Source organism: Streptomyces neyagawaensis (assembly GCF_023516595.1).
Taxonomy (GTDB): Bacteria; Actinomycetota; Actinomycetes; order Streptomycetales; family Streptomycetaceae; genus Streptomyces; species Streptomyces neyagawaensis.
Map to the genome: position 1 here is coordinate 1 of NZ_JAMGBG010000032.1, position 56,517 is coordinate 56,517.

General features: G+C 72.0%; 50 protein-coding genes and 1 pseudogene (1 of these 51 only partly in view). 26 read left to right on the top strand and 25 right to left on the bottom strand.

The window, feature by feature from the left end; translation table 11 throughout:
* On the bottom strand, positions 1 to 218 hold a 218-nt coding region (locus M8J73_RS16025), incomplete at its 3' end, for a hypothetical protein (RefSeq protein ID WP_249828745.1).
* A gap of 98 nt (positions 219 to 316) precedes the next feature.
* On the bottom strand, positions 317 to 1,153 hold the full coding sequence (locus M8J73_RS16030) for an MBL fold metallo-hydrolase (protein ID WP_055542169.1): 837 nt from the start codon (positions 1,151 to 1,153) through the stop codon (positions 317 to 319).
* Positions 1,154 to 1,364: 211 nt separating this feature from the next.
* Between M8J73_RS16030 and msrA the strand changes: the two are divergent.
* Positions 1,365 to 2,013 (top strand): annotated as a pseudogene (msrA, locus tag M8J73_RS16035) (peptide-methionine (S)-S-oxide reductase MsrA).
* Between the two features lie 96 nt (positions 2,014 to 2,109).
* Complete coding sequence (locus tag M8J73_RS16040; RefSeq protein WP_249828746.1) at positions 2,110 to 2,931, top strand: hypothetical protein; 822 nt, start codon at positions 2,110 to 2,112, stop codon at positions 2,929 to 2,931.
* A 768-nt stretch (positions 2,932 to 3,699) separates the two neighbouring features.
* Here the strand turns inward: M8J73_RS16040 and M8J73_RS16045 are convergent.
* The gene (locus M8J73_RS16045) at positions 3,700 to 4,743 is read right to left on the bottom strand and encodes an NAD(P)-dependent alcohol dehydrogenase (RefSeq protein ID WP_055538580.1); all 1,044 of its coding nucleotides are present in this window, start codon (positions 4,741 to 4,743) and stop codon (positions 3,700 to 3,702) included.
* A 173-nt stretch (positions 4,744 to 4,916) separates the two neighbouring features.
* Here M8J73_RS16045 and M8J73_RS16050 point away from each other — a divergent pair, with 173 nt between their 5' ends.
* A complete protein-coding gene (locus M8J73_RS16050) occupies positions 4,917 to 5,843 on the top strand; it encodes a helix-turn-helix domain-containing protein (protein WP_055538581.1) in 927 nt (308 codons plus the stop codon).
* 192 nt (positions 5,844 to 6,035) lie between these two features.
* Here the strand turns inward: M8J73_RS16050 and M8J73_RS16055 are convergent, their stop codons facing one another.
* The 5 genes from M8J73_RS16055 to M8J73_RS16075 all read right to left on the bottom strand — a co-directional run bounded on the left by M8J73_RS16055 (position 6,036) and on the right by M8J73_RS16075 (position 13,911).
* Entirely contained in the window at positions 6,036 to 9,407 is a 3,372-nt protein-coding gene (locus M8J73_RS16055) for a S8 family peptidase (RefSeq protein WP_055538582.1), read from the bottom strand.
* A gap of 218 nt (positions 9,408 to 9,625) precedes the next feature.
* A complete protein-coding gene (locus M8J73_RS16060) occupies positions 9,626 to 10,309 on the bottom strand; it encodes an ABC transporter ATP-binding protein (protein ID WP_055538583.1) in 684 nt (227 codons plus the stop codon).
* Positions 10,310 to 10,377: 68 nt separating this feature from the next.
* Positions 10,378 to 11,874, bottom strand: a complete 1,497-nt coding sequence (locus tag M8J73_RS16065; RefSeq protein ID WP_055538584.1) for an ABC transporter permease — start codon at positions 11,872 to 11,874, stop codon at positions 10,378 to 10,380.
* A gap of 202 nt (positions 11,875 to 12,076) precedes the next feature.
* Positions 12,077 to 13,345: a L,D-transpeptidase gene (locus tag M8J73_RS16070; RefSeq protein WP_055538585.1), complete on the bottom strand. Its 1,269-nt coding sequence runs from the start codon at positions 13,343 to 13,345 to the stop codon at positions 12,077 to 12,079.
* A 221-nt stretch (positions 13,346 to 13,566) separates the two neighbouring features.
* Complete coding sequence (locus M8J73_RS16075; protein ID WP_055538589.1) at positions 13,567 to 13,911, bottom strand: hypothetical protein; 345 nt, start codon at positions 13,909 to 13,911, stop codon at positions 13,567 to 13,569.
* A 110-nt stretch (positions 13,912 to 14,021) separates the two neighbouring features.
* Between M8J73_RS16075 and M8J73_RS16080 the strand changes: the two genes are divergently transcribed.
* Complete coding sequence (locus M8J73_RS16080; protein WP_206187826.1) at positions 14,022 to 14,360, top strand: hypothetical protein; 339 nt, start codon at positions 14,022 to 14,024, stop codon at positions 14,358 to 14,360.
* A 99-nt stretch (positions 14,361 to 14,459) separates the two neighbouring features.
* On the opposite strand, the gene hutH is transcribed toward M8J73_RS16080, so the two are convergent.
* The 3 genes from hutH to M8J73_RS16095 all read right to left on the bottom strand — a co-directional run bounded on the left by hutH (position 14,460) and on the right by M8J73_RS16095 (position 18,889).
* A complete protein-coding gene (hutH, locus tag M8J73_RS16085) occupies positions 14,460 to 15,998 on the bottom strand; it encodes a histidine ammonia-lyase (protein ID WP_055538586.1) in 1,539 nt (512 codons plus the stop codon).
* A 432-nt stretch (positions 15,999 to 16,430) separates the two neighbouring features.
* Positions 16,431 to 17,600, bottom strand: coding sequence for a GGDEF domain-containing protein (locus M8J73_RS16090; RefSeq protein ID WP_055538587.1), 1,170 nt, complete (start codon positions 17,598 to 17,600; stop codon positions 16,431 to 16,433).
* Positions 17,601 to 18,061: 461 nt separating this feature from the next.
* Entirely contained in the window at positions 18,062 to 18,889 is an 828-nt protein-coding gene (locus tag M8J73_RS16095; RefSeq protein WP_055524409.1) for an enoyl-CoA hydratase/isomerase family protein, read from the bottom strand.
* A 1,012-nt stretch (positions 18,890 to 19,901) separates the two neighbouring features.
* Between M8J73_RS16095 and M8J73_RS16100 the strand changes: the two genes are divergently transcribed.
* Entirely contained in the window at positions 19,902 to 20,462 is a 561-nt protein-coding gene (locus M8J73_RS16100; protein ID WP_249828747.1) for a hypothetical protein, read from the top strand.
* A gap of 317 nt (positions 20,463 to 20,779) precedes the next feature.
* Here the strand turns inward: M8J73_RS16100 and M8J73_RS16105 are convergent, their stop codons facing one another.
* Entirely contained in the window at positions 20,780 to 21,916 is a 1,137-nt protein-coding gene (locus tag M8J73_RS16105) for an adenylate/guanylate cyclase domain-containing protein (RefSeq protein WP_055539406.1), read from the bottom strand.
* 282 nt (positions 21,917 to 22,198) lie between these two features.
* On the bottom strand, positions 22,199 to 23,068 hold the full coding sequence (locus tag M8J73_RS16110) for a biotin--[acetyl-CoA-carboxylase] ligase (protein ID WP_055539405.1): 870 nt from the start codon (positions 23,066 to 23,068) through the stop codon (positions 22,199 to 22,201).
* A gap of 207 nt (positions 23,069 to 23,275) precedes the next feature.
* Here M8J73_RS16110 and M8J73_RS16115 point away from each other — a divergent pair, with 207 nt between their 5' ends.
* The 4 genes from M8J73_RS16115 (at position 23,276) to M8J73_RS16125 (ending at position 25,952) form a co-directional block, all read left to right on the top strand.
* Positions 23,276 to 24,874 carry an acyl-CoA carboxylase subunit beta gene (locus tag M8J73_RS16115; RefSeq protein WP_055521846.1) on the top strand — a complete coding sequence of 533 codons (1,599 nt, stop codon included), beginning with the start codon at positions 23,276 to 23,278 and terminating at the stop codon, positions 24,872 to 24,874.
* A gap of 14 nt (positions 24,875 to 24,888) precedes the next feature.
* Positions 24,889 to 25,098, top strand: coding sequence for an acyl-CoA carboxylase epsilon subunit (locus M8J73_RS16120; protein ID WP_055521845.1), 210 nt, complete (start codon positions 24,889 to 24,891; stop codon positions 25,096 to 25,098).
* 71 nt (positions 25,099 to 25,169) lie between these two features.
* On the top strand, positions 25,170 to 25,298 hold the full coding sequence (mmpB, locus tag M8J73_RS44810; RefSeq protein WP_099967174.1) for a morphogenic membrane protein MmpB: 129 nt from the start codon (positions 25,170 to 25,172) through the stop codon (positions 25,296 to 25,298).
* Between the two features lie 30 nt (positions 25,299 to 25,328).
* A complete protein-coding gene (locus tag M8J73_RS16125; protein ID WP_055539404.1) occupies positions 25,329 to 25,952 on the top strand; it encodes a Maf family protein in 624 nt (207 codons plus the stop codon).
* Between the two features lie 7 nt (positions 25,953 to 25,959).
* Here M8J73_RS16125 and M8J73_RS16130 read toward each other — a convergent pair whose 3' ends face one another.
* The gene (locus tag M8J73_RS16130; protein WP_206187862.1) at positions 25,960 to 26,430 is read right to left on the bottom strand and encodes a hypothetical protein; all 471 of its coding nucleotides are present in this window, start codon (positions 26,428 to 26,430) and stop codon (positions 25,960 to 25,962) included.
* Between the two features lie 380 nt (positions 26,431 to 26,810).
* Here M8J73_RS16130 and M8J73_RS16135 point away from each other — a divergent pair, with 380 nt between their 5' ends.
* Together M8J73_RS16135 and M8J73_RS16140 are read left to right on the top strand one after the other, a co-directional pair.
* Positions 26,811 to 28,586 (top strand): acetyl/propionyl/methylcrotonyl-CoA carboxylase subunit alpha, encoded by a 1,776-nt coding sequence (locus M8J73_RS16135; protein WP_055539402.1) that lies wholly within the window; start codon positions 26,811 to 26,813, stop codon positions 28,584 to 28,586.
* Positions 28,587 to 28,806: 220 nt separating this feature from the next.
* The gene (locus M8J73_RS16140; RefSeq protein ID WP_055539401.1) at positions 28,807 to 29,370 is read left to right on the top strand and encodes a TetR/AcrR family transcriptional regulator; all 564 of its coding nucleotides are present in this window, start codon (positions 28,807 to 28,809) and stop codon (positions 29,368 to 29,370) included.
* Between the two features lie 261 nt (positions 29,371 to 29,631).
* On the opposite strand, the gene M8J73_RS16145 is transcribed toward M8J73_RS16140, so the two are convergent.
* Both M8J73_RS16145 and M8J73_RS16150 read right to left on the bottom strand, forming a co-directional pair.
* Entirely contained in the window at positions 29,632 to 30,636 is a 1,005-nt protein-coding gene (locus M8J73_RS16145; RefSeq protein ID WP_079054909.1) for a DeoR/GlpR family DNA-binding transcription regulator, read from the bottom strand.
* A gap of 144 nt (positions 30,637 to 30,780) precedes the next feature.
* A complete protein-coding gene (locus tag M8J73_RS16150) occupies positions 30,781 to 32,229 on the bottom strand; it encodes an NAD(P)H-quinone dehydrogenase (protein ID WP_055539399.1) in 1,449 nt (482 codons plus the stop codon).
* Between the two features lie 741 nt (positions 32,230 to 32,970).
* On the opposite strand from M8J73_RS16150, the gene M8J73_RS16155 reads away from it, so the two are divergent.
* The 3 genes from M8J73_RS16155 (at position 32,971) to M8J73_RS16165 (ending at position 36,362) form a co-directional block, all read left to right on the top strand.
* On the top strand, positions 32,971 to 33,408 hold the full coding sequence (locus M8J73_RS16155; protein WP_107463474.1) for a gamma-glutamylcyclotransferase family protein: 438 nt from the start codon (positions 32,971 to 32,973) through the stop codon (positions 33,406 to 33,408).
* A gap of 204 nt (positions 33,409 to 33,612) precedes the next feature.
* Positions 33,613 to 34,437 (top strand): purine-nucleoside phosphorylase, encoded by an 825-nt coding sequence (locus tag M8J73_RS16160; protein ID WP_249828748.1) that lies wholly within the window; start codon positions 33,613 to 33,615, stop codon positions 34,435 to 34,437.
* A gap of 293 nt (positions 34,438 to 34,730) precedes the next feature.
* Positions 34,731 to 36,362, top strand: coding sequence for a phospho-sugar mutase (locus M8J73_RS16165; protein ID WP_249828749.1), 1,632 nt, complete (start codon positions 34,731 to 34,733; stop codon positions 36,360 to 36,362).
* 112 nt (positions 36,363 to 36,474) lie between these two features.
* On the opposite strand, the gene M8J73_RS16170 is transcribed toward M8J73_RS16165, so the two are convergent.
* Positions 36,475 to 38,289, bottom strand: a complete 1,815-nt coding sequence (locus M8J73_RS16170; RefSeq protein WP_055543331.1) for a hypothetical protein — start codon at positions 38,287 to 38,289, stop codon at positions 36,475 to 36,477.
* 155 nt (positions 38,290 to 38,444) lie between these two features.
* Positions 38,445 to 38,999, bottom strand: a complete 555-nt coding sequence (locus M8J73_RS16175; RefSeq protein WP_055543333.1) for a PH domain-containing protein — start codon at positions 38,997 to 38,999, stop codon at positions 38,445 to 38,447.
* Positions 39,000 to 39,497: 498 nt separating this feature from the next.
* On the opposite strand from M8J73_RS16175, the gene deoC reads away from it, so the two are divergent.
* From deoC to M8J73_RS16190, 3 genes are read left to right on the top strand one after another with little or no spacing between them, the layout of a single operon-like run.
* Complete coding sequence (deoC, locus tag M8J73_RS16180; RefSeq protein ID WP_055540531.1) at positions 39,498 to 40,448, top strand: deoxyribose-phosphate aldolase; 951 nt, start codon at positions 39,498 to 39,500, stop codon at positions 40,446 to 40,448.
* A gap of 21 nt (positions 40,449 to 40,469) precedes the next feature.
* Complete coding sequence (locus M8J73_RS16185; RefSeq protein ID WP_055540532.1) at positions 40,470 to 41,906, top strand: aldehyde dehydrogenase family protein; 1,437 nt, start codon at positions 40,470 to 40,472, stop codon at positions 41,904 to 41,906.
* Entirely contained in the window at positions 41,899 to 42,786 is an 888-nt protein-coding gene (locus tag M8J73_RS16190; protein ID WP_055540530.1) for an aldehyde dehydrogenase family protein, read from the top strand. The genes M8J73_RS16185 and M8J73_RS16190 overlap by 8 nt, the downstream gene beginning before the upstream one ends.
* A 96-nt stretch (positions 42,787 to 42,882) precedes the next feature.
* Here M8J73_RS16190 and M8J73_RS16195 read toward each other — a convergent pair whose 3' ends face one another.
* Positions 42,883 to 43,233 (bottom strand): hypothetical protein, encoded by a 351-nt coding sequence (locus M8J73_RS16195; protein ID WP_055540529.1) that lies wholly within the window; start codon positions 43,231 to 43,233, stop codon positions 42,883 to 42,885.
* A 172-nt stretch (positions 43,234 to 43,405) separates the two neighbouring features.
* Here M8J73_RS16195 and M8J73_RS16200 point away from each other — a divergent pair, with 172 nt between their 5' ends.
* Positions 43,406 to 44,035: a uridine kinase family protein gene (locus M8J73_RS16200; protein WP_055524324.1), complete on the top strand. Its 630-nt coding sequence runs from the start codon at positions 43,406 to 43,408 to the stop codon at positions 44,033 to 44,035.
* 244 nt (positions 44,036 to 44,279) lie between these two features.
* On the opposite strand, the gene M8J73_RS16205 is transcribed toward M8J73_RS16200, so the two are convergent.
* Positions 44,280 to 45,038: a SigE family RNA polymerase sigma factor gene (locus tag M8J73_RS16205; RefSeq protein WP_249828750.1), complete on the bottom strand. Its 759-nt coding sequence runs from the start codon at positions 45,036 to 45,038 to the stop codon at positions 44,280 to 44,282.
* Between the two features lie 276 nt (positions 45,039 to 45,314).
* On the opposite strand from M8J73_RS16205, the gene afsQ1 reads away from it, so the two are divergent.
* The 5 genes from afsQ1 (at position 45,315) to M8J73_RS16230 (ending at position 49,230) form a co-directional block, all read left to right on the top strand.
* Complete coding sequence (gene afsQ1, locus M8J73_RS16210; RefSeq protein WP_055515961.1) at positions 45,315 to 45,992, top strand: two-component system response regulator AfsQ1; 678 nt, start codon at positions 45,315 to 45,317, stop codon at positions 45,990 to 45,992.
* Positions 45,989 to 47,581, top strand: a complete 1,593-nt coding sequence (locus M8J73_RS16215; protein ID WP_055540927.1) for an ATP-binding protein — start codon at positions 45,989 to 45,991, stop codon at positions 47,579 to 47,581. The genes afsQ1 and M8J73_RS16215 overlap by 4 nt, the downstream gene beginning before the upstream one ends.
* A gap of 41 nt (positions 47,582 to 47,622) precedes the next feature.
* Positions 47,623 to 48,267 carry a hypothetical protein gene (locus M8J73_RS16220; protein WP_055540928.1) on the top strand — a complete coding sequence of 215 codons (645 nt, stop codon included), beginning with the start codon at positions 47,623 to 47,625 and terminating at the stop codon, positions 48,265 to 48,267.
* Between the two features lie 84 nt (positions 48,268 to 48,351).
* On the top strand, positions 48,352 to 48,903 hold the full coding sequence (locus M8J73_RS16225; protein ID WP_055540929.1) for a VanZ family protein: 552 nt from the start codon (positions 48,352 to 48,354) through the stop codon (positions 48,901 to 48,903).
* A 126-nt stretch (positions 48,904 to 49,029) separates the two neighbouring features.
* Positions 49,030 to 49,230 carry a PspC domain-containing protein gene (locus tag M8J73_RS16230; protein WP_055515954.1) on the top strand — a complete coding sequence of 67 codons (201 nt, stop codon included), beginning with the start codon at positions 49,030 to 49,032 and terminating at the stop codon, positions 49,228 to 49,230.
* Positions 49,231 to 49,307: 77 nt separating this feature from the next.
* Here M8J73_RS16230 and M8J73_RS16235 read toward each other — a convergent pair whose 3' ends face one another.
* The gene (locus M8J73_RS16235; RefSeq protein ID WP_055540930.1) at positions 49,308 to 49,676 is read right to left on the bottom strand and encodes a hypothetical protein; all 369 of its coding nucleotides are present in this window, start codon (positions 49,674 to 49,676) and stop codon (positions 49,308 to 49,310) included.
* Positions 49,677 to 49,815: 139 nt separating this feature from the next.
* Positions 49,816 to 50,976 carry an adenosine deaminase gene (locus M8J73_RS16240; protein WP_055540931.1) on the bottom strand — a complete coding sequence of 387 codons (1,161 nt, stop codon included), beginning with the start codon at positions 50,974 to 50,976 and terminating at the stop codon, positions 49,816 to 49,818.
* A 113-nt stretch (positions 50,977 to 51,089) separates the two neighbouring features.
* On the opposite strand from M8J73_RS16240, the gene M8J73_RS16245 reads away from it, so the two are divergent.
* Positions 51,090 to 51,860: a prolyl oligopeptidase family serine peptidase gene (locus M8J73_RS16245; protein ID WP_055540932.1), complete on the top strand. Its 771-nt coding sequence runs from the start codon at positions 51,090 to 51,092 to the stop codon at positions 51,858 to 51,860.
* Between the two features lie 89 nt (positions 51,861 to 51,949).
* Here M8J73_RS16245 and M8J73_RS16250 read toward each other — a convergent pair whose 3' ends face one another.
* Positions 51,950 to 52,912, bottom strand: a complete 963-nt coding sequence (locus tag M8J73_RS16250; protein WP_206187961.1) for a LysR family transcriptional regulator — start codon at positions 52,910 to 52,912, stop codon at positions 51,950 to 51,952.
* 63 nt (positions 52,913 to 52,975) lie between these two features.
* Between M8J73_RS16250 and M8J73_RS16255 the strand changes: the two genes are divergently transcribed.
* Entirely contained in the window at positions 52,976 to 54,244 is a 1,269-nt protein-coding gene (locus M8J73_RS16255; RefSeq protein WP_055540934.1) for an MFS transporter, read from the top strand.
* Positions 54,245 to 54,390: 146 nt separating this feature from the next.
* Positions 54,391 to 55,401, top strand: a complete 1,011-nt coding sequence (locus M8J73_RS16260; RefSeq protein WP_249828751.1) for a sigma-70 family RNA polymerase sigma factor — start codon at positions 54,391 to 54,393, stop codon at positions 55,399 to 55,401.
* On the opposite strand, the gene M8J73_RS16265 is transcribed toward M8J73_RS16260, so the two are convergent.
* Positions 55,294 to 55,683, bottom strand: a complete 390-nt coding sequence (locus M8J73_RS16265; protein WP_079054755.1) for an STAS domain-containing protein — start codon at positions 55,681 to 55,683, stop codon at positions 55,294 to 55,296. The two genes, M8J73_RS16260 and M8J73_RS16265, sit on opposite strands and share 108 nt — an antisense overlap.
* Positions 55,684 to 55,728: 45 nt before the next feature.
* Positions 55,729 to 56,517 carry the 3' portion of a thymidine phosphorylase gene (locus tag M8J73_RS16270; protein WP_055538114.1) on the bottom strand. The gene runs 495 nt beyond the window's last position, so 789 of the gene's 1,284 nt are visible here — the last part of the coding sequence; its start codon lies beyond the right edge, outside the window; it ends in the stop codon at positions 55,729 to 55,731.

The following is a 56,517-nucleotide window of genomic DNA, read 5'->3' on the forward strand; positions in this document are numbered from 1 at the left end:
TCCCGCACGAAATCCGCCGCCCTGGAGATCGATTCCTCGGCGCCGGGCCGGTCCTGGAAGACGCTGGTCGAGACCATCACTCCGTCCCCGGCGTCGACCCAGTAGTAGGCCACGAAACCGGGGACCTGGCGCATGAGCGGCACGAACCCCTCGTTCACGAGACGTGCCGCCTCGGCCGGATCGGTCACCCCTTCGTACCGCCGCACTGCTACGTACATCTCCACACTCCTCACTGCGTGGTGGGTTCGTCCTTGGAACGAGATGTCGTGCCCCGGCGGCCACCGGCCCTGGATCCCCTGAGCCGGGGTCTGGGGTCTCAGGGGCCGCCCCCGTCCGGCTGGAAGCTCGCCAGCATCTGTTCCAGGGCCGCCTGGTCCGGGCCGACGAAGGGCGGCGCGGACGGGGCGGTGGCGAGCGTGTCCAGCATGGCGCCCGTGATGCCGGCGGCCGGGGGCAGATGCGTCGAGAGGACCAGGTCGGGCTTGCGGTCCTTCAGGGAGTCGAAGGTCCTGAGGTACTTCTCCACGTCGACCGTCTGGACCCAGGGGCTGTCGACCGTCGCCCAGAGGAGTTGGGCGGTTCGCAGTTCCTCGACCGCGACATCGCGGACGTCGTCGGCCTGGGCGAGGTCGGCGGTCGGCAGCGGGGCGCCGAAGCAGTCGGAGCTGAAGCAGACACCGGAGTGGTCGTCGAAGAAGCCGACGGTGGCGGGGTTGTCGAACAGCGGCGGACGGAACCCGGTGAGGGTGCGGTCGCCGATGTCGAGCGTCTCGCCGGGGTTCACGAGGTGGGCCCGGTCGAGGGGCAGCGGGTGCTCGCAGGACAGGATCCCGGCGCCGATGAACGTCGTCACGACCCGCGCCTTCGGGGCCGCCGCCAACAGGTCGAAGATCCCGCCGGTGTGGTCGCGGTCGGGGTGGGTGAGCCAGATCCAGCGGACGTCGGCCGGGTCCAGCACGGCGCTGAGGGCCTCGACGAAGTTCCGGTCGGGCAGCCCCAACCCGGTGTCCACGACCACGGGTTCGGCGCCGAGCAGTACGAACGCGTTCACCGGGATGTGCCCGATGCCCGGCACCTCCAGGCTGTCGGCGAGAACGCTAATGTCCGGGCGCAGCCGGTGCACGGTACCCGGGCGGACCTTTTGAAGGGGCATGTCACTCACACCTCGGAAACCCCCCGGCGGGTGATCGTCGCGACCGCATGCCTCCGCTGTTGCTCCCGCCTCCATCGTCCGGCCGTGCGAGCGCGGGCGCATCCGCTGCCGTGACCGCGCACGCGCCGGGGACGGCACGCGCGGACCGCGCGCCCGTACCGCAGGCGCGCGGGGAGAATGACGTCGCGACGCTACGCACGAGGGGGTGCCCATGCTGTTCGGACGAGGCCGGGAGCCGCGGATGCCCACGGCCGAGGAGGCGCCGCCGGGGCGGGCGGCGCTCGCGTACGAGGTGCCCGCGACGCACGCCGTGCTGGGGACGCCCCTGCTGGGGCCGTATCCGGAGGGAGCCGAGGTCGCGTCCTTCGCGATGGGCTGCTTCTGGGGGGCCGGAACGGCGGTTCTGGCAGGTGCCGGGCGGGGTCCGCACCACCCTCGTCGGGTTCCAGGGCGGATACACGCCGTACCCGGTCGACGACGAGGTGCGGACCGGGCTCACGGGGCACGCGGAGACGGTACGCGTGGTGTTCGACCCGGCCGAGGTGTCGTACGAGCGGCTGCTGCGGGTGTTCTGGGAGGGGCACGACCCGACGCAGGGCTTCCGCCAGGGCAACGACGTCGGTACGCATGTCCGCTCGGTCGTCTTCACGCACTCACCGGAGCAGCGCGCGACCGCCGAGACGACCCGCGCGCGGTATCAGGCTGCGCTGTCCGCCGCCGGGTACGGGGCGATCACGACCTGGATCGTGCCGGCCGAGGAGCACCCGTTCTATCCGGCGAGCGCACTGCACCAGCAGTACCTGCACCGCGACCCGGCGGGCTACTGCGGGGCGGGCGGCACCGGGGTGTCCTTGCCCTGAGCGGGACGCCCCTGACACGGCACGGGGTGCGCGAGCGGCCCGCCCAGGGACGGCAGGCGGCAATCGGCGGCGGGCGGTGTTCGATAGCTTTCCGGCATGTGTGTCTCCCTGGCCCCGGCCGAGTTCACCGGCACCACCCTGTACTGCGGGCGGTTGCACCACCCCGAGCACGGGCTGATCCACGTCCTCGGCTACCAGAACACGGCGGCGAATCTCGCCGACGGCCCCAACGCCATGCTGCTGCACCTGCCTGCGCGGCAGATGAGTCGGCGGAACTTCCTGTCCGTGGGGCGCAGTTCCGATGTGCTGGAACGGATGGTGGACGCGGTACGGCCGGTCTCCGTGGGGATGGTCGACGACTCGATCGCCTGGATGGGAGGGGCTCGGGGGCCGGCGGTGGAGGTGTTCGAGCACGACGTGTACACGGTGGTCCTGGCTCGTGACCCGCGTGCCGTGCCGGCGGCGCTCGCCGAGGTGCCGGAGCATCGGCGGCCCGCGCTCAACCCGGAGTTGTTCGCGTTCTACGCCGAACGCTGTCCCACGCACGCGATCGCCGTCTGCTGCTTCGACAACGCGGAGGCTGCGCAGGCCAAGCCGCTGCTCATGTGGTACCCGCCGCACGACCCCGATGTGCTGACCCTGCCCGCGCTCGACTGTCATACCGGGGCCGTGCCCGATCCGGACGCGCTGGTGGACACGGACCACTGGGTGATCCTCGGCACGGACGAGGCGCCGGACGGCTGGGGTTCGCCCGTCGACCACGACCCCGCGATGCGGCACGCGCTGCGGAGCTATCTGCCCAACACGGTCGTGGGCCGCCACTTCGGCGGGCCCCTGCGCAACGGGGACTTCGCAGTCAGCCACGAGGAGCTGCTGCGGGCCGGGGAGGCGGGGGTGAGCCGGGTGGGGGTGTTCTAGGGGCGCCGGGGGGTGGGGGCCCAGGTGGATTGGGGGGCCGCTGGGGGTGGGGGCCACGTCGGCGCCTGGGGGCTGCCGGCGGTTGGGGGCCGCCAGGGGGGTGGTGGGCCGCCGGAGGTGGGGGCCCTGTCGGGTTGAGTGGCGGGTGCGGGTGGGTGGGGGCTGGTCGCGCCGTTCCCCGCGCCCCTGGAAGGACGGCCCTGTGAGCCGGTCCTTCCCCGGGCCGCCCCGGCGCCGCCGATGAAGGAGCCGCAGGCTTCCTTCAGGGGCGCGGGGAACTGCGCGAACACGCCCCACGCACCCGCACCGCACCAGCGCCCGCGCCCGCACCCGCACCCGCACCCGCACCAGCACCAGCACCAGCACCAGCACCAGCACCAGCACCAGCACCAGCACCAGCACCAGCACCAGCACCAGCCTGGCCCCGAAGCCAGCCCCCAACCCAGGCCAGGGCCAAGCCTCAACCCAGACCGGAATCGACCCCCAGACCGGACCCAGACCAGTCCTCGACCCAGACCGAAGCCGACCCCAGCCCAGACCGGAACCGAGCCCCAGACCAGACCGAAGCCAACCCTCAGCCCGGACCAAAGCTGGACGCCAGACCGGACCGAAGCAAGCCCTCCCCCCAGACCGAAGCCGACACCCAGCCCGAGCCCAGACCAGCCCTCCACCCAGGCCGGAGCTAACCGTCAGCCCGGACCGAAGCTGGCCCTCTGCCCAGACCGGAACCGTCCCAACCCGTAACCGGAGCCGCCCTCCAGCCCCGGATCAGATCGTTGCCGTGTCGATTACGAAGCGGTAGCGGACGTCGCTGGTCAGGACCCTCTCGTACGCCTCGTTGATCTGGTCCGCGCGGATCAGTTCGATCTCGGCGCCCAGGCCGTGCTCGGCGCAGAAGTCGAGCATCTCCTGGGTCTCGCGGATGCCGCCGATGCCGGACCCGGCGAGGGTCTTGCGGCCGGCGATCACCGAGAACAGGTTCAGGGCGACCGGCTCCTCGGGCGCGCCCACGTTCACGAACGCGCCGTCGGTCTTCAGCAGCGACAGGTACGCGTCCAGGTTCAGCGGCGCCGAGACCGTCGACAGGATCAGGTCGAACGAACCCCGCAGCTCCTCGAACGTCGCCGGGTCGCTGGTCGCGTAGTAGTGGTCGGCGCCCAGCTTCAGCCCGTCCTCCTGCTTGCGCAGCGACTGGGACAGGACGGTCACCTCCGCGCCGAGCGCGTGCGCGAGCTTGACGCCCATGTGCCCGAGGCCGCCCAGACCGACGACGGCGACCTTCTTGCCGGGGCCGGCGTTCCAGTGCTTGAGCGGGGAGTACGTGGTGATGCCCGCGCACAGCAGCGGCGCGGCCTCGTCGAGGGCGACGCCCTCGGGGATGCGTACGGTGAACGCCTCGTCGACGACGATCTTCTCCGAGTAGCCGCCGTAGGTGGGCTCACCGTTCTTGTCGAGGGCGTTGTACGTGCCGACGTTGCCCTTGAGGCAGTACTGCTCCAGCCCGGCCTCGCAGTTCTCGCACTCGCGGCAGGAGTCGACCATGCAGCCGACGCCCACGCGGTCGCCGACGGCGAACTTCGTGACGCCGGAGCCGACGGCCTCGACGACACCGGCGATCTCGTGGCCCGGCACCATCGGGAAGATCGCCTCGCCCCAGCCCTCCCGGGCCTGGTGGATGTCGGAGTGGCAGATACCGGCGAACTTGATGTCGATCAGGACGTCGAACTCACCGACCTCGCGGCGCTCGATCGTCGTGCGCTCCAGCGGAGCCTTGGCGGAGGGTGCCGCGTAGGCGGCGACAGTGGTGGACATGCCGAGGGTTCTCCTAGCCGTCGTTCCGGTGCCGGGCCTGCCTTCCGGCCGGGCACGGTTGTCAGCCTGCCCGAGGTCACCGCGTTCACCCAGGTCACGGTTCTGCGTACGTCCGCTGGTCCTACCACTGGCGGGGTCAGGCTGCTGGGCGTACGACCGTGAATACTTGACGTATGGACGCACAGCCCGATGCCGCACAGGACCGGCAACCGCTCGACGGCCCGACCGGAGCCCCCCTCGACCGGCGTGCCGAGCTCAGTGAGTTCCTGCGGACGCGACGGGCCCGGCTGAAGCCGGAGGACGTCGGGCTGCCGGAGTTCGGCCGGCACCGGCGGGTTCCCGGGCTGCGGCGGGAGGAGCTGGCGCAGCTGGCGGGCGTGTCGGTGGCGTACTACACGCGGCTGGAGCAGGGCAACGGCCGCAATGTGTCGGCGGAGGTCCTCGACGCCATCGCGCGCGCCCTCCGGCTGAGCGACGCCGAGCACAGCCATCTGACGCACCTGGCCAAGCCGAAGGCCCACAAGAAGAAGCCGTCGGCTCGTCCGCAGCAGGTCAGGGGCGCCCTGCGGCAGCTGATCGACTCCCTGGACGGCGTCCCCGCGTACATCACCGGGCGGCGCTCGGACATCCTCGTCTGGAACCGCATGGCGGCGGCGGTGTTCGGGGACTGGTCGGAGCTGCCCGCGCAGGAGCGGAACTGGGCGCGGATGGTGTTCCTGCGGCCCGAGTACCGCGACCTGTACATCGACTGGGATCAGAAGGCCGCCGACATGGTCAGCTATCTGCGGATGGACGCGGGCTGTCACCCGGACGATCCCCGGCTGTCGGCGCTGGTGGGCGAGCTGTCGGTGAAGAGCGAGGAGTTCCGGCGGCTGTGGGCCACGCACGACGTGAAGGAGAAGAGTCACGGGGTGAAGCGCATGCGGCACCCCCTGGTCGGTGACCTGACGCTGTCCTTCGAGGCGTTCCCGCTCCCCGACGACCATGAGCAGACCTTGGTCACCTACCACGCCGAGCCGGGCTCCCCGTCCGCCGAGGCCCTGCGCCTGCTGGCCAGCTGGGGCACGGACGCCACCCGCGCCCGTACGGTGACGCCGTAGACGCCGTAGACCGTAGACGCCGTAGGGGGCAGCCCGGGCGGCCAGGTCGTCAAGGACAGCCCTGGCGGCAGGCGGTGAGGCGCTGAGGAACGGCCCAGCCGGCGAGGGGGGGTGCCTCCCGGCGGGCCGTCGCTCTCAGCCCTTTCCTGATCCGTGATCCGTGATCCGTGATCCGTGATCCGCGTCCCTGTCTCACGCGCCGACGTACGCGTCGTGGATCGTCACCGTCGACCGGTTCCCCTTCCTGTCGATCACCTCGGCGCGGAGCGACACGCTCTTCCCCGCCCCCGGTGTCACGACGGTGACCTTGCCGTTCTTCACCGGGGTCTTGGTCCACTTCTCCCCGTCGCGCGACACGTACACGGTCAGCGACTTCCGATGTTTGCCGGCGGCCGCGCCCTGGACGGTGACGGGGACGCCGATCCTCGTGCCGGCCGGGGCCGTGCTGTCGAGGCCCAGGTACGCGCCGCCGAAGCGGACCGTGGAGACCGGCAGCCCCCTGTCGCTCGTGGTCCTCGCGGACCTGAAGGTCCAGCTCGCGTCGACCCGCGAGGAGGCCCTGGCCAAGGCCGGGTCGCGGATGACGCTGGTCGTCAGTCGGTAGGTGGCGGGTGCGGAGGGGACCGTGAAGTGGGCAGAGCCGTCCAGCGGGTCCTCGCCCGAGGCGATCTTCTTCCCGTCGCGGTGGAGGGTCGTGGTGACCTTCTTGTAGAAGGACGCCCCGGCGTGCCCGGCGCCGTCGGCGACCATCGGCAGCAGGCCGTACAGCTGGTTCCCGTCGCGGCGGATGCCGAAGGACCGGCTGATCCTCGGGCCGAAGACCCCGACGTTGAAGGTGTGGGTGTAGGTGCGGCCCGCCGTGACGGGCCTGCTGTCGCCGGTCGTGTAGTACGCGTCCAGCAGCGGGAAGCCCTGTTCGTCCTCCGCGCCGTACTGCTCGAAGTCGAAACTCCACTTCACCTTGTCCGCGGCGGACACGTGCAGCGTGCGGGTGCCGGGCAGCGGCCCCGGGACGGCGAGGGCGGGCGAGCCGGGGCTGCCGGGGAGCCAGGCCCAGGCGCTGACCGCGCCCTTCTTGCCCGCGGTGGAGGAGCCGAGGCGGGCCTTGACGGTGGCCAGTTCGCTCTTCCGCCAGTGCCTGGCGTAGCCGGTGGCGAGCCGGGTCACCTTGCTTCCGGTGGCGGTGGCGTACTGGGCGGCCTCGCCCTCGGTCCACTGGCCGGCCCAGGTCTGGCTGAGCCGTCCGCCGGTGACGGGTGGGCCGAGATGCGCCGTGCGGAACCCCTCGTACGAGTCGAGCAGCCAGCCGTACGTGTAGTCGTTCGCGCCGGCCCGGAGGGTGTAGTCGGGTGCCGCGAGGACGGGTTCGGCGGTGGTGTCGGGGACGGTGATGTCCACCGGCTTCGCCGTGCGGGCGTCGAGGGTGAGGGAGGTGTCCCGGTCGACGGTGAGCGTCGGCCGGGCCAGCCAGGTCGCTCCCTTCGTGTGGTCCTCCGGGTCCACGACGATCCCCGCGTTGAGGATGTAGGTCCCCTCGGGCACCCTCAGCTCGACCGTGCCGTCCTTGTCGTACGGCGTGAGCCAGGTGTCCCGGGCGAGTCCCGAGACGCCGGTCAGGTCGAGCATGTGGTGCACGGCGGGCGCGCCGGTCCGGTCGATCATCCGCAGCGTGAGGTCGTACGACTCCTTCTCGCGCTCCACGGCCGCGGCGGTCCGTACGCCCTGGCCACCGCCCGTGGCGGTGACGTACGCGGTGTACACGCCGTCGAGCTTCCCGCCGAGCCGGGTGTTCACGGTGAGGCGGACCTCGGCCGTGCCGCCCGCCGGGACGGTGATCCTCTCCGCGCCGACCTTGAAGAACCCGGCGGGGGCCGCCTTGCCTCCGGGGCCGGTACCGGTCACGGAGAGGTCGAGAGTGACGCTCTTCCTGCCGACGTTCCGGTAGGTGATCTTCTTCGACACCGGCTTGTCGTCGGTGTGCGGCCACTGCTGGACGCCGAAGTTCACCGACGGCGGGGTGGCGAGGATCGTCTGCCGGACGGCCCGGTCGACGCGGATGCGGCCCGACCCCTGTTCGAACGGGGTGTACGCGCCGCCCTTGGCGGAGGCGACGAGGGCGGCCTTGATCCGGGTGTACGACCACGACGGGTGCCGCTGCCTGAGGAGGGCGGCGGCACCCGCGACATGCGGGGTCGCCATCGACGTACCGGAGATCGTGAGGTAGCCGGCGGGCTGCTCGCCGACCTCCCGCGCGAGGACGCTGCCCTTGGCCGAGGCGGCGGTGATGGCGACGCCGGGCGCGGTCACGTCGGGCTTGATCCGCCCGTCGAGAGCGGGGCCCCGGCTGGAGAACGGGGCGAGCCGGTCCTTGCCGTCGACGGCGCCGACGGTGAGGGCGGCTGCCGCGCTGCCCGGTGAGCCGATCGTCCGCTCGCCTCCCTGGCCCTCGTTGCCGGCGGCGACCGCGAAGAGGATGTCCTTCTCGGCGGAGAGCTTGTCGATCTCCGCCTCCATCGGGTCGATCCCGGGGCTGTCGGGCCCGCCGAGGCTGAGGTTGACGATGTCGGCGCCCTGCGCGGCGGCCCACTCCATGCCGGCGATGATGCCGGAGTCGTCGCCGTACCCCTCGTCGCTCAGCACCTTGGCGTTGAGGAGCTTCGCGCCCGGCGCGACGCCCTTGTAGGCGCCCTTGGACCGCTTCCCGGTGCCGGCGGCTATGGAGGCGACATGCGTGCCGTGGCCGAACCTGTCGTTGGTGCCGGGCGAGGTGGAGAAGTTCTTCGCCGCGACGACCTGTCCCTTGAGGTCGGGGTGGGTGGTGTCGATGCCGGTGTCGAGGACGGCGATGGTGACGCCCTTGCCGTCGTAGCCGGCCTTCCACACCGTGGGGGCGCCGATCTGCGGGACGGACTTGTCGAGGCTGACCTCGCGGACGCCGTCCAGCCATAGGTGCGCGACGCCTCCGGCGGTGGTGCCGTCGCCGTCGGTGACCGCCTTCCACAGCGCGGCGGCGTCGTCCTTGGGGGTGAGGACCGCGTCGGCGTTCAGCGTCCGCAGAGTGCGCCGGACCTCGGTGCCGCCCGCGCCCCGTACGTCGGCCCGGGCGCCGGCCGCGGTGCCCCGGTACCCCACGATCAGTTTCAGGCCCTGCCGGTGGGATCTGCGGGTGGCGGAGCCGCTCAGTACCGTGACGTCGAACAGCCGCCGGTCGACCCTGCCCGTGGCGATCAGCCGTGCCGCGTCGGCCGGGAGGACATAGGTGTGGCCGTCGGCGCGACGGACCTGGACGGGGACGCCCTCACGGCCCTTCGCCCGCTCCAGACCGAGGACGCGGCCCTCGGCGTCCACGAGGACCCGGTCACCGGTGACGAGGGTGAGGCGATGCCTACCCTCGGCACCGGCCCCGGCACCGCCGCCGGGCTGGCGGCCGGCCGCACTCGCCGTACCAGCCGTCATCGCCGTACCGGGCACGTCCCCCTGGCCCGCGGTCGCCGGGCCGGTCGTGGACGCCGTCAGTGCGACGGCGGACGCCATGGCGACAACGGCCGTCCCCACCCTGCTCATTCGTCTGCGCAAGACTCCCCCTTGGTCCGACCAGGGGACGTACCGCACATATGCGCGTCAATTCCCCCCGGTCTTCGCAGTATGACCGGGTGTCAACTCGCGTCACATACCGCGCGACTGGCGCAAAGCGGCGAACCCGGGGACACCCGCAACCACACGCGCCCCGGTCTCCGCTCCCACGCGCCCCACGGCCGGGGCATCCCGCGTCAAGGGCGGTCTTACGCCCCGGCGTTCTCCTTCACGGTGATGCGCCCCTTGCGGATCGTCGCCACCCGGGGGGCCTTCCTCGCCAGTGTCGAGTCGTGCGTGACCATGACGAAGGTGAGCCCGTGCTCCTTCCACAGGCCCTCCAACACTTCCATGATCTCGTCGCGCGTCGACTCGTCGAGGTTGCCGGTGGGTTCGTCGGCCAGCAGCACCTTGGGCCGCTTCACCAGCGCGCGGGCGATCGCGACCCGCTGCTGCTGACCGCCCGAGAGCTCCGCCGGCAGATGCCCGAGCCGCTCCCCCAGCCCCACCGACTCCAGTGCCTCGGCGGCACGTCGCCGCCGCTCCCCCGCCTTCACCCCGAGCGGTACGAGCGCCGTCTCCACGTTCTCCTGCGCGCTCAGCGTCGGGATCAGGTTGAAGCTCTGGAACACGAACCCGATGCTCTCGCTGCGCACCCGGGTGAGCCTGGCCTCCGACAGCCCGGCCAGATCGGTGCCGTCGAGTTCGACGCTCCCGCCCGACGGCTTGTCGAGCCCGCCGAGCATCTGGAGCAGCGTGGACTTCCCGCCTCCGGTGGGCCCTTGGATGACGAGCCGGTCCCCGTCCGCGATGGTGAGGTCGACGCCGTCGAGCGCGTGGACGGTGTCCTTGCCCCGGGTGTAGCGCTTGGTCACGCCGCTGAGTACGTACATGGTGCAACTCCTGGATGGTGTTGTGAGGACGCGGCCGACGTGCCGCTGGGGTCGGGGACGGCGGCCGGTCACTCCACCCGCCGCAGGGCGTCGGCGGGGCGCAGCCGGGATGCGCGCCAGCCGCCGAACGCGCCCGCGATCAGTCCGCCGGTGATGGCGAGGCCCACCGCGAGGGCGATCGTGGAGAGGCTGACGGGCGCGGTGAGCGCGACGTCGAGCCCGTTCGACGCCGTCTGGCGCCCGCCGCCCGCACCGTCGGCACCCGGGAAGCCGCCCGCGCCGGGTCCGCCGCCCGCGCCGCCGAACCCGCGCCCGGCCGCACCTACTTCGGCCTGAAGTGTCGGGCTGATCGCCGTGACGGTGTACGCCCCCGCGAGGCCCAGTGCGATGCCGAGCGCCCCGCCGACGAGCCCGTTGACCATGGCCTCGCCGACGACCTGCCGGGTCACCCGCCCCGACCGCCAGCCGAGCGCCTTGAGCGTCCCGAACTCCCGCACCCGGCGCGAGACCGCCGAGGAGGTGAGCAGCCCGGCCACCAGGAACGCGGCGGCGAGCACGGCCACGGAGAGCCATCTGCCGACGTTGGAGGCGAGGTCGGAGGCGGTGGACAGCGACCCGGACACGGTGTCGGCGAGATCGGCGGAGGTGGTGACCGTGGTCCCCGAGATGTTCTTCTGGATGGCCGACTTGACGGAGTCGATCCGCTGGGAGTCGCTCGCCTTGACGTAGATCGTGGTGACCTCGCCCTCGGAGTCGCTGAGCGTCTGGGCCTGCTTCAGCGGCATGTAGAGGTCGGCCGCGGCGTCCCCGCTGTCGGGGGTGGCGATGCCGATGACCTTGTACTTCGTGGAGTCGATGGTGACGCTGTCACCGACCTTCAGCTCCTTCTCGCGGGCGTAGGAGGCGTCGGCGACGACGACCCGCGCGTCGGTCTCGGAGGTCGTGAACGTACGTCCGCCGGTGATCTTCGAGGAGGTGAGGGGTCCGAGGTCGGGTTCGGTGACGTCGGTGCCGTAGACGGAGTAGTTGTCGACGTCGAATTCGGCGCCGCCGCCCTCGACGCGCCCCTGCGGCTGTCCGGCACTCCCCCCGTTCTGTCCGGGCGCGCCCTGCTGCCGGCCGCCCGCGCTCTCGTCCTGCTGGAACTGGCCGCGCCGGAACTGCCCGTCGACCTTGATGACCTGGAGGCTGAGGCCGCCGACGGCCTCCGCGACGCCCTGCTGCTCGGCGACCTCGGTGACGGTCGAACTCTTCAGGGTCTGGAAGCCCTGGACGCGGACGAGGTCGCTGCTCTGCTCCTCGTCGGAGTCCTCGTCCCGTGCGTCGAACTCGAAGCGGGGGCGTTCGGCGCCGTTCTCGCCGGGCGCGGCGGCGGCCTTGGTGACGGTCATGTCCGTCCCCAGGCCGTAGAGGGAGGCGAGCACCTTGCCCTGGGCCTTCTCCATGCCGGACGACACGGAGCTGACCACGATGACCAGCGCGATGCCGAGGGCGAGCCCGGAGGCGACGACGAGCGCCGCCTTTCTGCGGCGGCGCAGTTCGCGCCTCAGGTAGGTGAGAAACATGGCCGAAAGCTAGGGAGGCCACGTGATGACGGGATAAGCCCCTCATAAGAGCGGGATGAGAACCCGGCACCCGGCCCGGAAGCGCCGAGTCCGCCCCTGTGGAACGCCGAAGCCGCCCCTGGGGGGCGGCTTCGATGTCAGGAGGCCGGAAGAGGGTCGGTGCCGCGTCCGGTGATCGGCGCGGCACCGCTCGGGTGGCGGGTCAGGCCGCCGAACCCGCCTTCCAGTCGGCCCAGCTCAGGTTCCAGCCGTTGAGGCCGTTGTCCGGGGCGACCGTCTTGTCGCCGGTGTTCTGGACGACGACCACGTCACCGACGATGGAGTTCTCGTAGAACCAGGCAGCCGCGGTGTTGGGGTCGTTGGCGCCCTTGGTGTCGTTCAGGCCGATGCATCCGTGGCTGGTGTTGACGTTGCCGAAGATGGAGTCGGCGCCCCAGTAGTTGCCGTGGAGGAAGGTGCCGGACGTCGTCAGACGCAGGGCGTGCGGCACGTCCTTGATGTCGTACTCGCCCTTGCCGTCGTCGTCGGTGAAGCCGACCGTCGCGCCGTTCATCCGGGTCTCCTTGAACTTCTCGGAGATCACCATCTGGCCCTCGTACGTCTTGTTCTCAGGCGAGCCGGCGGAGATCGGGATGGTCTTGACGACCTTGCCCTCCTGCATGACCTTCATCTGCTTGGTCTTGGCGTCGACGACCGAGACCTGGTTGCGGCCGATCTTGAAGGTGACCGTCTTCTGCTGGACACCGAAGACGCCGTCGGCGCCCTCGACACCGTCGAGCGCGAGCTTCAGCGTGACGGTGGAGCCCGCCTTCCAGTAGTCCTCGGGCCGGAAGTCGAGGCGGTTCGCGTTGAACCAGTGCCCGACGACCTCCTGGCCGGAGCTGGAGGAGACGGTGATCCCCTTCTGGACGGCGGCCTTGTCGGTGATCGCCTTGTCGAAGTTGATCGACACCGGCATGCCCACGCCGACGGTGGAGCCGTCCTCGGGCGTGAAGTTGCCGATGAAGCTGTTGGCGGGCGAGACCGTGGTGAACGCCGCGTTCTCGTGGGCCTCGCGGCCCTCGGAGTCCTCGGCGGTGGCGGTGATCTTGTAGTTGGTGGACCGCTCCAGCTGCACGCTCGGCGCCCAGCTCTTCTTGTCGGCGGATATCTCACCCTGGACGGAGGCGCCGTCCGTGGTGGTCATCGTCACCTTGGTGAGCTCGCCCTTGCTGACGGTGACCTTGGCGGAGTTGTTGATGGAGGCGTTGTTCGAGCCGTCCTTCGGGGTGATCTTGATGTCGGCCTCGGAGGTCTTCTTGGCCGCCGCCTCGTCGACCTTGGACTGCGAGGAGTCCCCGCCGTCGCCGCCGGAGGCGTTGTCGCCGTCGCCCCCGCTGCACGCAGAGAGCACCAGCACCCCGCCGAGCAGTGCGGACGCGACCGTCAGGCCCTTGCGCCGCTTACTGTTCGTCATCACACGCTTCTCCATCGTTGCCGAAATCCCCAAGAACCGAGAATCCCCGTAAGCACTAAAACACCACTACGGCACCGAGCCGTTCCGCTTGGCGCCGATGTGTGGGATACGCCACTCCGCCTGGTCCGGGTCGCCAGTGACCCCGGCGGTGGTGCGCGAGTGACCCGTGCGCCCCTTGGGACGAGAGAACCCCGGGCGGCGGTTGCCACCCGGGGTCATGTTTTCCCCAAGGCGCCTCAGCCGCGTCCGACTTCCTCGTCGTCCTCGCCGTCATCATCCTCGTCGAGGCCCCACTCCGGCGAATCGGGGTCGTAGTCGATGCCCTCGCTACTCCAGGAGGCCTGGGCGAGTTCGACGCCCGGCACCTCACCGACCAGGTCGAACGGGTCGATCAGATACGCGAGCGCCTCCGCTGTGTCCTCCGTCACCGCGCTCTCGGCGTGTACCCGTTCGTCGTCCGGCATATCAGGATCGTCGGCGATACGTCGCAACGCGGCACCGGTGACGGCCTCGACGTTCTCGACCTCCACCACCAATTCCACCCGAAGGCGAACAAACTGTGATGTCTCATCTGTAGTCATGCCTCGGAGCGTACGGCTCATACGTCCCGCGACTTTCCCGCGACCCGCGACTTTCATTAGCATCGCTGTCCACGGCCAATTCGCCAGCGTCACAAGGGGATCGATATTCCGTGTCCGTCGCACGTCGCGCGTCGTCCACCGCCCGCCGATCGCTGCTGACCGCCACCGCCGCGGGGACCCTTCTGGCTGCCCTGTGGTTCGTGCCGTCGGCCAACGCGACCCAGGAGGCGCCGGACATACGGCAGGAGACGACGACCACGACCGACTCCGGCGGGACGACCGTCTCCGGATCGGCCGAGGACGAGGAGTCGGCGGGCCGCACCACCCAACTCGCCGACACGGGCAGCCCCAACACCACGCCGTACATCGTCGGCGGCACCCTCTTCCTGGGCCTCGGCGCCGGCTTCGTGGCGTACTCGGTGCGCCAGGGCCGCCTGGAGGCGTACTGACGGGCCCGGCACTGACACGCGTACGCAGGGGGGCACCGCCGACGTGGCGGTGCCCCCCTGCGCGTCCCGGTCGGGCGCTCCCCCCTCAGGGAGCCGAGGTCAGGCCAGCGGGCCGGTGACCGACTCGGCGGCCGCTACCAGCCGGCCCTCGCGGACGAACGTGTCGGCGAGCGCCAGATCGGGGGCGAGGAAGCGATCCGGCCCAGGGCCCTCGACCCCGAACTTCCGTACGGCCTCGACGACCGCCCTGGTGGCCGGCGCGGGCGTGAGGCCCTCACGCAGTTCCACGGCGCGCGTTCCGGCGTAGAGCTCGACGGCGAGCACCCGGGTGAGGTTGTCGACGGCGGTGCGCAGCTTGCGGGCGGCCGACCACCCCATGGAGACGTGGTCCTCCTGCATCGCGGAGGACGGGATCGAGTCCGCCGAGGCCGGGACGGCGAGCCGCTTCAGCTCGCTGACCAGCGCCGCCTGCGTGTACTGGGCGATCATGAGGCCCGAGTCGACCCCGGCGTCGTCCGCGAGGAACGGCGGCAGCCCGTGCGAGCGGTTCTTGTCGAGCAGCCGGTCGGTGCGCCGCTCGGCGATCGAGGCCAGGTCCGCGACCGCGATGGCGAGGAAGTCCAGCACGTAGGCGACCGGGGCGCCGTGGAAGTTGCCGTTGGACTCGACCCTTCCGTCCGGCAGGACCACGGGGTTGTCGACGGCGGACGCCAGCTCCCGCTCGGCGACCAGCCGCGCATGGGCGAGGGTGTCCCGCCCGGCGCCGGCGACCTGCGGGGCGCAGCGCACCGAGTACGCGTCCTGCACGCGCGGCGCGTCGTCCTGGTGGTGGCCGGTGAGCCCCGAACCCCGCAGCACGGCGAGCATGTTGGCGGCGGAGGCGCCCTGTCCGGGGTGCGGGCGGATGGCGTGCAGCTCGGGGGCGAGGACCTTGTCGGTGCCGAGCAGGGCCTCCAGGGAGATCGAGGCGGTGACGTCGGCCGACTTGTACAGCGTCTCCAGGTCGGCGAGCGCCATGACGAGCATGCCCAGCATGCCGTCGGTGCCGTTGAGGAGGGCGAGTCCCTCCTTCTCCCGCAGTTCGACGGGGGTGATGCCGTGCGCGGCCAGCAGCTCGGCGGCCGGCCGTACGACGCCGTCGGGGCCCTCGGCGTCGCCCTCGCCCATGAGGGTGAGCGCGCAGTGCGACAGCGGGGCGAGGTCGCCGGAGCAGCCGAGGGAGCCGTACTCGTGCACGACGGGGGTGATCCCGGCGTTGAGGAGGTCGGCCATGGTCCGCGCGACCTCGGGGCGCACACCGGTGCGGCCGGAGCAGACCGTCTTCAGCCGCAGGAACATCAGCGCGCGGACGACCTCGCGCTCCACCCTCGGGCCCATGCCGGCCGCGTGCGAGCGGACGATGTTGCGCTGGAGCTGGGCGCGCAGCTCCGGGCTGATGTGCCGGGTCGCGAGGGCACCGAAGCCGGTGGAGACCCCGTAGACGGGTTCCGGTTTGGCCGCCAGCGCGTCCACGATGCCGCGGGCCGCGGCGAGGGCCGTCAGCGCCTCTTCGGAGAGCTCGACCCGGGCGTCGGCGCGCGCCACGGCGAGGACGTCGGCGGCGGTGACACCGGACGTCCCGAGGACCACCGTGTCCACAGTGTGCATATCCATATTCAGGATCGTAGGGACTGAATCGCCGAATGTCACGAGCGGATGCCGGGTGGACTCCTTACCGGGCCGGCGACCCATGACACGATCCGCGACATTCTCGGACGAAGCAATTCGCGTAGATCAGGGAATGATCAGAGTTTTATAGGAATTCGATCAAAGAACGGTCAGAAACTCGCAGGTAACAGACGTATGTGGCAGGGCGGAGGGTTACGGTCATGACACCTGATGCGTTGACGCCTCACGTGCACGCCACCTCCCTGCGCGCACACATGCGGGTCGACGCCTCGGACGACCTCAGGTCCCCACGGCCACCACTCCCCCCTGTCGGCCGTGGGGCCCCTACGGCCCCGGCCACACCCCCGGCGTCCGTAGGCGTCCCAGGGCCGCGCGCGACCTCGACCAGGCGCGCGGCCCGCCCTAGGGCCGGCGCCCTCGAATGCGGCGCCGGTCCCCGGGGTGTGCCGGGTCGGCGGGCGCGGGCGGCCGGTCGGCGAGCCGGACGACCGGGTCCTCGCCGTCGTCGCCCTCCCGGCCCGCGACGACCGGCTCCAGGGAACCGGCGGCCTTGGCCCGGTACTGCGCGGCGTCCGCAAGCCGGAACAGCCGCCGCGCCGAACGCAGCGGCCCGATCGGGTCCCCCGTGGAGGCGACCCCGCAGGCGACGCCCTCACCGGGCTCCAAGTCCCGCGCCCGCGCACACAGATCACCGGCGACCCGCACCACCTCGTCCGCCGAGGGCCCCACCGCGAGCAGACAGAACTCGTCGCCGCCGAGCCGCGCGGCCAGGACGTGCGGCAGCTCCGCCGCGCAGCGCGAGAGCACCGAGCCGAACCGCTCCAGCACCTGGTCGCCCACGGCGTGCCCGTAGGAGTCATTGACCTTCTTCAGCCCGTTGAGGTCGCAGACCACCAGGCTGATCACGGTGCCGTCGCGCCGGTGCGCCTCCATCGCCTCGTCGAGCCGCAGATCGACCGCGCGCCGGTTGCCGAGGCCGGTGAGGGAGTCGGTGAAGGCGAGCCGCCGGGCCTCCTCCAGCCGTTCCGACTGCGCGATCCCCGCCGCCACGACCGAGGCGAGCACCGTCGCGAACGCGGCGTCGTCGCCGTGGAAGACGGGCTCCCCGGCGGGCCGGGCCACATACAGCTCGCCCCACGCCCGCCCGTTCAGCACGACCGGCGCCACCACGCAGCAGCCCCGGCCGCGCCGGCGCAGCGCCGCCACCCGCTGATGGCAGTAGCCACCCCGGCGCCGGTCCGCGACCGGCCCGGCCGCCGTCTCCACCCAGGCGTTGGGCTCACCGCCCTCCAGCCACCGCTCGTGCAGGAACTCCGCGATCTCCGGGAACTGGTGCACGGGGTACGTCTCGTCCTCCGGGAACTCCTCCTCGTCCGCCGCCCGGGTGCCCACGTTCACGAGCACCCGCAGCAGCCCGCGCTCCCGCTCCCACACGGACAGCGCGGCGAAGCTGCCGGACAGGGCCCGGCACGCCCCGTCCGCGGCCGCCCGCCACGACTCCTGCGGCGTGTGCGCGGCGGCCATGCCCCGCGCCAACGCCACCACGGCCCTCAGCCGTCTGTCCTCACCCACGGCTCCAGGCTAGGGAGCTTTGCGCCGATTTGAGACGTTGGCGAGGCGAACAGGGGTACGGCCCGCCCTCGTCCGCCCCGGCCACGGGCAAAGAGAGGTCCGGCCCGCCCGCATCGGCCCCGGCCACCCGGACGAGCAGGGGTACGGCCTGCCCGCACGGCCCCGGCCACCGGGCAAAGAGAGGGACGACCCGCCCACACCGGGCCCAGCCACCGGACGAGCACACGTACGGCCCGCCCACACCGGGCCCGGCCACCGGACGAGCACAGGCACGGCCCGCCCGCACCAGCCCCAGCCCCAGCCCCCCGGACGAGCCGAGGTGCGGACCGCGCCCGCCCGCCCCACGCACCCACGCCGAGCACCGGGCGCAACCCCTACTTCTCAATGCCACGGGGACGGCGTACCCACCCGCCCCACCGACCCTCGACCTCCCCGCGCACGCCCCCGGCGGAGCCCGCGCCTCACTCCCCCGGCCACTCCGGCTTGCGCTTCTCGTTGAAGGCGGCCACGCCCTCCGCCCGGTCGCCCGAGAAGGCCACGGAACGCCACGCCGCGTCCTCGACGTCCAGCCCCGCCCGCAGATCGAGGCCGTGCCCGAGCCGCAGCGCCCGCTTCGCGGCCCGCAGCCCCACGGGCGAGTTGGCGGCCATCCGCGCGGCCAGCGCCAACGCCTCCGTACGGTCCTGCCCCTCCGCGACCAGTTCGTCGACCAGACCCAACTCCCGCGCCTCCGCGGCCTCCAGCCGTCGCGCGGTGAAGATCAGTTCGGCGGCCCGCGCGGCCCCCACGCGACGCGGCAGCAACTGCGTACCGCCGCCGCCCGGAATCACCCCCACCGACACCTCCGGCAGCCCCACCACCGCCGTGCGGTCGGCCACGATCACATCGCAGGACAGCGCCAGCTCGAACCCTCCGCCCAGCGCGAAGCCGTGCACGGCGGCGACGGTCGGCATCGGCAGCTCAAGCACCCCGGTGTACGCCGCCCGCGCGACGGGCCGCTGCCGCACCAGCTCCGCGTCACTGAACGAGTTCCGCTCCTTCAGGTCGGCCCCGACGCAGAACGCCCGCTCGTGCGTCGAGGTCACCACGACCACCCGTACGTCCCGGTCGGCGGCCAGCGCGTCGCACGCGGCGGCGATGGAGCGGGCCATGTCGGTGGACACGGCGTTCATGGCCTTCGGCCGGTCGAGGGCGAGTTCGGCGACGTACGCGTGCCGCCGCACGACCACGAACTCGCCGTACCGACGCTCGCCGCCCGGCCCCTCTGCGACATCGACACCGACACCCATGACACCCTCCGGTTAACGCGTGTTAACTACCGTCACCCCGATCATCGCAGCCCGGCCCGCCCCGCAACACCCCCGTCTCGGCGCGGGCCCCCGGCGACGGCGTGACGCCTGCTCCCCCCGGCGACGACGCGTTCGGCAACCGCGCGCGACAACGCGTCGGCCCGTTTCCCCGATCGAGTGACATCCGACCCTTCTCGGGCCACATCGCCCACTTGGCCGCATAGCCTGCGCTCCGCCAGGCGCACCGGGGGACTCGGGCGCGGAGGGAGGACGGACCATGACGACGCACACGGTGACCAGGCCGACGGCACCCACCACGGGGCCACGCCCGAACACCCCACCGACGGCACCCCAGCCGCCGACACCGCGACCGCACACCTCCCCAACGGCACAGGCACAGAAAGCCCAGCCCCAGCCCCAGCCCCAAGCGAGCACCAACACGGGGCCCCGGCCCTCGACGCCCGAGGCCGCCCAGCGGCCCCCCGGGCCCCGGGCCTCGACCGGCTCACCCGCGCCGCAGCCGGGCTCACCGACGCCACAGGCACCCCCGTCAGGGGCGGCTCGAGGTGCCTCGGCGCCCTGGACCCCATCGGCCGCCCACGCATCGTCCACCGCGGCCGCCTCCAAGGCATCCGCAGCGGCGCCCCCAGCGCAGACATCACCGGGCTCACCCAAACCGCAAGCCTCGCCGTCAGGGGCGGCTCGGGGCACCTCGACGCCCTGGACCCCGTCCGCCGCGTCCGTGTCGTCCGCCGCGGCCCCGGCCAAGGCATCCCCAGCGGCGCCCCCAGCGCAGACATCACCGGGCTCACCCAAACCGCAGGCCTCGCCGTCAGGGGCGGTTCGAGGTGCCCCGGCGCCCTGGGCCCCGTCCACCACGTCCTCGTCTCCCACCCCGGCCCCGGCGGCGGGCGCGTACGACGATCAGCAGGCGCCCGTCGTTCTCGCCGGGCGGCCCCGTGGGCGGCATCGGCGGCCGCGTCCCCGGAAGGTGCTGTTCGCGGTCGGTGGGATGGCTCTGGCGGCCAGTGCGCTGAGCCTGCTGCGGCTGGCCTCGGACCCGGTCTCGGGCGGCGGCGCGGCCGGTACCACGCCGAGGGCGGCGGACGACCTCTCGGACGAGGCGACCGACGAGGCGACCGGCACCGGCGCTTCCCTGGGCGGCGTGCCCTCAACGGAGCCGACCGCCGACGCGCCCATGGGCGACACGGGCGCCGCGCCGACGGCACCGCCGGCACCGGGTTCGGCCACCGCCGTACCGTCGCCGTCGGCGACCTCGTCCGTGCCCTCCATCGGCGTCGAACTCCCGGGCGGCCCCGGCGCCCCCCACACTCCCCCGGAGCGCGCCACGCTCCCGGAGACCCCGGCGGCCCCCGAGACCCCCCGCCCCACCCGGGACACGCCCACCCAACAGCCGCCCGCGGCCAGGCAACCCGCCGCACCCGCCGCACCCGACGCACCGGACTCCCCGACCACCCCCGACGGCACGACCGAGCCGACTCAGTCGCAGCGGCCGGGCCTGTGCGTCCCGGTCGTCGGCCTGTGCGTCGACGACACTCCGGTCGGCAGGTGAGAACGGCCCTCCCGGCAGCCGACGCCACGACGCGACCGCCCGGCGACAGCGCCACGGCTCGCAGCCCACGGCCCGCGATCGGAAGCCGCGAGCCTCACTCGGCGCGGAGTCCTGAGCCCTCGGCCCAGGTGCCTACCGGGGAACGCGCCACACCCGGCTCTCGTCCCGGCGCCGTACCGCTCATCCCCCCGGTCGCCGGCCCGCGCCCTCAGTCCCGAACGTCCTTGCGTGCCCCAGCCGGAAGCCCATCGCTCGGTCACCCGGAATCACCGGCGGATCGCGGCGGTCACCCGTGTCCGGGCCGCCCGCGGCGGTGCCTACGCCTTGCCCGGTCGGCGGGTGAGGAGCCACGGCTGGACCACGCCGAGACCTCGTACGGGGCGTTGCCACATGGGCTGGAGGGCGAAGCGGTAGGTCGGCGGTTCCTCGCCCTCCTTCTCGGCGGCGGCCGCGGCCTCGGCGGCCTCCGCCTCGGACGCGGGGGCCTCACCGGCGCGGATGAGTTCCTCGGCGAACGCGGCGTCGACGAGGACCGCGTCCTTGGGCGCTATGGAGGTCAGCCGGCTCGCGAGGTTCACCGTGGAACCGAACACGTCGCCCATGCGGGTCGTGACGGTCCCGAAGGCCATGCCGACGCGCAGCTCGGGCATGGTCTCGTCGTTCGCCATGGTCTCGATCAGCCGCAGGGCGATCTCCGCGGCCACACCCGAGTCGTCGGTGGCGTAGAGGACCTCGTCGCCCAGGGTCTTGATCAGCCGGCCCCCGTTCGCGGCGACGAGATCCGCGGCCGTGGTCTCGAAGGCCTCGACGAGTTCGCCGAGCTCCTCCTCCTCCATGCGGCGGGTCAGCCGGGTGAAGCCGACCAGGTCGGCGAAGCAGACCGCGAGTCGCCGGTCGACCATCTCCTCGTCGTCGGCGGCCTGCACGACCCGGCCGGTGGCGGCGGCGAGCTGGCGCCGCCAGACGTAGACGAGGAACTCCTCCAGCTCGGGCAGGAGCAGTTCGATCAGGGGGTACGTCACCTCGGTACGGGTCATGCCCGGCTCCGGCGGTTCCGTCAGCCCCTCCAGGAAGGAGTCGATCTGCCACTCGGCGAGCCGCGCGGTGGTCTGACCGGTGGAACGGGCCACCTGCACGGCCATGGCCTCGCTGAGCAGGCCCGCCTCGACGAGACCGGCGAGCCGCCGCAGGGCGAGGACGTCCGCCTCGGTGAGCGCCTTGGCCTGGCCGATGTCCGCGAAGCCCATGGCCCGCCAGAACCGGGACGCCAGTTCCATGGAGACGCCCGCGCTCCGGGCCGCCTGGAAGGGGGTGTAACGACGCTCGGCTCCGAGGATGAGCCCTTCGAGCCGCAGCGCGAGCGGGTCCTCCTCGCCGCCGTCCGCGCCCTGGGGGTCCGGCGGGTCCACGCGGCCCTGCGCGTCCGTGCCGGAGCCCGTGTCCTCGACGCTCACGCCAGCTGCCCTTCCGATCTCCCGCGGTCACGTACTCGACCGGCCTCAACTCTACGGCAGGTGTGCGCCAGCTCACTCCGTCAGGTGTGGCCGACAGGGTTGCCCTCCTTGACCGTACGGCCACGGCGTGCTCGCTGCCCCCGGGAGCGGAACTCCCGGGGGCCTCACCCGCACCCCGGGCCGGCGGCCCGCCTTCCGGCGGCGGGCGGCCTGGACGCCGTCACCGGGTGCCCGGACAACGGGTGTCCCACACACCCCACCGCCCCCTGACGTCTCCTCTTCTCACACGGCGCGCAGATGCACGATGTCCCCGGCGCCCACCGGCTCCTGCACGCCGTCGCCGGTGGCCAGCACCAGCCGCCCGTCCCCGTCGACGGCCACGGCCTCCCCGACGATCGACCGGTCGCCCGGCAGCTCGGCCCGCACCTTGCGCCCGAGGGTCGCGCAGCCGGCCGCGTACGTCTCCTGCAACCCGCTCACCGCCGGGTCGCCCCCGGCCCGCCGCCAGCGGCCGTACCAGTCCTCCAGCGCGCGCAGCACGGCGCGCAGCAGGGGATCGCGGTCGGTGGTCACGGCGCCGGCGAGGGCCAGCGACCCGGCGGTGGGCACCGGCAGCTCGTCCTCGCGGAGGCTGACGTTGACGCCGATCCCGATGACGACGCCGCCGTCGCCCGCGCGCTCGGCGAGGATGCCGCCGGCCTTGCGTTCCTCCCCGTCCACGGTCACCAGCACATCGTTGGGCCATTTGAGTGACGTGTCGACGCCGGCGGCCCGGGACAGCCCCGTCGCGACGGCGACACCGGCCAGCAGCGGCAGCCAGCCCCACTGGTGGACGGGAACGTCGGTGGGCTTGAGGAGGACGGAGAAGAAGAGGCCGGAGCGGGGCGGTGCCGTCCACTGCCGGTCGAGGCGTCCCCGGCCGGCGGTCTGTTCCTCGGCGACGAGGACGGCGCCCTCCTCGGCGTCCCCCCGGACCGCGCGGTCCACCAGGTCGTGATTGGTGGAGCCGGTGCGCTGCACGACCTGCACATCGCGGTAGAGGCCCCCGTGCCCGCCGTCCCGTACCAGCCCGCGTCGCAACGCGGCCCCGTTGAGCGGTGGGCGGTCGAGGTCGGACCAGCGGCTGTCGTCTGAGGCATCTCGCGGCGTCATGCAACCCACCCTAGGTGTGGTAAACGCCGCACTGCCGATCCGTAGGGGCAGCACTACGCTACGGATGAGTAACCACCGCCACTTCTGAGCACGTACCGAGACAGCACACGTCGTCGCCCCGAGCAAGCCCGCACCGCCCGAGCAAGCACGTACCGCGAAGTTCTCACGTCCCCATGTCCCACTGAGCAGGCAGGGAGCCGCATCCCGATGTCCGAGCCGGAAGAGCCAGCGACCATCGACATCCACACGACCGCGGGGAAGCTCGCGGATCTGCAGCGCCGTATCCACGAGGCGACGCATGCCGGCTCCGAGCGCGCGGTGGAGAAGCAGCACGCCAAGGGCAAACTGACGGCCCGTGAGCGGATCGAACTGCTCCTCGACGAGGACTCCTTCGTGGAGTTCGACGAGTTCGCCCGCCACCGCTCCACCGACTTCGGCATGGAGCACAACCGCCCCTACGGCGACGGTGTCGTCACCGGCTACGGCACGGTCGACGGCCGCCCCGTCGCCGTGTTCTCGCAGGACTTCACCGTCCTCGGCGGTTCCCTGGGCGAGGTCTTCGGCCAGAAGATCATGAAGGCGATGGACTTCGCCCTGAAGACCGGCTGCCCCGTGATCGGTATCAACGACTCCGGCGGCGCCCGCATCCAGGAGGGCGTCATGGCCCTCGGCATGTACGGGGAGATCTTCCGCCGCAACACCCACGCGTCCGGTGTGATCCCGCAGATCTCCCTGGTCGTGGGCCCCTGCGCGGGCGGCGCGGTCTACTCCCCCGCGATCACCGACTTCACGGTCATGGTCGACCAGACCTCGCACATGTTCATCACCGGCCCCGACGTCATCAAGACGGTCACCGGCGAGGACGTCGGCTTCGAGGAACTGGGCGGCGCCCGCACCCACAACGCGACCTCGGGCGTGGCCCACCACATGGCGGGCGACGAGAAGGACGCCATCGAGTACGTCAAGCAGCTCCTGTCGTACCTGCCCTCGAACAACCTCAGTGAGCCCCCGGCCTTCCCCGAGCAGGCGGACCTCACCGTCACCGACGAGGACCGTGAGCTGGACACCCTCGTCCCGGACAGCGCGAACCAGCCGTACGACATGCACACGGTGATCGAACACGTCCTGGACGACGCCGAGTTCTTCGAGACGCAGGCCCTGTTCGCGCCGAACATCCTCACGGGCTTCGGCCGCGTCGAGGGCCACCCGGTGGGCATCGTCGCCAATCAGCCGCTGCAGTTCGCCGGCTGTCTGGACATCGACGCCTCGGAGAAGGCGGCCCGCTTCGTCCGCACCTGCGACGCCTTCAACGTCCCCGTCCTGACGTTCGTCGACGTCCCCGGCTTCCTCCCGGGCGTCGGCCAGGAGCACGAGGGCATCATCCGCCGCGGCGCCAAGCTCATCTACGCCTACGCCGAGGCCACAGTCCCGCTGATCACGGTCATCACCCGCAAGGCCTTCGGCGGCGCCTACGACGTCATGGGCTCCAAGCACCTCGGCGCCGACCTCAACCTCGCCTGGCCCACCGCCCAGATCGCCGTCATGGGCGCCCAGGGCGCGGTCAACATCCTGCACCGCCGCACCATCGCCGCCGCCTCCGAGGAGGAGCGCGAGGAGGTCCGGGCCCGCCTGATCCAGGAGTACGAGGACACCCTCCTCAACCCCTACACGGCCGCCGAACGCGGTTACGTCGACGCCGTGATCACGCCCTCGGACACCCGCCGCCACATCGTCCGCGGGCTGCGGCAGCTCCGCACGAAGCGGGAGTCCCTGCCCCCGAAGAAGCACGGCAACATCCCCCTCTAGACCCGACGGGAGCCATCGTGATCAAAGTCGTACGGGGCAACCCGACCCCCGAGGAGCTGGCCGCCGCCCTGGCGGTGGTCCAGGCGCGCGCCGCGGCGGCGGCCACACAGCCGTCCGGCGCGCCCACCCCCCGGGACTCCTGGTCCGACCCGTCGCGCATCGCCGCGCACCGGCTGCCCGCGCCGGGCCCCACCTCCTGGAGCCGCAGCTACTGGCCCGGCTGAGCGGAACCGCGGCCTCAAGTTGAGTACGCGTACTCAGGCGTCCGGACCACAGCGCCCCGCACCATCGGAGCATGCTGTGGTCCGACCCTGAGAACAAGCCGCCGAAGGAACTCCGCGACACCCAGGACATGCTCCGCCGGCTCAGCATCCTCATGGCCCTGGCCATGGTCCTGGCGATGCTGGTCCTGGGCATCCTCTGAGCGACCGGTGCCCGCCGCTACGCTGACCGCATGACCGAACCGCACCCCCGGCGCCGTCTGGTGCTCGCCTCGCAGTCCCCCGCCCGCCTCAACCTGCTCCGCCAGGCCGGCCTGGACCCCGAGGTGATCGTCAGCGGAGTGGACGAGGACGCCGTCACCGCCCCCACCCCGGCCGAGCTGGCCCTCGCCCTCGCCGAGGCCAAGGCCTCCGTCGTCGCGGCGAAGCCCGAGGTCAAGGGTGCCCTCGTCATCGGCTGCGACTCGGTGCTCGACCTGGACGGCGAAGCTCTCGGCAAGCCCGCCGACGCCGAGGAGGCCACGGCCCGCTGGAAGGCGATGCGCGGCCGCGCCGGCACCCTCCAGACCGGCCACTGCGTCTACGACACCGCCGCCGGCCGCTACACCTCCGCGACCGCCTCCACGGTCGTCCACTTCGGCGATCCCACCGACGAGGAGATCGCCGCGTACGTGGCCTCGGGCGAACCCCTCTATGTCGCGGGCGCGTTCACCCTCGACGGCCGCTCGGCCCCGTTCATCGACGGCATCGACGGCGACCACGGCAACGTGATCGGCATCAGCCTCCCCCTGGTCCGCCGTCTGCTGGCCCACCTGGACGTGGCCATCACCGACCTGTGGACTCCCCAAGTCCCGTAGCGGCGGCTCAGGACGCTCCGGCGGCCGGCGGCGCGACGGGCGCGGCCGGCGCGCCCTCCTCGTCCGGGCCGGGCTCCCCTGCGCCCCCCTTGCGGTCGCAGGTCATCAGGGTGAGCACCACGAGCGCCAGCACCACCATCATGAAGACGAACGCGCCCCACCCGACCAGCCCCACCGTGAGCGCGCCGAGCAACCCGTGCACCACGGCCGCGCTGATGAGCACGACACGCCCGAGCCCGGCGGCAGGCCGGTCCCGTATCGCGACGAGCAGCGCGACGACCCCGCAGAACGCGAAGTAGAGCCCGAAGACGACACCCCCGGCCTTCGAGGACAGGGACATCGCGTCGGGGTCGAGTCCGGCGAGGGACATCTTCTGCCGGTCGACGACGGTGCCGAGGAACCACTGGAGCAGGGCGATCCCCAGCCCCTCCGCGAACAGCACGATCGCCGTGACCACCGCCACCGGTCTGCGGATCACCGCCACCCACCCACTTTCCCTGCCGCGCCGTTCCCGCCGGGGCACCGTTACCCCAAGTACCTGTTCGAGACATCGCGAACGCTACTAACGGGTAAACCCGGGGACAAGGGTTCTCACGAGAGCAAAGAATCGTTGGGCCATTAGTAGGGATTCCACAAAGAAACCCAACCGGCCGCAGCGCGGCCGCACAGAGACCTTGACCACAGTGGAGGGCTAGGGTTTTCGGGTGGAGTCCTGCGTGATGCGGTACGACAAGGGATTTCGCCGGTCGAGCGAGCCTCGATTCACGCTCCGTGTGGGCAAGGTCACCATTGAGGACGGGTCGAAACGCCGTGTCGGCAGTCCCTAAACTCGGCTTGTTTCAAGGAGAGGGAGCCATCGTGCGCAAGGTGTTGATCGCCAACCGAGGCGAAATCGCTGTCCGCGTCGCCCGGGCGTGCCGGGACGCCGGGATCGCGAGCGTGGCCGTGTACGCGGATCCGGACCGGGACGCACTGCATGTGCGTGCCGCGGACGAGGCGTTCGCCCTGGGCGGTGACACCCCCGCCACCAGCTACCTGGACATCTCCAAGGTGCTCCAGGCCGCCAAGGACTCCGGAGCGGACGCGATCCATCCGGGCTACGGCTTCCTCTCGGAGAACGCGGAGTTCGCCCAGGCGGTGCTGGACGCGGGCCTGATCTGGATCGGCCCGCCGCCGCAGGCGATCCGCGACCTGGGCGACAAGGTGGCGGCCCGTCACATCGCCCAGCGCGCGGGCGCCCCGCTCGTCGCGGGCACCCCGGACCCGGTGTCGGGCGCCGACGAGGTCGTGGCGTTCGCCGAGGAGCACGGTCTGCCCATCGCCATCAAGGCGGCGTTCGGCGGCGGTGGTCGCGGTCTGAAGGTGGCCCGCACCCTCGAAGAGGTCCCCGAGCTGTACGACTCGGCGGTCCGTGAGGCGGTCGCGGCGTTCGGCCGGGGCGAGTGCTTCGTGGAGCGCTACCTGGACAAGCCGCGGCACGTCGAGACCCAGTGCCTGGCGGACAAGCACGGCAACGTGGTCGTCGTCTCGACCCGTGACTGCTCGCTCCAGCGCCGCCACCAGAAGCTGGTCGAGGAGGCTCCGGCGCCGTTCCTGTCGCCTGAGCAGAACGCTGAGCTGTACCGCGCGTCGAAGGCCATCCTGAAGGAGGCCGGCTACGTCGGCGCCGGCACGGTGGAGTTCCTCGTCGGCATGGACGGCACGATCTCCTTCCTGGAGGTCAACACCCGTCTCCAGGTCGAGCACCCGGTCACCGAAGAGGTCACGGGTATCGACCTGGTCCGCGAGATGTTCCGGATCGCGGACGGCGAGGAGCTGGGGTACGACGACCCGCCGATGCGCGGCCATTCGTTCGAGTTCCGCATCAACGGCGAGGACCCGGGCCGCAACTTCCTCCCGGCCCCCGGCACGGTCACCACGTTCACCCCGCCGACCGGTCCCGGTGTCCGTCTGGACGCGGGCGTGGAGTCCGGCAGTGTCATCGGCCCGGCCTGGGACTCCCTCCTCGCCAAGCTGATCGTCACCGGCGCCACCCGGCAGCAGGCCCTGCAGCGTGCCGCGCGCGCCCTGGAGGAGTTCCAGGTCGAGGGCATGGCCACGGCCATCCCGTTCCACCGCGTGGTCGTGAAGGACCCGGCGTTCGCTCCCGAACTCACCGGCTCGACCGACCCGTTCACGGTCCACACCCGCTGGATCGAGACGGAGTTCGTCAACGAGATCAAGCCGTTCGCGGCTCCCGCGGACACCGCCGAGCCCGAGGACGAGACGGACCGCGAGACGATCGTCGTCGAGGTCGGCGGCAAGCGCCTGGAGGTCTCCCTCCCCGCCGCTCTCGGCATGACCCTGGCCCGCACCGGCCTGGCCGCGGGCGCCAAGCCCAAGCGCCGCGCGGCGAAGAAGTCGGGCCCGGCGGCGTCGGGCGACACCCTCGCCTCCCCGATGCAGGGCACGATCGTGAAGGTCGCCGTCGAGGAGGGCCAGGAGGTCAAGGAGGGCGACCTCATCGTGGTCCTGGAGGCCATGAAGATGGAGCAGCCCCTCAACGCCCACCGCTCCGGCACGATCAAGGGCCTGAGCGCGGAGGTCGGCGCCTCCATCACGTCGGGCGCGGCGATCTGCGAGATCAAGGACTGAGCACCGGTACGACGAGACGACCCCCGCGCCCGTCAGGGCCGCGGGGGTCGTCTCGTCCCCACGACAACTCGCCCGGCCGCCCGAGCTCTTAGGCTGTGGAGACCCCAACGAGGAGACCCCAGCGAGGAGAGCAGGTGAGGCCACGGTGAGCACCACCCCGGCCGGGCCCCCGGCAGCAGCGCGGCCGCCTACGGCCCGGCCCTCCACGGGCGCCCGCCCCATGCGGGCCGACGCCCGCCGCAACCACGAGCGCCTCCTCACGGCGGCCCGCCTCGCCTTCGCGGCCCATGGCACGACCGCCTCGCTGGAGGACATCGCCCGCCGCGCGGATGTCGGGATCGGCACGCTCTACCGCCACTTCCCGAACCGCCAGGCCCTCCTCGGCGCGGTCTTCGAGGACGCGGTGCAGGAGCTGCTGGCCCGGGCCCGGGAGCAGCTCGACGCGCCCCAGCCGTGCACCGCGCTGGTCACCTGGCTGCGCGACATCATCACTCGTGCGAGTGAATACCGGGGTCTGGCGAAGGCCCTCATGACGGTGTCGTACGCCGACTCCCGCGTCGAGGAGGACGCCTCCGACCTGGCCCGGTGCTGCGCCCCGATCCGCGAGGCGGGCACCGCCCTCCTGACACGGGCGCAGCGGGCTCACGCCGTACGGGACGACGTGTCGATCGGCGATCTCCTCCAGCTCACCCACGCGATCGCACTGGCGGCCGAGGAAACCCCGGACGACCCGGAACTGGCCGACCGCCTACTGACCCTGACGCTGCGCGGCCTGAGGCCGTAGCGAACGGGCGGGCCGAAGCGGTGGCGACCGGCGGGCCGGAGCCCTGGCGAATGGGCGGCCCCAGGCCGCAGTGACGCGGCGCCCCGGAACCGCGTGGCGAACGGGCACCCGAAGCCCGTTGTGAACCGGCGGACCGGAACCGCGGCGAACGGGCGGTCCCGAGCGGTGGTGAAGTGGCTGCCCGTGGCCGTTTTGAACCGGGGCTGACGGTGGCGGTGCTCGCGTCCGCGGGGCTCGCGCGGGGCGTTGCCGCTGTCGCGTTCATCGGCGGCGCAGGTCCGCCACGCGGGCCGCTCGCTCCCGCTCGCGCTCACCGGTCGGCGGCTGCTCCCCCAGCACCGTGGCGGTGCGCAACTGGGGCCCGGTGCCGTGGACCTGGTTCCGGCGAGGGCCCGGGAGCGGCATGTCCCGGCGGGACTGGCGTGCCGGTACCGGATCGCCGCCCGTGCCGCCGCCCGACGCCCCGGCCACGGAGATCTGCACGCCCTGATCGGCCAGGGCCTGCAACTCGGTGACGGCACGGTCGTCGTGGCCCGGCGGATCGTCGGTGACCAGTCGGGTGATCACATCGGTGGGCACCGTCTGGAACATCGTGTCGGTGCCCAGTTTGGTGTGGTCGGCGAGGACGACGACCTCGGCGGCGGCCTGGACCAGCGCGCGGTCGACGGACGCCGACAGCATGTTGGACGTGGACAGGCCGCGCTCGGCGGTCAGTCCGCTCCCGGAGAGGAATGCCTTGGAGACACGCAGCCCCTGGAGGGACTGCTCGGCGCCGGAGCCGACCAGGGCGTAGTTGGAACCGCGCAGCGTGCCGCCGGTCATCACGACTTCCACACGGTTGGCGTGGGCCAACGCCTGAGCCACCAACAGGGAGTTGGTGACGACGGTCAGCCCGGGGACCCGCGCGAGCCGGCGTGCCAGCTCCTGCGTGGTGGTCCCCGCCCCGACCACGATGGCCTCGCCCTCTTCGACGAGGCTCGCGGCGAGGTCGGCGATGGCCGTCTTCTCGGCGGTCGCGAGATGAGACTTCTGCGGAAAGCCGGACTCCCGCGTGAACCCGCCCGGCAATACCGCACCGCCGTGCCGGCGGTCGAGGAGTCCTTCTGCCTCCAGAGCGCGCACGTCCCGCCGTACGGTCACTTCGGAGGTCTGGACGACGCGGGCGAGCTCACGGAGCGACACGGCTCCATTGGCCCGCACCATTTCGAGGATCAATTGGCGACGTTCTGCAGCGAACACGAAACTGACAGTAACGCCAACGACCATCTGCTTTCAGCAGTTTGCGCCGAATAACAGAAGTTGTTCGCACCCTGGGGCGAGGAGTGATATAGGGGCTATCCGGGACGTAAACGCGGCGGGCCCGGACCGCCGACCGGCCCGGACCCGCCCTCGTACCGCCGTATGAGCTCGTCAGACGCCGCCGCCCGCCTTGCGGGTGTGGAGCTGGCGGGCGACCTCGGCGATCGAGCCCGACAGGGACGGGTACACGGTGAACGCGTTCGCGATCTGTTCCACGGTCAGGTTGTTGTCGACCGCGATCGAGATGGGGTGAATCAGTTCCGAGGCGCGCGGGGAGACCACGACGCCGCCGACGACGATGCCGGTGCCCGGCCGGCAGAAGATCTTGACGAAGCCGTCGCGGATGCCCTGCATCTTCGCGCGCGGGTTGCGCAGCAGCGGGAGCTTCACTCCGACGGCGTCGATGATCCCGGCGTCGAGGTCGGCCTGGGTGTAGCCGACGGTGGCGATCTCGGGGTCGGTGAAGACGTTGGACGACACGGTCTTCAGGTTCAGCGGGGCCACCGCGTCGCCGAGGAAGTGGTACATGGCGATACGGCCCTGCATGGCGGCCACGGAGGCGAGGGCGAACACGCCGGTGACGTCACCGGCGGCGTACACGCCGGGGGCCGAGGTCCGCGAGACCTTGTCGGTCCAGATGTGCCCGGATTCCTTGAGCTTGACCCCGGCCTCCTCCAGGCCCATGCCGGCGCTGTTGGGGATGGCGCCGACGGCCATCAGGCAGTGGGTGCCGCTGATGACGCGCCCGTCGGCGAGGGTCACCTCGACGCGGTCGCCGACCCGCTTGGCGGACTCGGCCCGGGAGCGCGCCATGACGTTCATGCCGCGCCGCCGGAACACGTCCTCCAGGACGGCGGCGGCGTCGGGGTCCTCGCCCGGCAGCACGCGGTCGCGGCTGGACACGAGCGTGACCCGCGAGCCGAGCGCCTGGTAGGCACCGGCGAACTCGGCGCCCGTCACACCGGACCCGACCACGATCAGCTCTTCGGGCAGCTCGTCGAGGTCGTACACCTGCGTCCAGTTGAGGATCCGCTCCCCGTCGGGCTGCGCGTCGGGCAGCTCACGCGGATGGCCGCCGGTGGCGATGAGCACGGCGTCGGCGATCAGCGTCTCCTCGGACCCGTCCGCCGCCCTGACGACGACCTTGCGCGACCCGTCGAGGTCCTGCTGCCCCTCCAGCCGCCCGCGCCCGCGCATGACCCGCGCGCCGGCGCGTGTCACGGAGGCGGTGATGTCATGCGACTGCGCCAGCGCGAGCCGTTTCACACGCCGGTTGACCTTGCCGAGGTCCACCCCGACGACACGCGCGGGCGTGTCGATGTACGGGGTGTCGTCGGCGACGATGATGCCCAGCTCCTCGTACGACGAGTCGAAGGTGGTCATCACCTCGGCGGTCGCGATGAGCGTCTTCGACGGCACGCAGTCGGTGAGCACCGACGCCCCGCCCAGACCGTCGCAGTCCACGACGGTCACCTCCGCACCGAGCTGCGCGGCCACCAGCGCCGCCTCATAGCCGCCGGGTCCGCCACCGATGATCACGATCCGAGTCACGTACCCCATTGTCCCGCACGATCCCGAATACAGCGGAGCCGGGGTCCACCGCCCACGGCAACGGCGGGCGGAGTGGGTTTCGGGACTGCTGGAACAGCGGGGAGGAAGGGGCCGAGGGGGACGGGGGCCGAGCACTTGCCGTGACGGGGACGAGAGGAAGGAGGGAGGGAGAGAAGGGGCCGAGAGGAGGAGGGACAGAGGGCGGGGGGAAGGAGCCGAGAGGGGCAGGGCCCGAGGGGGAGGTGACAGAGGAGGACGGAGGAAGAGGCCAAGGGGGAGGCGGCAGAGGAAGGCGGGGGGAAGAGTCCGAGGGGGAGCGGGCGAGCGACTGGGGTCGGCGCGGGGGCGCTCGTGCACCAAGGGGTGCGGCCACGGAGGGCTCATGCACCGGGCAGAGGGGTCACGGAAGGGGCGTGCGGGCAGCGACGGGACGAACCGGCCCGGAGGGCCGTTCAGGGGCGCGGGGAACTGCGCGACCAGCCACGACGGACCCGCACCCCGCCGACGCACCCCCTCCGCCCCACTGGACGGCTCGGGGAGACGGGGCGGCGGAGGGGCGCTCCGCGACCAGCAACAGGCCGCAGCGAACACACAGGCGCACACCGAGGCACGCCGAACCGGCCCGGAGGGCCGTTCAGGGGCGCGGGGAACTGCGCGACCAGCCACGACGGACCCGCACCCCGCCGACGCACCCCCTCCCCCACCCCCTCACGCCCCACCCACCCCAGCGGAGCGCTTACGCTCTCCCCCATGTCGCTCTACGCCGCCTACGCCGGCAACCTCGACGCCCGCCTGATGTCCCGCCGCGCCCCCCACTCCCCGCTGCGCGCCACCGGCTGGCTGAACGACTGGCGCCTCACCTTCGGCGGCGAACACATGGGCTGGGAGGGCGCCCTCGCGACGGTCGTCGAGGCCCCCCGCTCCCAGGTCTTCGTGGCGCTGTACGACATCGCCCCGATGGATGAGGAGGCGATGGACCGCTGGGTGGGCGTCGGCCTCGACATATACCGCCGGATGCGCGTCCGGGTGCACACCCTGGAGGGTGAGGAACCGGCCTGGGTCTACGTCCTCAACGGCTACGAGGGCGGCCTGCCCTCCGCCCGCTACCTCGGCGAGATCGCCGACGCCGCGGAGTCCGCCGGAGCACCCCACGACTACGTGATGGAACTCCGCAAACGCCCGTGCTGAGGACCGGCGACCCGTCCGGGGCGGCACCCCGCCCGACCCCTCCTCACCCCCGCTTCACCCTCGCATCGTCTCCCACTCAGGCCCCGTCCATCACTCCTCCTCCCCCACCCGGAACCCCCATTGGCGGGAAACGACAAGACAACGATCCCAATCCCGTGAGCTTGTCATCTACGCGCGTAGGCCCAGACCGGATACTCTCGTCGCGTGAACGCTTCTCTTCTTCCGGACGACATCCAGGACGACCCCTACGCCGCCGCCGACGCCGCCGCCGCGCGCCTGCGGGAGCTCACGGGCGCCGAGACCCACGACGTCGCCCTCGTGATGGGCTCCGGCTGGGCCCCGGCCGTGGACGCGCTCGGCGCCCCCGAGGCCGAGTTCCAGGTCACCGAACTGCCCGGCTTCCCGCCCCCGGCGGTGGAGGGCCACGGCGGCAAGATCCGCTCGTACAGGATCGGTGACAAGCGCGCGCTCGTGTTCCTGGGCCGCACCCACTACTACGAGGGCCGCGGTGTCGCCGCCGTCGCGCACGGCGTCCGTACGGCCGTCTCCGCCGGCGTCAAGACGATCGTCCTGACCAACGGCTGCGGCGGCCTCCGCGAGGGCATGCGCCCCGGCCAGCCGGTCCTGATCAGCGACCACCTGAACCTGACGGCGACGTCACCGATCGTCGGCGCGAACTTCGTCGACCTGACGGACCTGTACTCGCCGCGTCTGCGCGCCCTGTGCAAGGAGATCGACCCCACCCTGGAGGAGGGCGTCTACGCGCAGTTCACGGGCCCGCACTACGAGACCCCGGCGGAGATCCGCATGGCCCGCGTCATCGGCGCGGACCTGGTCGGCATGTCGACGGTCCTGGAGGCCATCGCCGCGCGTGAGGCGGGCGCGGAGGTGCTGGGCATCTCCCTGGTCACGAACCTCGCCGCCGGCATGACCGGAGAGCCCCTCAACCACGAGGAGGTCCTGCAGGCGGGCCGCGACTCGGCGACCCGCATGGGCGAACTGCTGACGCAGGTGCTGGACCGTCTGTAGCCGGAGTGGAACGGGGGACTCGGGTACGTCGCCGGGTGCGGGTGGTATGTGGTTGCTCGCGCAGTTCCCCGCGCCCCTGAAAAGCGACCGGGGCTACGCCCCGTGCTTTTCATGAAGGGCGGGCCGCAGGCCCGTTCCCTTCAGGGGCGTGGGGCGGTGACACATGCGGCTCCGCCGCGTGGACGCGAACAACCCCCACCCACCCGCACCCGCCAACGAACCCCCGGCCCCCAGCTATGAGGCGCCCGGCCCCGAACCCCGACGCCGACGAACAAGAGAGGTTGGACCCCGACGTGCAGGACGAACTCATCGCACGGGCCAGGACATGGCTCGCCGAGGACCCCGACGCGGAGACCCGCGAGGAACTCGCCGGGCTCATCGACGCCGGGGACACCGCGGAGCTCGCCGCACGCTTCAGCGGCACCCTCCAGTTCGGCACCGCCGGCCTCCGCGGGGAACTCGGCGCCGGCCCGATGCGTATGAACCGCTCGGTGGTCATCCGCGCCGCGGCCGGTCTCGCCGCGTACCTGAACAAGCAGGGCTCGGCCGGCGGGCTCGTCGTCATCGGCTACGACGCCCGCCACAAGTCGGCGGACTTCGCCCGCGACACCGCCGCGGTCATGACCGGCGCCGGTCTGCGCGCCGCCGTCCTGCCCCGCCCGCTCCCGACGCCGGTGCTGGCCTTCGCCATAAGGCACCTGGGCGCGGTGGCCGGTGTGGAGGTCACGGCCAGCCACAACCCGCCCCGCGACAACGGCTACAAGGTCTACCTCGGCGACGGTTCACAGATCGTGCCCCCGGCCGACGCGGAGATCGCGGCCGAGATCGACGCCGTACGCTCCCTCGCCGACGTCCCCCGCCCCGACGGCGGCTGGGAGACTCTCGACGACAGCGTCCTCGGCGCCTATCTGGCCCGTACGGACGCCGTCCTCGCCGACGGCTCCCCCCGGACCGCGCGCACCGTCTACACGGCGATGCACGGCGTCGGCAAGGACACTCTGCTCGCGGCGTTCGCGCGGGCCGGGTTCCCGGAGCCGGTACTGGTCGCGGAGCAGGCCGAGCCGGACCCGGAGTTCCCGACCGTGGCCTTCCCCAACCCGGAGGAGCCCGGGGCGATGGACCTGGCCTTCGCCAAGGCCCGCGAGACGGACCCCGATCTGATCGTCGCCAACGACCCGGACGCCGACCGCTGTGCCGTGGCCGTCAAGGACGGGGCGGACTGGCGGATGCTGCGCGGCGACGAGGTGGGCGCGCTCCTCGCCACCCATCTGGTCCGGCGCGGCGCGCAGGGCACCTTCGCCGAGTCGATCGTCTCCTCGTCCCTTCTCGGCCGGATCGCCGAGAAGGCGGGCCTGCCCTACGAGGAGACCCTCACCGGCTTCAAGTGGATCGCCCGCGTCGACGGTCTGCGCTACGGCTACGAGGAGGCCCTCGGCTACTGCGTCGACCCGGAGGGCGTCCGCGACAAGGACGGCATCACCGCCGCCCTTCTCATCACGGAACTGGCCTCGCAGCTGAAGGAGGAGGGCCGCACCCTCCTGGACCTCCTCGACGACATCGCCGTGGAGCACGGGCTGCACGCCACCGACCAGCTCTCCGTCCGCGTCGAGGACCTCTCGGTCATCGCCCGGGCCATGGAGCAGCTCCGCGAGCAGCCGCCGACCACCCTCGCGGGCCTCGCCATCACCAAGGCCGAGGACCTCACCCGGGGCACGGACCGGCTCCCGCCCACGGACGGCCTGCGCTACACGCTCGACGGCGCCCGCGTGATCGTCCGCCCCAGCGGTACGGAGCCCAAGCTCAAGTGCTACCTGGAGGTCGTCGTCCCGGTCGCCACCCACGCCGACCTCCCCGAGGCCCACGCGACGGCGGCGGACCTCCTCGCCAAGATCAAGCAGGACCTCTCGGCGGCCGCGGGCATCTGAGCCCCCGGCGCCCGGCCCGACCTGCCCCGTCCCGCCACGCCCCGAGCAGCACGGAAGCCCCGGCCGACGATCGTCCTCGTCATCGGCCGGGGCTTCCGCCGTGTCCGATCCGCTACGGCACCAGCACCAACGCCGCCACCCACACCAGCCCCAGCACCACGCCCAGCGGCCACAGCGCTCGGCCCCGTTCGCGTTCGCCGCTCGCCTCCGTGGGCCGCAGGGCCGGGTCCTGCCACATCGCGGTGATCTCGGCGGCCGTCCGCTCGTACGGGTGGACCAGTCCGAACCGCCGCTCCAGCCGGCCCCAGCGGGGCGCGAGCGCCGTCCAGGCCGAGCCGAACCGGGGCCGGCGGCTGTCCAGCTTCAGCTCGCCACCCTCGCACCGCACGGTCATGAGGTGGTCCCACTCGATGTGGCGGACCCCGCGCAGGCCGTTGAACCACAGCCCGTCACGGTCGGCGGTGATGCGCCACGCCGCCATGCGCGGCAGCAGCAGGACGCCGATGAACCCGAGGAGGACGCCCGGGACATACCGCCATCCGCCGGCCTCGCCCAGCACCATCAGCGCCGCCCACAGCACGACCACCAGGCAGACGGACCGGTCCAGCCAGCCTGCCCGCCACCGCCGTACCGCCCGGGACGTCAGCCGCTCGGTGATCCCGTCGGCGGCGGCCGCGCGCCGGTCCGCGTACACCGCGGCCCGCCGGGCCCGCGACTTCTCCGCCGCGATCCGCAGCCTGACCGCCCGCTCGGACAGGGCCCGCACCGGCGCCATGGACGACTCGACGACGAACTCCTCGTCCCCCGAACCGCCGCCGCTCCCCGGCTCCCGCGCGCCCTCCGGCGCCTCCTGCCTGCTCTCGCCCTCGCCCTCGCCCTCCCCTTGGGCATCCTCGCCCTGGGTCTCCTCGGCATCGGCACCGTTCCGCGCGTCCTCGGGGGCGCTGACGATCACGAGTTCGCCGCCGTCGTACGGCGCTCCGTAGAGGACGGCCTCGCGCAGGGGGCCGGGCTGTGCCGCCTCGTCCGCGTCGGCGTCGAGGGAGTCGAGGAGCGCCTCCAGTTCCTTCTCCTTGAGCAGGCGGGCCTCCTCGTCCTCCTCGTCGTCATCGTCGTCGTACCACTCCTCGGCGGTGACGGTGAACATCGGCCGCAGCGCCGCCACGTCGTCGGCGGTGAAGACCTCCACGTCACCGTTGACCCCGTCGCGCACGAGGACCCGCAGGACGGGCGCGGGGGCGCCGCGCAGCCCGGCGGCGCGGCGTCGGGCCAGCCGACCGGAGGCCAGCGCAGTGAGCCCCCAACCGACCGTGAACCACCCGGCCAGCACGGCCTCCCGCCGGTCGGTGGGCGCGTCCCACCCGGACGCGACGAGGACGAACGCCCCGCCGAGGGCCGCGAGCACCAGCCCCACCGCGATCAGGAACCGCCCGCGCCGCAGGGGCCCGACCCCCTCCGGCACCACGGCGGTGACGCCCTCGGCGGCACTGACGGCCCACATCCGCTGCGTCCGCCGCGCGCTCATCCGGAACTCGGCGAGCGCCCAGGCGGCGTTCACCAGGAGGAAGCCCACGAGGATCGGCAGGTCGTGCGTGCCGCTGTACCAGGCGAGGACGAGGGTCAGTAGGGGGCCGGAGACCCGCAGCGCCTCGGGGCGCGCCAGGGTCCACACCAGGTGCAGGGGGACCAGCGCGGCGAGGGCGGGCGGTACGTCACGGGAGTTGGCCAGCCAGAATCCGGCTGTCAGCCCGACCATGGCCAGGGCGAGCAGGTGCAGGGCCCGCATCCGCACCGGGACCCAGACCGGGGGCTGCGCCCGCGCCCACAGCCGCGCCTTCTCGCCGCTCCAGTCCGGGCAGCCCTCGGGGACGGCGGACTCGGGCAGCCTGCGCAACGGCCGCCCCGGGGACTCTATGTTCGTGCTCATGGCTACCCCGACACTCGGACCGCAACGGTGCTCATCATTCGTACGACCGTACGGCCCGGCTCTGACGAGCTCTCAGTACGGGTGCCCTTCGCGGTGGGACAGCGGCGACTCACGTCCGTCCCGGACCACTCCTCGGACGTTCCGCACCCCCGCGCTCACCCCAGGGCGATCAGGATCGTCAGCAGTACGGCTCCCGCCGCCGCCGGCGCCATGACCTCCCACGCCCAGCGAACGGTCGGCTCCCCCTGCGACCCCGGCGCCTTCGCGCGGGCCTCGCACAGCTCGCGCAGGTCGGCCATGATCTGGTCGGTCTCGGCGCGGACGGTCCGCTCCTCCAGCGACGTACGGCCGCTGCTGTCCCCCTTGGCGGCCCTGCCGGACTCCCGGGCCTGCTGCCGGGCGGCCTTCTTGCGGGCGCGCAGCGACACGGGGACGGCCCAGAGCTGATACTTGGTCCCCGCCTCGTCGATCACCTCGTTGGAGTAACCGGAGCGCAGCGAGACGACGGAGGCCCAGGGCAGCTCGATCACGCGGAACGGGTTGCGCACGCGGAGGCGGTCGTCGTTGGCGAAGACGGCGGGCCGTACCGAGAAGGCGACCACCAGCGGCACGGCCAGCAGCAGCGCGGCCAGGGTCAGCCAGGGCGTGCGCCCTTCCCCGGTGATGATCGCGTCCGTGCCGAGCCAGCCGAAGAGGCCGAGGAGCAGCACACCGCCCGTGAGACCGCCGGGCGACCGGTAGGCACGGTCCTTGTAGACCGGCTTGGCGGGAGTGGCCGACGGGGCGGGCCGGGCGGGCTCGGCGGACCGCGGGGCCGCCGCCGCGGGCGTCTGCCGCGGCCGGGCTCGCGCGGTCTCGGGAGCGGGCTCGGTCTTCGGGGTCTCCGAGGACGGTGTGCCCTGCGATGACGTCGAGGCCGCCGAGCGCTTCCGGGGTTCCGGCTGCTCCTGGGACGACGGTCGATCCGGGGTGGTCATACGTCCGATTCTGCACGACACCGCGCCCCCACCCCGCACACGGCCCCGGCCCACCCCGCACACGGGCGCCTTTCTCCGGCCCCGACCCACGCCTTCCTCCGGCCCCGGCCCGCGCCCCAGCAGGCCCCCAGGCCCCGCCGAAGGACGCCGCCCCCCTCCTCCCCCATCCCCCTCCAGAAGACTTCGGGGGTGTACACCCGCTACGCGCGTAGATATGCTCGTCTGGTGACCATGTCCACTGCCGCACCCCACGCCCTAGCCGACGTCACCGCGTCCGACAGCACACTGCGCCGCTTCCTCCACGGACTGCCCGGTGTGGACGCGGTCGGCCTGGAGGCGCGCGCCGCCTCCCTCGGCACCCGTTCCATCAAGACGACCGCCAAGGCGTACGCCATCGACCTGGCCATCTCCATGGTCGACCTGACGACGCTGGAAGGCGCGGACACCCCGGGCAAGGTCCGGGCGCTCGGCGCCAAGGCGGTCCACCCCGACCCCATCGACCGCACGACCCCCGCCACGGCGGCGGTCTGCGTGTACCCCGACATGGTCGCCACCGCCAAGGCAGCCGTAGCGGGGTCCAGCGTGAAGGTCGCCTCGGTCGCCACCGCCTTCCCGGCGGGCCGCGCTCCCCTGTCGGTCAAGCTGGCCGACGTGCGGGAGGCGATCGCCGCCGGCGCGGACGAGATCGACATGGTCATCGACCGGGGCGCGTTCCTCGCGGGCCACTATCTGAAGGTCCACGAGGAGATCGTCGCCGTGAAGGAGGCCTGCGGCGCCGCCCGCCTGAAGGTCATCTTCGAGACCGGCGAACTCTCGACGTACGACAACATCCGCCGCGCCAGCTGGCTCGGCATGCTCGCGGGCGCGGACTTCATCAAGACCTCGACCGGCAAGGTCGCGGTCAACGCCACTCCCGCCAACACCCTGCTCATGCTGGAGGCCGTCCGCGACTTCCGCGCCCAGACCGGTGTCCAGGTCGGTGTGAAGCCGGCCGGCGGCATCCGCACGACGAAGGACGCGATCAAGTTCCTGGTCCTGGTCAACGAGACGGCGGGCGAGGACTGGCTGGACAACCACTGGTTCCGCTTCGGCGCCTCCTCGCTCCTCAACGACCTGCTGATGCAGCGCCAGAAGCTGGCCACCGGCCGCTACTCCGGCCCCGACTACGTGACGGTGGACTGAGACCCCATGACCATGGAAAAGATGTCACCCGTATTCGAGTACGCCCCGGCCCCCGAGTCCCGCGCGATCGTCGACATCGCGCCCTCGTACGGCCTGTTCATCGACGGCGAGTTCACGGAGGCGGCCGACGGCAAGGTCTTCAAGACCGTCAGCCCCGCCTCCGAGGAGGTCCTCTCCGAGATCGCCCGGGCCGGCGAGGCCGATGTCGACCGCGCCGTGCAGGCGGCCCGCAAGGCGTTCGAGAAGTGGTCGGCGCTGCCCGGCTCGGAGCGCGCGAAGTACCTCTTCCGCATCGCCCGCATCATCCAGGAGCGCAGCCGTGAGCTGGCGGTCCTGGAGACGCTGGACAACGGCAAGCCGATCAAGGAGACCCGCGACGCCGACCTGCCCCTGGTCGCCGCGCACTTCTTCTACTACGCGGGCTGGGCCGACAAGCTCGACCACGCCGGCTTCGGCGCGAACCCCCGGCCGCTGGGCGTCGCGGGCCAGGTCATCCCGTGGAACTTCCCGCTGCTGATGCTGGCGTGGAAGATCGCCCCGGCCCTGGCCACCGGCAACACGGTCGTCCTCAAGCCGGCCGAGACGACGCCGCTGACGGCGCTGTTCTTCGCGGACATCTGCCGCCAGGCGGGCCTGCCCAAGGGCGTCGTCAACATCCTCCCCGGGTACGGCGACACGGGCGCGGCCCTGGTCGCGCACCCCGACGTCAACAAGGTGGCCTTCACCGGCTCCACTGCCGTCGGCAAGGAGATCGCGAAGACGGTCGCCGGCACCCGCAAGAAGCTCACCCTGGAGCTGGGCGGCAAGGGCGCGAACATCGTCTTCGACGACGCCCCGATCGACCAGGCCGTCGAGGGCATCGTGAGCGGCATCTTCTTCAACCAGGGCCAGGTCTGCTGCGCGGGCTCCCGCCTCCTCGTCCAGGAGTCGATCCAGGACGAGCTGCTGGACTCCCTCAAGCGCCGGCTGTCGACGCTCCGCCTCGGCGACCCGCTCGACAAGAACACGGACATCGGGGCGATCAACTCCGAGGAGCAGCTGACCCGGATCACCTCGCTCGTCGAGCAGGGCGAGTCGGAGGGCGCCGAGCGCTGGTCCCCGGCGTGCGAACTGCCGTCGGCGGGCTACTGGTTCGCGCCGACGCTGTTCACGAACGTCACGCAGGCGCACACGATCGCCCGCGACGAGATCTTCGGCCCGGTGCTGTCGGTGCTGACCTTCCGCACGCCGGACGAGGCCGTCGCCAAGGCCAACAACACCCAGTACGGGCTCTCGGCGGGCATCTGGACCGAGAAGGGCTCCCGGATCCTGGCCGTGGCGAACAAGCTCCGCGCGGGCGTCGTCTGGTCCAACACGTTCAACAAGTTCGACCCGACCTCGCCGTTCGGCGGCTACAAGGAGTCGGGCTTCGGCCGCGAGGGCGGCCGCCACGGCCTGGAGGCGTACCTCGATGTCTGATCGTCTCAGTGTGTTCAAGACCTACAAGCTGTACGTCGGCGGGAAGTTCCCGCGTTCCGAGAGCGGCCGGGTGTACGAGGTGACCGACGCAAAGGGCAAGTGGCTGGCCAACGCGCCGCTCTCCTCCCGCAAGGACGCCCGTGACGCGGTGGTCGCCGCCCGCAAGGCGTTCGGCGCCTGGTCCGGCGCGACGGCGTACAACCGGGGCCAGGTCCTGTACCGGGTCGCGGAGATGCTGGAGGGCCGCAAGAGCCAGTTCGTCCACGAGGTCGCCGACGCCGAGGGCCTGTCGAAGTCGAAGGCCGCCGCCCAGGTGGAGGCGACGATCGACCGCTGGGTCTGGTACGCGGGCTGGACGGACAAGATCGCCCAGGTGGTGGGCGGCGGGAACCCGGTGGCGGGCCCGTACTTCAACCTCTCCTCCCCCGAGCCGACCGGTGTGGTCGCCGTCCTCGCCCCGCAGGAGTCGTCGTTCCTGGGCCTGGTCTCGGTGGTCGCCCCCGTGATCGCCACGGGCAACACGGCCGTCGTGGTCGCCTCCGAGAGGGCCCCGCTCCCGGCGCTGTCGCTGGCCGAGGTCCTGGCCACGTCCGATGTGCCCGGCGGTGTCGTGAACGTCCTGTCCGGCCGTACGGCGGAGATCGCGACGCCACTCGCCGCGCACCAGGACGTCAACGCGATCGACCTGGCCGGCGCGGACGACGTCCTCGCCAAGGAGCTGGAGATCGCCGCGGCCGACAACCTGAAGCGGGTGCTGCGTCCACAGCCTGTGGACGACTGGTCGGCGACGCCGGGCATCGACCGCATGACGGCGTTCCTGGAGACGAAGACGGTCTGGCACCCCACGGGGTCGCTGGGCGCGTCGGGTTCCTCGTACTGACGCACGCCGGAGCAGGCGCGGGCCGGCCCGTGGACGACAGGGGTCGTCCACGGGCCGGCCGCGCGGTTTCCCGCGTCCCGTCGCAGGGGGCTGGGCTCAGCGCAGGCCGCCCAGCACCTGCCCCACCACGGGGATGCTCCCGATCGACGGCGCCTGCGCCACCGGGCCGGTCAGGGCCGTCGACCTGACGGCCTGGAAGTCGGCGAGCTGGGTGCCCACGCCGTTGTCGAGCGGGTCGACGCCCGTACCGGCGAGGGGGTTGGGCTTGAGGCCGGCGACCGGGCCGGTGACGGGCCCGACGGTGCCGGTCAGCGCCTGGGGGTCCACGGAGCCGAGCGAGGTGGGCCGGGTGCGCAGCACGTCGACGACGGGGGCGGCGCCGTCCGCCGCGGCAGCCGTACCGGCGCCCGCGCCGAGTGCGACGCCTGCGGTCGTGACGGCGAGCAACGCGCGCCGGGCGAAGGGGGACTGGGGGGCCGGAGTGTCGAGCCATCAGCGTGGTCACTTTCCACTGCGGAAAGTAAGCATGAAGGCACATACGGTAGTTGAGGTGTGATGTGCGCTCCAAGGGCGACCGCCGACTCGGCGGGAGCCGCGCGATGCCTCACACTGGACTCTCGTGAGTTCGCATCCCCCGATACCGACCCGGGTCGTCCTGCTGTCCGGTCCGTCCGGCTCAGGCAAATCCCTCCTCGCCGCCCGCTCCGGCCTGCCCGTGCTGCGGCTCGACGACTTCTACAAGGAGGGCGACGACCCGACGCTGCCGCTGGTGGAGGGCAGCACGGACATCGACTGGGACCATCCGCTGTCCTGGGACGCGGACGCCGCGGTCGCGGCGATCGAGGAGCTGTGCCGCACGAGCCGTACGACCGTCCCGGCGTACGACATCTCGCTCAGCGCGCGCACCGGCTGGGAGTCCCTGAGCATCGAGCGGACCCCGCTGTTCATCGCCGAGGGCATCTTCGCCGCGGAGATCGTGGGACGCTGCCGCGAACTCGGCGTCCTCGCGGACGCGCTGTGCCTGACCCGGGGCCCGGTGACGACGTTCCGCCGCCGCTTCCTGCGCGATCTGCGGGAGGGCCGCAAGTCGGTGCCCTTCCTGCTGCGGCGCGGCTGGCGGCTGATGCGTCTGGAGCGCTCGATCGTGGCCCGGCAGACGGAGTTGGGCGCCCACGCCTGCGACAAGGACGAGGCCCTCGGACGGCTGGCGTCAGCCGCGGCGGGCCGCCGCGCGCAGACCCCGGCCTAGGCAACGGGACCCGGCCCCGCTGCACGAACGCGACATGAAAAAGCGGGACTGGACGGACCCCCCGGCCCTCCAGTCCCGCTTCCCCCGTTGTCCCCCGTCGTGACCCGTGCCCCCCGTGGTCCCGTCGGTTTTCCCCGATTCCCCCCGGTTGTCGCGGCGGCGCTCCCCCGCGCCACCGCGAACTCCCCCGGATCCCCCGTGATCCCCCGTGCTTCCCCCCGCTTTCCCTGCTCCCCCCAGACCTTCAGGCGACAAGCTCCCCGAAGGACTCCTCCTCGTCACGGCCGAAGCTGAGGACCTCGTCCTCGCGCAGGCGGCGCAGGGACCGCCAGATGCTGGACTTCACCGTGCCGACACTGATGTCGAGGATCTCCGCGATCTCCGGGTCGGTGCGGCCCTCGTAGTAACGGAGGACCAGCATCGTCCGCTGGAGTTCGGGGAGCCGGGCGAGCGCCTGCCACAGGACGGCGCGCAGTTCGGTGCCGCGCATCGCGTCCGTGTCGCCGGCGGTCTCCGGCAGTTCCTCGGTCGGGTACTCGTTCAGCTTGCGGCGGCGCCACGCGCTGATGTGCAGGTTGGTCATGGTGCGGCGGAGGTAGCCCCCGACCGCGGCCTTGTCACTGATCCGGTCCCACGCCTTGTACGTCGAGAAGAGGGCGCTCTGGAGGAGGTCCTCGGCCTCGAAGCGGTCACCGGTCAAGTGGTAGGCGGTTGCGTACAGGGAGGCACGACGCTCCTGGACGTAGGCGGTGAACTCCGCCTCCGACACAGAACGGCGCTCCCCCGTGCCCTCCCCGTACGCGGCCCCCGTTCCCCCGTGGGCCACCCCCGTGGCGCTTCCCCCCACATGTGCGTCAACCACCGACATGTACGTGGTGTGCTGACGCCCGGTACCGCGAGCGCACCCCCGCCCGCTCACGGCACCGGACTTCTCCGTGTTCCGGATGACGTCGTGGAGACGCGTGACAACTGCGCTAGTGCTGGTGCTGTGCAGCGTGTTCATCTCGCGCCCCCCGTCGTGGAGTTCCGGTCTCTCACCCCGCTTCGGCGCTCGACCGCCGCGGTGCTTCTTGCCTGTGCCGAAAAGATTGCCCGGCCACTTTCATGGCCGTGTCCGCCGACTGTCACAGACCTGTCACAGGGGTCGGCCCCAGGAAAGACACAGCGCGCTCACAGAGAAGAGTCGCATGGCTACGCGAACGGCACGATCGTGTGCGGGTGTCGCGTGGGAGCGCTTCAACGGTCGATTCGTGGCCATGCCATGGGCCAGAATGAGCCCGTGCCTTCCCTGTTGCTGATCGAGGACGACGACGCCATCCGCACGGCCCTGGAGCTCTCACTGACGCGCCAGGGGCACCGTGTCGCCACCGCCGCCACCGGCGAGGATGGTCTCAAGCTGCTGCGCGAACAGCGGCCGGATCTGATCGTTTTGGACGTGATGCTGCCCGGCATCGACGGCTTCGAGGTGTGCCGTCGTATCCGGCGCACCGACCAGCTGCCGATCATCCTGCTGACCGCCCGCAGCGACGACATCGACGTCGTGGTGGGTCTGGAGTCCGGTGCGGACGACTATGTGGTCAAGCCCGTGCAGGGGCGGGTGCTGGACGCCCGTATCCGCGCGGTGCTGCGGCGCGGTGAGCGCGAGGCCAATGACGCGGCGACCTTCGGCAGCCTCGTCATCGACCGCGCGGCCATGACCGTGACGAAGAACGGCGAGGACCTCCAGCTGACGCCGACCGAGCTGCGGCTGCTGCTGGAGCTGAGCCGGCGCCCCGGACAGGCCCTGTCCCGGCAGCAGTTGCTGCGCCTGGTGTGGGAGCACGACTACCTGGGCGACTCCCGGCTGGTCGACGCGTGCGTCCAGCGGCTGCGCGCGAAGGTCGAGGACGTTCCGTCGTCGCCGACCCTGATCCGTACGGTCCGTGGTGTGGGCTACCGGCTGGACGTTCCTCAGTGACGAAGGCGCGAGGGGGGATTCGCGGCTGGTCCGCGACGCGTACGAAGGTCCAGTCCCGGATTCGTTTCACCAGCCTTCGGCTGCGGCTGGTGGTGGTGTTCGGGCTGGTGGCGCTCACGGCCGCCGTGTCGGCCTCCGGTATCGCGTACTGGCTCAACCGGGAGGCCGTGCAGAGCCGGGCGCAGGACGCGGCGCTGAACGACTTCGAGCGTGAGCTGCAGAGCCATGTGAGCACGCTCCGCCCGAACCCCTCCCAGGACCAACTGCGGATCGCCGCGCGCAAGATGGCCGACGGCGGTGATCGCTTCGGGGTGCTCCTCATCGACGAGGACCCGGAGGGCAGGACGGTGTCCGGTTCCTCGACCGACAACGCGCTGAACGGGTTCTCCCTCGACGACGTGCCCGCGTCCCTGCAGAAGGCCGTCGACAAGCGGCAGAAGATCACCTCCGGGAACCAGCACCCGTACCACGTGTACTGGCAGCGGGTCATCGACGGCGACACCCCGTATCTGGTGGGCGGCGCGAAGATGATCGGCGGCGGTCCGACCGCCTACATGCGCAAGTCGCTGGAGAAGGAGGCCGAGGACCTCAACTCGCTGGCCTGGTCGCTGGGGATCGCGACGGGTCTGTCGCTGATCGGCTCGGCGCTGCTCGCGCAGGCCGCCGCGACGACCGTGCTGAAGCCGGTGCAGCGCCTCGGGGTGGCCGCCCGGCGGCTCGGCGAGGGCCAGCTCGACACCCGGCTGCGTGTCTCCGGCACGGACGAACTGGCCGACCTCTCACGGACCTTCAACCTCGCGGCGGAGTCCCTGGAGAAGAAGGTCGACGACATGAGCGCCCGCGAGGAGGCGTCCCGCCGCTTCGTCGCCGACATGTCGCACGAACTCCGGACACCGCTGACGGCGATCACCGCCGTCACGGAGGTGCTGGAGGAGGAGCTGGACGCGGAGACCGGCAGCGTCGACCCGATGATCGAACCCGCCGTACGGCTCGTGGTGAGCGAGACCCGGCGGCTCAACGACCTCGTCGAGAACCTGATGGAGGTGACCCGCTTCGACGCGGGCACGGCCCGGCTGGTCCTCGACGACGTGGACATCGCCGACCAGATCACCGCCTGTATCGACGCCCGCGCCTGGCTGGACGCGGTGGACCTGGACGCCGAGCGCGGCATCATGGCCAACCTCGACCCGCGCCGCCTGGACGTGATCCTCGCCAACCTCATCGGCAACGCCCTCAAGCACGGCGGTTCACCGGTGCGGGTCTCGGTGCGAGAAGAGGGCGAGGACCTGCTGATCGAGGTGCGGGACCACGGGCCCGGCATCCCCGAGGACGTCCTTCCGCACGTGTTCGACCGCTTCTACAAGGCGAGCGCCTCCCGTCCGCGCTCCGAGGGCAGCGGCCTCGGCCTGTCCATCGCCCTGGTGAACGCCCACATCCACGGCGGCTCGATCACCGCCGCCAACTCCCCCGAGGGCGGCGCGGTCTTCACCCTCCGCCTGCCCAGGGACGCCGCCCCGCTGATCGCGGGGGAACGCGACGGGGACCAGGGCGACGGCGGCACGCAGGACACCGAGGGGGACGGGCAGTGACGATACGAGAGGTGCCGGCGAGAGACACACGGGTACGGCGGATGCGGACGCGAGAGCCACAGGGGCGGGCCACGCGGGTGCGGGGCGTACGGATCCTGGCCGCGGGCGGGGTGCTCACCGGGCTGCTGGCGGGCTGCGGCATCCGGGCGACCCAGGTGCCGACGGACTTCGGTCCCGCGCCGTCGATGGTGCCCTGCTCGTCGTCGGTGACGGACCTCGCGACGCAGGCCGGCCCGTCCGGGATGCCCGTCGAGGTGTTCCTGCTCTGCTCCGGGGCGCTCGTCCGGGTCGACCGTTCGGTGCGGGTCGCCGACGGCACGGACGAGGCGAAGCGGCGCGTGGTCGTCGCCCAAGGGCTCCTGAAGGCCCTCGGCGAGACACCGTCGGGCGTGGAGGACGAGGCCGGCTACCGCACGGCGGTGCCGCCCGGCATCACGGTGACCGGCCCCCGCCCGGGTGACCCCGACGACACGCTGCGGCTGTCCACCGCCCCCGACGGCCTGCCCAAGTACGCCCTCGCGCAGATCGTGTGCACCTTCGCGGACACGGCGGCGACCGGCGACAACGGCTCGGTCGTCCTGGGCAGCACCAGCGCCGACGCGCTGCGCCGGTACGAGTGCACCGCGGACGTCCAGTCGGATCCGGGGGCGGGGATACCGCCCTCGACGGAGGTCTCGGGTTCCTGACGCCCGACGCCGCTCCGGGGCCGCACGGGGCCGCCGGAAAAATCGAGCGGAACCGTTCGCGCCGGAGGGCGCGTCTTGGGGGGCGTGCAGCGTCAAGGTACGAGCGGCGGTAGTGCCGCGGTCCGTGTTCGTGCGGCGGGGGGTGTCCTCCTCGCCGCACATCTCGCGGTCGTTGCCTGGATCACGCTGCGTCCGCTGGACGTCACCTGGGTGAGCCCGACCAACATGCGGCCCTTCGCGGGGATCAGAGCGGATCTGGCGCTGGGCTGGCCGGAGGCCGCCCTGCAGATCGGTGAGGGGCTCGCGCTGCTGGCACCGCTCGGTGTGCTGCTGCCGCTGGTGCACGGCCGGCTGTCGGTGTCGCCGGTCGCCTCGCTGGCCCGGTCGGTCGCGGCCGGGGCGCTGCTGTCGCTGGCCGTCGAGCTGTTGCAGACCGGGGTGCCGGGCCAGGTCGTGGACATCGACTCCATCCTGCTGAACGCGGTCGGTGTGGGCCTCGCCCATGTCGCCGTCGTCCCGGCGGCCAGGGCCGCGCTCCGTCGCAGGGCGGACAGCCGGGTGCGGACGGACCACCGCCGTGAGGAGCATTCTCAGGGTCGGACCCCGACGATTCCCAGGGTCGGGATGGCTCCGTAGAGGGACGCTTCGTCCCCTTCGTCACCGTAGCGTCGATGGTGTGGAAAAGAGAGTGGCGGCCATCAGGAGGCCCCGCCCCCACCGTCGGCCCGCGGCCGACGTCCTACGCTGACGAAGGAGCCCCTCATGAGCCGCCTTGCCCGCCCCGCGGAAGGCCGGATGATCGGCGGAGTGTGCGCAGCGCTGGCACGGCGCTTCGGCACCTCCGCGACCACGATGCGTGTGCTGTTCCTCGCGTCGTGCCTGCTTCCGGGCCCGCAGTTCCTGCTCTACATAGCCCTGTGGATCCTGTTCCCGTCCGAGGGAAAGGCCCGCACGGCATGGTGACGCACCTCCGCTGACCACGCCGATGGGGCGCACCCTCGCGGGGTGCGCCCCATCGGTGTACGAGGGGAGCGGTCCGCTCAGGCGCCGAGGGGCAGGCCGTTCACGCCGAGGCCTTTGGTGGGCAGGGGCTTGCCGGCGGGGAGGCCGCCCAGCAGGCCACCGGCGGGGGCGGTCGGCCCCTCGGCGAGGACGTTAGCGGTGGCGGGCTGCATCGACTCCAGACCCGCGCCGAGCGCACGCTGCCCCTGGGTGACGGCTCCGCCGGGAGCCGGCAGCGCCTTCGACACCTTCTCCACGGGCAGCGACTGGGTGACGGTGCCCACGGCCTGGGAGGCGTCGGGAGCGGCCGGCATGCTCGGGGCAGCGTTCGCGGCGCTCGCGCCCGCAGCGGCGATGGCGGCACCGAGGGCGGCGACACCGAGGGTCTTGGCAGCAGACTGCTTCATGTTGAATGCGTCCTTGGAATGCGTTCGACGGGTGGTGAGCGGTCCCGAAACGTAAACACCAAAGTCCCGCCGGTGGCAAACATCGACAAGCGGCCGCGTCGCCCTTCACGCGGCCGCTCCCGGAATCGATTGTTTGACGCTATTCGTCGACAGAACCGCTGGTGGAGACCGTTTGACGGAACAGCCATTCGGATTTCAACTCGGCATATCCGGGCTTGATCACATCATTGATCATGGCCAGTCGTTCATCGAAAGGAATGAATGCTGACTTCATAGCATTGACCGAGAACCACTGCATGTCGTCGAGCGTGTAACCGAAAGCCTCGACCAGGTACTCGAATTCACGGCTCATGCTGGTGTGGGACATCAGCCGGTTGTCGGTGTTGACCGTGGCGCGGAAGTGCAGCCGCCGCAGCAGCCCGATGGGGTGCTCGGCGTACGAACGGGCCGCCCCCGTCTGGAGGTTGGAGCTGGGGCACAGTTCCAGCGGGATCCGCTTGTCGCGGACGTAGGAGGCGAGCCGGCCGAGCTTCACCGAGCCGTCCTCGTGGACCTGGATGTCGTCGATGATGCGGACGCCGTGGCCGAGCCGGTCCGCGCCGCACCACTGCAACGCCTGCCAGATGGAGGGCAGCCCGAAGGCCTCCCCGGCATGGATGGTGAAGTGGTTGTTCTCGCGCTTGAGGTACTCGAAGGCGTCGAGGTGCCGGGTGGGCGGGTAGCCGGCCTCCGCGCCGGCGATGTCGAAGCCGACGACGCCGAGATCGCGGTAGCGGTTGGCGAGTTCCGCGATCTCCAGGGCGCGGGCGGCGTGCCGCATGGCGGTGAGCAGGGCACCGACACGGATGCGGCGCCCTGCCTCCCTGGCTCGGCGCTCGCCCTGGCGGAAGCCCTCGTTGACGGCCTCGACGACCTCTTCGAGGCTGAGGCCGCCGTCGAGATGCTGCTCGGGGGCGTAGCGGACCTCGGCGTAGACGACCCCGTCCTCGGCGAGGTCCTCGGCGCACTCGGCGGCGACCCGGACGAGCGCGTCACGGGTCTGCATGACGCCGACGGTGTGGGAGAAGGTCTCCAAGTACCGCTCCAGGGAACCGGAGTCGGCGGCCTCGCGGAACCAGACGCCGAGCCGGTCGGGGTCGGTCTCCGGCAGCCGGGAGGTGCAGCCCGCGGCGTCGGCGAGTTCGACGACGGTGCCGGGGCGGAGCCCGCCGTCGAGGTGGTCGTGCAGCAGAACCTTGGGCGCCCGGCGGATCTGGTCCGAGTCCGGGGTGGTTCCGGTCCGGTCAGTCTGGTTCGTCATTTTCGCACCATATCGCCTACGCGCGTAGAGCACCTGTCGGGAGGTGGCGTCGATACGCAACGGTGACCCGCAGGACGGGTGGCGTACACCGTCTCTTCTGACACTGTTCTGTCATGGCGCAGCAAGCAATGCCGGTACGGACGCCCCGACTTGGGCGGACGTTCGGCCCGGAGCCCAGCACGGTCGGCGCGGTGGTCCTGCTTCTCCCGGCCGGCGACGAGGCTTCCCCCCGCAGACCCTCCCCCATGGTCGCCACCGCCTCCGTGCGCGCCCTGGGGCGACGGCTGGTCCGCGCGGGGCGCGACGAGGGCCTGGCGGCCCATGTCGTGCACTACCGCCACCGCGGCTGGAACGGCACGGAGGCGCGGCTCGCACGGGACGCCGAGTGGGCCGCGGACGAGGTGGTCCGGCGGTACGGGGACGTGCCGGTGTGCCTGGTGGGGCTGCACATGGGGGCGCGCGCCGCGCTGCACGCCGGGGGGCACGACGCCGTCAACTCCGTACTGGCGATCGCCCCCTGGCTGCCCGAGGAGGACGCGGCGGCGACGCCCGAACCGGTGAAACAGCTCGCGGGGCGGCGGGTGCTGATCGTGCACGGCACGAACGACGAACGGGTCGACCCCGAGCTGTCCTTCCGGTTCGCCGCGCGCGCGAAGAAGACGAACCCCGACATCTGCCGGTTCGAGGTGCACGCGGACCGGCACGGGCTGACGCAGTACCGCGAGGAGGTGCACGCCCTGGCCTCGGACTTCGTGATGGGCGTGCTGTTCGGCCGGGCGTTCGCGCGCCCCGTGGAGGACGCGCTCGCCGCGCCGCCGCCGCTGGGCCTGCGGATGCCGCTCGCCTCCGGCTTCGGAGCGGCCCGCTCCCGGTGGAGCGGCTGAGGGACGCGACCCGCCTGCGGCGAGCGCCGGGGGCGTCCGCGCAGGCCCCCTGGCTCCGCGCCGGGGCCGCGCTGTTCTCGCGGACACGATCAGTCGTGCAGGAGGCGGCCCTTCCTCGACAGCAGGAACTTCTTGAAGGCGGCCACCGGCGGTGTGTCCGGGTGGCCGGCCAGCCAGGCCACGCCGATCTCCCGGGCCGCCCGCGGTGCGGTGACCGTCAGTTCCACGACACCCGGCCTCGGGACGGCCGGCGGGGGCAGCAGGGCGACGCCCAGGCCGGCGGCGACGAGGCCGCGCAGTGTCTCGGCCTCCTCGCCCTCGAACGCGATACGCGGTTTGAAGCCCGCCTGTTTGCAGAGGTCGTCGGCGATGCGGCGCATGCCGTAACCGGGTTCGAGGGTGACGAACATTTCGTCGGCGGCCTCGGCGAGGCGGACGCGTTTGCGGGCGGCGAGGCGGTGGTCGGCGGGAACGACGAGGCGGAGCTTCTGCTCGTCGAGGCGGCGGGCGACCAGGTCGGGGGCGTCCGGGACGGGCGAGGTGAGGCAGAGGTCGAGTTCGCCCGCGCGCAGACGTTCGATCATGGCCTCGCCGTAGTTCTGGACGAGGCTGAAGCGGACGCGGGGGTGCTCGGCGCGGAAGGCATGGAGGAGGCCGGGGACGGTCTCGGCTCCCATGGTGTGCAGGAAGCCGAAGGCGACCTTGCCGGTGGCCGGGTCGGCGTCGGCGCGGACCTCGTCGGCGGCCCGCTCGATCTCGGCGAGGGCACGTTCCACGGAGGCGTGGAACGTGCGGCCGGCGTGCGTGAGGGACACCGTGCGGCCGCGGCGGGCGAACAGGTCGACGCCCAGGTCCTGTTCGAGCCGGACCATGGCCCTCGACAGGGTCGACTGCGGGACCTGCATCTCCTGCGCGGCCCGCGTGACGTGCTCGGTGCGGGCGACACCGGCGAAGTAGGCGAGACGGGGGGCGAGCCGCAGGACGATGTCCTCGATGTCTTCTGTGTCACCGGACAGTGACAGCCGCGGCTCTGACCTTTGCTGATGCTTCACAGGAACGATTATGAGGGTTCCATGCATTGGACGGATGAGTAACGGCGTACGTAGTTTCGAAACATGCCTTCCGCCAGTACCGAGGCGTCCACCAGGGTGGGCGCCGGATCAGTCAGCATCCCCGTCGATTCCCGTGTGGCGCCGGGAGGTCCCGGCTACCGCCGGATGAGCCTGGCGCTGTTCCTCGCGGGAGTCGCCACCTTCGCCCTCCTCTACTCCACGCAGGCCCTGCTGCCGTTGATCTCGACCGACTTCGGGGGCACGGCGAGCGCGGCGAGCTGGACGGTCTCGGCGGCGACCGGTGCGCTGGCGCTGTTCGTGCTGCCGATGAGCGCGCTGTCGGAGCGGTTCGGGCGGCGCGCGGTGATGACCGCGTCGCTGGCGGTCGCGGTCACGGTCGGGCTGCTGATCCCCTTCGCGCCCTCGCTGGGCGCGCTGGTGGTGCTGCGCGCGGTGCAGGGTGCGGCGCTGGCCGGGGTGCCGGCCTCGGCGACCGCCTATCTCGCCGAGGAGGTCCGCCCCAAGGCCCTCGTCACCGCGATCGGTCTGTTCGTCGCCGGCAACAGCGTCGGCGGCATGAGCGGACGGGTCGTGACCGGCTGGGTCGCGCAGGAGTGGGGCTGGCGGGTCGCGCTCGGTGTGCTCGGCCTGATCGCGGTGGGGTGCGCGGTCGCCTTCCGTCTGCTGCTGCCCGCGCCGAGGCACTTCGTGGCGGGCTCGCTGCGGCCGGCGGTCCTGGCCCGTACGGTCCGTTCGCACCTCGGCGACCCGCTGCTGCGGCGGCTGTACGCCATCGGCGCGCTCTTCATGACCGTCTTCGGCGCCGTCTACACGGTCATCGGCTACCGGCTGACCGACGCCCCGTTCTCGCTGCCGCAGGGTGTCATCGGGTCGATCTTCCTCGTGTACCTGGTCGGCACGGTGTCCGCCTCCACCGCCGGGAAGCTGGTGGCACGGCTGGGGCGGCGGGGCGCGCTGTACCTGGCGGGCGGTACGACGACCGCCGGTCTGCTGGTCTCGCTGTCCGGTTCGCTGCCGCTGGTGCTGATCGGGCTGGTGCTGATCACCGCCGGGTTCTTCGCCGGGCACGCGGTGGCGTCGTCGGCGGTCAGCCACACGGCGAAGGAGGGGCGGGCGCAGGCGTCCGCGCTGTACCAGTCGGCCTACTACGTGGGGTCCAGCGCGGGCAGCACGCTCGGCGCGATGGCGTTCCACGCGGGCGGCTGGCTCGGCACCGTGTCCATGGGCCTGCTGGCCGTGCTGGGGGTCGTGGCGATCACCGTGGTGGGGTCGCGTGCGGCTCGTGTGCAGCGGAGGCTCGCCACCGTCTGACACTCCCTCCACCCCGTTCCACCCCAGCCCGCTGACCTGGCCCTTCTTCCGCTCCGGGGGCCATTGTCAGTGGGCTGCGGTAGCTTCCGGAGTGTTGGCGCGCACTGGTGCGTGTGACGGAAATGAGCCACAGGGGTGGGTTGGCCATGAGTGACGGTACGGCGACGGTGACGGCGGATCTGGACGTCCGGCTGGAGAAGCACCGGGTCGAGCTGACCGGGTACTGCTACCGGATGCTCGGCTCGTCCTTCGAGGCGGAGGACGCCGTGCAGGACACCATGATCCGGGCCTGGCGGAGCTACGAGAAGTTCGAGGGCCGCTCCTCCCTGCGGTCGTGGCTGTACCGCATCGCGACGAACGTCTGCCTGGACATGCTGACCGCGGGGAACAAGAGGGCCCGTCCCATGGATCTCACCGAGTCGACGCCCCTCGCCCAGGCCGCCCTCGCCCCCCGCCCCGACAACACCTGGCTGGAGCCCGTCCCCGACGCCCGGGTGCTGCCGACGACCGCCGACCCGGCGGAGGCGGCCGTGGCCAAGGAGTCCGTGCGCCTCGCCTTCGTCGCCGCCCTCCAGAAGCTGCCCGCCAAGCAGCGTGCCGTGCTCATCCTGCGCGAGGTGCTGGCGTGGAAGGCGAGCGAGGTCGCCGAACTGCTGGACACCTCGGTCGCCTCGGTGAACAGCGCGCTCCAGCGGGCCCGCGCCACCCTCGGCGACGGCGACGGCCGGGTCGCCGAGGGCGATGTCTCCGACCCGCTCGACGAGGAGCAGCAGAAGCTGCTGGAGCGCTATGTCGCCGCCTTCGAGGGGTACGACATGACGGCGCTGACGGCCCTGCTGCACGAGGACGCGGTGATGACGATGCCGCCGTTCGACCTGTGGCTGACCGGCACGAGCGACATCACCGGGTTCATGACGACGCTGGGCGCCGCCTGCGCCGGCTCGCACCTGGTGCCCGTCGCGGTGAACGGCCTGCCGGGCTTCGCGCAGTACAAACCCGACGAGGAGAAGGGCGGCTTCACCGCCTGGGCGGTGCAGGTGCTGGAGATATCAGAGGGCCGGATCGCCGGGTTCCACTGCTTCCTGGACACGGCCCGTTGGTTCCCCCTCTTCGACCTGCCCCTCCACATCGAGGGCAAGCCCGACCAGGCGCAGTAGCGCGCACAGCGCCGGGGCGGGGTCCCGTAGCCGTATGTGGCCCCCGGCCCGTTTCGCCGTGAGCTGCAACCGGGCCAGCAGGTCGACGGCTCCCAGCCCGGGCGGCCCGATCCCGGCGACGTCGCACACCACCACCCCGCCCGCCCGGTCCGCCTCCAATCGCGCGCGCACCTCGTCACAGAACCGGGGCACCTCGTCCCGGGTGACGGGGCCTGGCAGCACGAGTACGGCGGGTGTCGTCGCATCCACGATCGGTAGACCGGACCGGCCCCCGGAACTCATCGCGGACACGACGACAGCGGCGTCGGCAGTGGCAGGGTCGCCCGCTCAGGCGATGCGGTCCAGCACGATCGGGTTCGGGGTGAACGGCGTGCCCGCGGCGGCGATGTCGTACGAGCCCTCGACGGCGTCCAGCGCGTAGGAGAAGCGCTCGGGAGTGTCCGTGTGCAGGGTGAGCAGCGGCTGGCCCTCGGTGACGGTGTCGCCGGGCTTGGCGTGCATCTCGACGCCCGCCGCGGCCTGCACCGGGTCCTCCTTGCGGGCGCGCCCTGCGCCCAGACGCCAGGCGGCGATGCCGATGTCGTAGGCGTCGAGGCGGGTCAGGACGCCCGAGGAGGGGGCCTTGACGATGTGCTGCTCGCGGGAGGTGGGCAGTTCCGCGTCGGGGTCGCCGCCCTGGGCCGCGATCATGCGGCGCCAGGCGTCCATGGCGGAGCCGTCGGCCAGCGCCTTCGCCGGGTCGGCGTCCTTCACGCCGGCCGCGTCGAGCATCTCGCGGGCCAGCGCGATCGTCAGCTCGACGACGTCCGCCGGGCCGCCGCCCGCGAGGACCTCGACCGACTCGCGGACCTCCAGCGCGTTGCCGGCGGTCAGGCCCAGTGGGGTGGACATGTCCGTCAGGAGCGCCACGGTCTTCACACCGTGGTCCGTGCCGAGGCCGACCATTGTGGACGCCAGCTCACGGGCGTCCTCGATGGTCTTCATGAAGGCGCCGCTGCCGACCTTCACATCGAGGACCAGGGAACCGGTGCCCTCCGCGATCTTCTTCGACATGATCGAGGAGGCGATCAGCGGGATGGCCTCGACGGTGCCGGTGACGTCGCGGAGCGCGTACAG

Bases quoted from the DNA above. Each gene is read 5' to 3' on its own strand.
- M8J73_RS16030 (WP_055542169.1), bottom strand. From the start codon at position 1,153: ATGCCCCTTCAAAAGGTCCGCCCGGGTACCGTGCACCGGCTGCGCCCG.
- M8J73_RS16040 (WP_249828746.1), top strand. From the start codon at position 2,110: ATGTGTGTCTCCCTGGCCCCGGCCGAGTTCACCGGCACCACCCTGTAC.
- M8J73_RS16045 (WP_055538580.1), bottom strand. From the start codon at position 4,743: ATGTCCACCACTGTCGCCGCCTACGCGGCACCCTCCGCCAAGGCTCCG.
- M8J73_RS16050 (WP_055538581.1), top strand. From the start codon at position 4,917: ATGGACGCACAGCCCGATGCCGCACAGGACCGGCAACCGCTCGACGGC.
- M8J73_RS16055 (WP_055538582.1), bottom strand. From the start codon at position 9,407: ATGAGCAGGGTGGGGACGGCCGTTGTCGCCATGGCGTCCGCCGTCGCA.
- M8J73_RS16060 (WP_055538583.1), bottom strand. From the start codon at position 10,309: ATGTACGTACTCAGCGGCGTGACCAAGCGCTACACCCGGGGCAAGGAC.
- M8J73_RS16065 (WP_055538584.1), bottom strand. From the start codon at position 11,874: ATGTTTCTCACCTACCTGAGGCGCGAACTGCGCCGCCGCAGAAAGGCG.
- M8J73_RS16070 (WP_055538585.1), bottom strand. From the start codon at position 13,345: ATGGAGAAGCGTGTGATGACGAACAGTAAGCGGCGCAAGGGCCTGACG.
- M8J73_RS16075 (WP_055538589.1), bottom strand. From the start codon at position 13,911: ATGACTACAGATGAGACATCACAGTTTGTTCGCCTTCGGGTGGAATTG.
- M8J73_RS16095 (WP_055524409.1), bottom strand. From the start codon at position 18,889: ATGGGTGTCGGTGTCGATGTCGCAGAGGGGCCGGGCGGCGAGCGTCGG.
- M8J73_RS16100 (WP_249828747.1), top strand. From the start codon at position 19,902: ATGGCTCTGGCGGCCAGTGCGCTGAGCCTGCTGCGGCTGGCCTCGGAC.
- M8J73_RS16110 (WP_055539405.1), bottom strand. From the start codon at position 23,068: ATGACGCCGCGAGATGCCTCAGACGACAGCCGCTGGTCCGACCTCGAC.
- M8J73_RS16115 (WP_055521846.1), top strand. From the start codon at position 23,276: ATGTCCGAGCCGGAAGAGCCAGCGACCATCGACATCCACACGACCGCG.
- mmpB (WP_099967174.1), top strand. From the start codon at position 25,170: ATGCTGTGGTCCGACCCTGAGAACAAGCCGCCGAAGGAACTCCGCGAC.
- M8J73_RS16125 (WP_055539404.1), top strand. From the start codon at position 25,329: ATGACCGAACCGCACCCCCGGCGCCGTCTGGTGCTCGCCTCGCAGTCC.
- M8J73_RS16140 (WP_055539401.1), top strand. From the start codon at position 28,807: ATGCGGGCCGACGCCCGCCGCAACCACGAGCGCCTCCTCACGGCGGCC.
- M8J73_RS16145 (WP_079054909.1), bottom strand. From the start codon at position 30,636: ATGGTCGTTGGCGTTACTGTCAGTTTCGTGTTCGCTGCAGAACGTCGC.
- M8J73_RS16150 (WP_055539399.1), bottom strand. From the start codon at position 32,229: ATGGGGTACGTGACTCGGATCGTGATCATCGGTGGCGGACCCGGCGGC.
- M8J73_RS16155 (WP_107463474.1), top strand. From the start codon at position 32,971: ATGTCGCTCTACGCCGCCTACGCCGGCAACCTCGACGCCCGCCTGATG.
- M8J73_RS16170 (WP_055543331.1), bottom strand. From the start codon at position 38,289: ATGAGCACGAACATAGAGTCCCCGGGGCGGCCGTTGCGCAGGCTGCCC.
- deoC (WP_055540531.1), top strand. From the start codon at position 39,498: ATGTCCACTGCCGCACCCCACGCCCTAGCCGACGTCACCGCGTCCGAC.
- M8J73_RS16185 (WP_055540532.1), top strand. From the start codon at position 40,470: ATGTCACCCGTATTCGAGTACGCCCCGGCCCCCGAGTCCCGCGCGATC.
- M8J73_RS16190 (WP_055540530.1), top strand. From the start codon at position 41,899: ATGTCTGATCGTCTCAGTGTGTTCAAGACCTACAAGCTGTACGTCGGC.
- M8J73_RS16205 (WP_249828750.1), bottom strand. From the start codon at position 45,038: ATGAACACGCTGCACAGCACCAGCACTAGCGCAGTTGTCACGCGTCTC.
- M8J73_RS16220 (WP_055540928.1), top strand. From the start codon at position 47,623: ATGCGGACGCGAGAGCCACAGGGGCGGGCCACGCGGGTGCGGGGCGTA.
- M8J73_RS16230 (WP_055515954.1), top strand. From the start codon at position 49,030: ATGAGCCGCCTTGCCCGCCCCGCGGAAGGCCGGATGATCGGCGGAGTG.
- M8J73_RS16235 (WP_055540930.1), bottom strand. From the start codon at position 49,676: ATGAAGCAGTCTGCTGCCAAGACCCTCGGTGTCGCCGCCCTCGGTGCC.
- M8J73_RS16240 (WP_055540931.1), bottom strand. From the start codon at position 50,976: ATGACGAACCAGACTGACCGGACCGGAACCACCCCGGACTCGGACCAG.
- M8J73_RS16245 (WP_055540932.1), top strand. From the start codon at position 51,090: ATGGCGCAGCAAGCAATGCCGGTACGGACGCCCCGACTTGGGCGGACG.
- M8J73_RS16255 (WP_055540934.1), top strand. From the start codon at position 52,976: ATGCCTTCCGCCAGTACCGAGGCGTCCACCAGGGTGGGCGCCGGATCA.
- M8J73_RS16260 (WP_249828751.1), top strand. From the start codon at position 54,391: ATGAGTGACGGTACGGCGACGGTGACGGCGGATCTGGACGTCCGGCTG.
- M8J73_RS16265 (WP_079054755.1), bottom strand. From the start codon at position 55,683: ATGAGTTCCGGGGGCCGGTCCGGTCTACCGATCGTGGATGCGACGACA.